The 55753-nt window shown below is 55.6% G+C and carries 56 protein-coding genes and 2 pseudogenes (2 of these 58 cut by a window edge); 33 read left to right on the forward strand and 25 right to left on the reverse strand.

Features of this window, described 5'->3' with window-relative positions:
* From KHQ26_RS19585 to KHQ26_RS19635, 11 genes and pseudogenes are all read left to right on the forward strand, one after another.
* A protein-coding gene (locus KHQ26_RS19585) for a phage tail tape measure protein (protein WP_117254518.1) crosses the window boundary here: on the forward strand, window positions 1-1574 show its end. It extends 1762 nt beyond the left edge of the window; only the last 1574 of its 3336 coding nucleotides appear in the window; the start codon falls outside the window, past its left edge; its stop codon occupies window positions 1572-1574.
* Window positions 1574-1912 (forward strand): phage tail protein, encoded by a 339-nt coding sequence (locus KHQ26_RS19590; RefSeq protein WP_014228916.1) that lies wholly within the window; start codon window positions 1574-1576, stop codon window positions 1910-1912. Before KHQ26_RS19585 ends, KHQ26_RS19590 begins: the two co-directional genes overlap by 1 nt.
* On the forward strand, window positions 1909-2664 hold the full coding sequence (locus KHQ26_RS19595; protein WP_032429393.1) for a phage minor tail protein L: 756 nt from the start codon (window positions 1909-1911) through the stop codon (window positions 2662-2664). Before KHQ26_RS19590 ends, KHQ26_RS19595 begins: the two co-directional genes overlap by 4 nt.
* A 1-nt stretch (window position 2665) precedes the next feature.
* Window positions 2666-3376 carry a C40 family peptidase gene (locus tag KHQ26_RS19600; protein WP_023317958.1) on the forward strand — a complete coding sequence of 237 codons (711 nt, stop codon included), beginning with the start codon at window positions 2666-2668 and terminating at the stop codon, window positions 3374-3376.
* A gap of 32 nt (window positions 3377-3408) precedes the next feature.
* Complete coding sequence (locus KHQ26_RS19605; protein ID WP_032429394.1) at window positions 3409-3756, forward strand: hypothetical protein; 348 nt, start codon at window positions 3409-3411, stop codon at window positions 3754-3756.
* A gap of 51 nt (window positions 3757-3807) precedes the next feature.
* Window positions 3808-4401: a tail assembly protein gene (locus KHQ26_RS19610; protein WP_114258146.1), complete on the forward strand. Its 594-nt coding sequence runs from the start codon at window positions 3808-3810 to the stop codon at window positions 4399-4401.
* Window positions 4402-4463: 62 nt separating this feature from the next.
* A complete protein-coding gene (locus KHQ26_RS19615; protein ID WP_117254519.1) occupies window positions 4464-15797 on the forward strand; it encodes a phage tail tip fiber protein in 11334 nt (3777 codons plus the stop codon).
* A 68-nt stretch (window positions 15798-15865) separates the two neighbouring features.
* The gene (locus tag KHQ26_RS19620; protein WP_014907806.1) at window positions 15866-17293 is read left to right on the forward strand and encodes a tail fiber domain-containing protein; all 1428 of its coding nucleotides are present in this window, start codon (window positions 15866-15868) and stop codon (window positions 17291-17293) included.
* A 423-nt stretch (window positions 17294-17716) separates the two neighbouring features.
* Window positions 17717-18775 carry a diguanylate cyclase gene (locus KHQ26_RS19625; RefSeq protein WP_004224164.1) on the forward strand — a complete coding sequence of 353 codons (1059 nt, stop codon included), beginning with the start codon at window positions 17717-17719 and terminating at the stop codon, window positions 18773-18775.
* A gap of 354 nt (window positions 18776-19129) precedes the next feature.
* The gene (locus KHQ26_RS19630) at window positions 19130-19822 is read left to right on the forward strand and encodes an EAL domain-containing protein (RefSeq protein WP_014228923.1); all 693 of its coding nucleotides are present in this window, start codon (window positions 19130-19132) and stop codon (window positions 19820-19822) included.
* Window positions 19823-20456: 634 nt separating this feature from the next.
* Window positions 20457-20624: pseudogene (locus KHQ26_RS19635) on the forward strand (isocitrate/isopropylmalate family dehydrogenase); the annotation flags it as partial.
* A 272-nt stretch (window positions 20625-20896) separates the two neighbouring features.
* Here KHQ26_RS19635 and KHQ26_RS19640 read toward each other — a convergent pair.
* From KHQ26_RS19640 to KHQ26_RS19655, 4 genes are all read right to left on the reverse strand, one after another.
* Window positions 20897-21610: an ArsR/SmtB family transcription factor gene (locus KHQ26_RS19640; RefSeq protein ID WP_004150799.1), complete on the reverse strand. Its 714-nt coding sequence runs from the start codon at window positions 21608-21610 to the stop codon at window positions 20897-20899.
* On the reverse strand, window positions 21607-21999 hold the full coding sequence (locus tag KHQ26_RS19645; protein WP_004150798.1) for an amino acid-binding protein: 393 nt from the start codon (window positions 21997-21999) through the stop codon (window positions 21607-21609). Before KHQ26_RS19645 ends, KHQ26_RS19640 begins: the two co-directional genes overlap by 4 nt.
* Window positions 21992-22315 carry an antibiotic biosynthesis monooxygenase family protein gene (locus KHQ26_RS19650; protein ID WP_004150797.1) on the reverse strand — a complete coding sequence of 108 codons (324 nt, stop codon included), beginning with the start codon at window positions 22313-22315 and terminating at the stop codon, window positions 21992-21994. Before KHQ26_RS19650 ends, KHQ26_RS19645 begins: the two co-directional genes overlap by 8 nt.
* Before the next feature lie 118 nt (window positions 22316-22433).
* Entirely contained in the window at window positions 22434-22610 is a 177-nt protein-coding gene (locus KHQ26_RS19655) for a hypothetical protein (protein ID WP_032410215.1), read from the reverse strand.
* Between KHQ26_RS19655 and KHQ26_RS19660 the strand changes: the two genes are divergently transcribed.
* A complete protein-coding gene (locus KHQ26_RS19660) occupies window positions 22558-22737 on the forward strand; it encodes a hypothetical protein (protein WP_004224175.1) in 180 nt (59 codons plus the stop codon). The two genes, KHQ26_RS19655 and KHQ26_RS19660, sit on opposite strands and share 53 nt — an antisense overlap.
* Window positions 22738-22763: 26 nt before the next feature.
* Here KHQ26_RS19660 and KHQ26_RS19665 read toward each other — a convergent pair whose 3' ends face one another.
* From KHQ26_RS19665 to KHQ26_RS19675, 3 genes are all read right to left on the reverse strand, one after another.
* A complete protein-coding gene (locus KHQ26_RS19665; RefSeq protein WP_004140530.1) occupies window positions 22764-22991 on the reverse strand; it encodes a DUF1272 domain-containing protein in 228 nt (75 codons plus the stop codon).
* A gap of 112 nt (window positions 22992-23103) precedes the next feature.
* A complete protein-coding gene (locus tag KHQ26_RS19670) occupies window positions 23104-24297 on the reverse strand; it encodes a zinc-dependent alcohol dehydrogenase (RefSeq protein WP_021462619.1) in 1194 nt (397 codons plus the stop codon).
* A 249-nt stretch (window positions 24298-24546) separates the two neighbouring features.
* Window positions 24547-24699 (reverse strand): hypothetical protein, encoded by a 153-nt coding sequence (locus tag KHQ26_RS19675; RefSeq protein ID WP_020804940.1) that lies wholly within the window; start codon window positions 24697-24699, stop codon window positions 24547-24549.
* 219 nt (window positions 24700-24918) lie between these two features.
* Between KHQ26_RS19675 and KHQ26_RS19680 the strand changes: the two genes are divergently transcribed.
* The 6 genes from KHQ26_RS19680 (at window position 24919) to cydB (ending at window position 29595) form a co-directional block, all read left to right on the forward strand.
* Window positions 24919-25104, forward strand: a complete 186-nt coding sequence (locus tag KHQ26_RS19680; RefSeq protein ID WP_004150795.1) for a general stress protein — start codon at window positions 24919-24921, stop codon at window positions 25102-25104.
* Between the two features lie 90 nt (window positions 25105-25194).
* The gene (locus KHQ26_RS19685; RefSeq protein ID WP_004148027.1) at window positions 25195-25689 is read left to right on the forward strand and encodes a ferritin-like domain-containing protein; all 495 of its coding nucleotides are present in this window, start codon (window positions 25195-25197) and stop codon (window positions 25687-25689) included.
* A gap of 26 nt (window positions 25690-25715) precedes the next feature.
* Complete coding sequence (locus KHQ26_RS19690; protein WP_004140514.1) at window positions 25716-26222, forward strand: ferritin-like domain-containing protein; 507 nt, start codon at window positions 25716-25718, stop codon at window positions 26220-26222.
* 16 nt (window positions 26223-26238) lie between these two features.
* Entirely contained in the window at window positions 26239-27126 is an 888-nt protein-coding gene (locus tag KHQ26_RS19695) for a manganese catalase family protein (RefSeq protein ID WP_004140512.1), read from the forward strand.
* 55 nt (window positions 27127-27181) lie between these two features.
* Window positions 27182-28588: a cytochrome ubiquinol oxidase subunit I gene (locus tag KHQ26_RS19700; protein ID WP_004140511.1), complete on the forward strand. Its 1407-nt coding sequence runs from the start codon at window positions 27182-27184 to the stop codon at window positions 28586-28588.
* Window positions 28585-29595: a cytochrome d ubiquinol oxidase subunit II gene (gene cydB, locus KHQ26_RS19705; protein ID WP_004183659.1), complete on the forward strand. Its 1011-nt coding sequence runs from the start codon at window positions 28585-28587 to the stop codon at window positions 29593-29595. The genes KHQ26_RS19700 and cydB overlap by 4 nt, the downstream gene beginning before the upstream one ends.
* Window positions 29596-29710: 115 nt before the next feature.
* Here the strand turns inward: cydB and KHQ26_RS19710 are convergent, their stop codons facing one another.
* Window positions 29711-29908: a hypothetical protein gene (locus tag KHQ26_RS19710; protein ID WP_004140506.1), complete on the reverse strand. Its 198-nt coding sequence runs from the start codon at window positions 29906-29908 to the stop codon at window positions 29711-29713.
* A 578-nt stretch (window positions 29909-30486) separates the two neighbouring features.
* On the opposite strand from KHQ26_RS19710, the gene KHQ26_RS19715 reads away from it, so the two are divergent.
* From KHQ26_RS19715 to KHQ26_RS19725, 3 genes are all read left to right on the forward strand, one after another.
* Window positions 30487-31119, forward strand: coding sequence for a DNA-binding protein (locus KHQ26_RS19715; protein ID WP_020804935.1), 633 nt, complete (start codon window positions 30487-30489; stop codon window positions 31117-31119).
* Between the two features lie 39 nt (window positions 31120-31158).
* Window positions 31159-31338, forward strand: coding sequence for a hypothetical protein (locus KHQ26_RS19720; protein WP_004140501.1), 180 nt, complete (start codon window positions 31159-31161; stop codon window positions 31336-31338).
* A gap of 397 nt (window positions 31339-31735) precedes the next feature.
* Complete coding sequence (locus KHQ26_RS19725; protein ID WP_004150790.1) at window positions 31736-32422, forward strand: EAL domain-containing protein; 687 nt, start codon at window positions 31736-31738, stop codon at window positions 32420-32422.
* A 112-nt stretch (window positions 32423-32534) separates the two neighbouring features.
* Here the strand turns inward: KHQ26_RS19725 and KHQ26_RS19730 are convergent, their stop codons facing one another.
* On the reverse strand, window positions 32535-32699 hold the full coding sequence (locus tag KHQ26_RS19730; RefSeq protein WP_020804938.1) for a hypothetical protein: 165 nt from the start codon (window positions 32697-32699) through the stop codon (window positions 32535-32537).
* 33 nt (window positions 32700-32732) lie between these two features.
* Window positions 32733-34241, reverse strand: a complete 1509-nt coding sequence (locus KHQ26_RS19735) for a UbiD family decarboxylase (protein ID WP_004140497.1) — start codon at window positions 34239-34241, stop codon at window positions 32733-32735.
* A 120-nt stretch (window positions 34242-34361) separates the two neighbouring features.
* Here KHQ26_RS19735 and KHQ26_RS19740 point away from each other — a divergent pair, with 120 nt between their 5' ends.
* The gene (locus KHQ26_RS19740; protein WP_004150788.1) at window positions 34362-35252 is read left to right on the forward strand and encodes a LysR substrate-binding domain-containing protein; all 891 of its coding nucleotides are present in this window, start codon (window positions 34362-34364) and stop codon (window positions 35250-35252) included.
* A 6-nt stretch (window positions 35253-35258) separates the two neighbouring features.
* Here the strand turns inward: KHQ26_RS19740 and KHQ26_RS19745 are convergent, their stop codons facing one another.
* Both KHQ26_RS19745 and KHQ26_RS19750 read right to left on the reverse strand, forming a co-directional pair.
* Complete coding sequence (locus tag KHQ26_RS19745) at window positions 35259-37037, reverse strand: diguanylate cyclase (protein ID WP_211777936.1); 1779 nt, start codon at window positions 37035-37037, stop codon at window positions 35259-35261.
* A gap of 73 nt (window positions 37038-37110) precedes the next feature.
* Window positions 37111-38319, reverse strand: coding sequence for an HD-GYP domain-containing protein (locus tag KHQ26_RS19750; RefSeq protein ID WP_004140494.1), 1209 nt, complete (start codon window positions 38317-38319; stop codon window positions 37111-37113).
* Window positions 38320-38621: 302 nt separating this feature from the next.
* On the opposite strand from KHQ26_RS19750, the gene fraE reads away from it, so the two are divergent.
* The 4 genes from fraE (at window position 38622) to KHQ26_RS19770 (ending at window position 42363) form a co-directional block, all read left to right on the forward strand.
* Window positions 38622-39665, forward strand: coding sequence for a fructose-asparagine asparaginase (fraE, locus tag KHQ26_RS19755; protein ID WP_019705576.1), 1044 nt, complete (start codon window positions 38622-38624; stop codon window positions 39663-39665).
* 661 nt (window positions 39666-40326) lie between these two features.
* Entirely contained in the window at window positions 40327-41241 is a 915-nt protein-coding gene (gene lpxP / locus KHQ26_RS19760) for a kdo(2)-lipid IV(A) palmitoleoyltransferase (protein ID WP_004148038.1), read from the forward strand.
* Window positions 41242-41330: 89 nt separating this feature from the next.
* Window positions 41331-41969 carry a leucine efflux protein LeuE gene (gene leuE, locus KHQ26_RS19765; RefSeq protein ID WP_004150783.1) on the forward strand — a complete coding sequence of 213 codons (639 nt, stop codon included), beginning with the start codon at window positions 41331-41333 and terminating at the stop codon, window positions 41967-41969.
* Between the two features lie 130 nt (window positions 41970-42099).
* Complete coding sequence (locus KHQ26_RS19770; protein ID WP_004140489.1) at window positions 42100-42363, forward strand: DUF2534 family protein; 264 nt, start codon at window positions 42100-42102, stop codon at window positions 42361-42363.
* A gap of 58 nt (window positions 42364-42421) precedes the next feature.
* Here KHQ26_RS19770 and KHQ26_RS19775 read toward each other — a convergent pair whose 3' ends face one another.
* The 4 genes from KHQ26_RS19775 to KHQ26_RS19790 form a co-directional block, all read right to left on the reverse strand.
* Complete coding sequence (locus KHQ26_RS19775) at window positions 42422-42547, reverse strand: hypothetical protein (protein ID WP_004140488.1); 126 nt, start codon at window positions 42545-42547, stop codon at window positions 42422-42424.
* Between the two features lie 117 nt (window positions 42548-42664).
* Window positions 42665-42739, reverse strand: coding sequence for a protein YoaJ (yoaJ, locus tag KHQ26_RS26315; RefSeq protein WP_004213093.1), 75 nt, complete (start codon window positions 42737-42739; stop codon window positions 42665-42667).
* Window positions 42739-42840 (reverse strand): YoaK family small membrane protein, encoded by a 102-nt coding sequence (locus tag KHQ26_RS19785; protein WP_004150782.1) that lies wholly within the window; start codon window positions 42838-42840, stop codon window positions 42739-42741. Before KHQ26_RS19785 ends, yoaJ begins: the two co-directional genes overlap by 1 nt.
* Before the next feature lie 57 nt (window positions 42841-42897).
* Window positions 42898-43911 carry a sensor domain-containing diguanylate cyclase gene (locus KHQ26_RS19790; protein ID WP_004176549.1) on the reverse strand — a complete coding sequence of 338 codons (1014 nt, stop codon included), beginning with the start codon at window positions 43909-43911 and terminating at the stop codon, window positions 42898-42900.
* 300 nt (window positions 43912-44211) lie between these two features.
* On the opposite strand from KHQ26_RS19790, the gene KHQ26_RS19795 reads away from it, so the two are divergent.
* The gene (locus tag KHQ26_RS19795) at window positions 44212-44451 is read left to right on the forward strand and encodes a DUF333 domain-containing protein (RefSeq protein WP_004176548.1); all 240 of its coding nucleotides are present in this window, start codon (window positions 44212-44214) and stop codon (window positions 44449-44451) included.
* Here the strand turns inward: KHQ26_RS19795 and KHQ26_RS19800 are convergent.
* Both KHQ26_RS19800 and KHQ26_RS19805 read right to left on the reverse strand, forming a co-directional pair.
* Entirely contained in the window at window positions 44441-44779 is a 339-nt protein-coding gene (locus KHQ26_RS19800) for a DUF488 domain-containing protein (protein ID WP_014343000.1), read from the reverse strand. The genes KHQ26_RS19795 and KHQ26_RS19800 overlap by 11 nt on opposite strands.
* 4 nt (window positions 44780-44783) lie before the next feature.
* Window positions 44784-45293, reverse strand: a complete 510-nt coding sequence (locus KHQ26_RS19805) for a DUF523 domain-containing protein (protein ID WP_004176547.1) — start codon at window positions 45291-45293, stop codon at window positions 44784-44786.
* A 145-nt stretch (window positions 45294-45438) separates the two neighbouring features.
* Between KHQ26_RS19805 and KHQ26_RS19810 the strand changes: the two genes are divergently transcribed.
* Entirely contained in the window at window positions 45439-46131 is a 693-nt protein-coding gene (locus tag KHQ26_RS19810; protein ID WP_020804434.1) for a CTP synthase, read from the forward strand.
* A gap of 31 nt (window positions 46132-46162) precedes the next feature.
* Here the strand turns inward: KHQ26_RS19810 and KHQ26_RS19815 are convergent, their stop codons facing one another.
* Window positions 46163-47338: a CynX/NimT family MFS transporter gene (locus KHQ26_RS19815; RefSeq protein ID WP_020324105.1), complete on the reverse strand. Its 1176-nt coding sequence runs from the start codon at window positions 47336-47338 to the stop codon at window positions 46163-46165.
* A gap of 107 nt (window positions 47339-47445) precedes the next feature.
* Between KHQ26_RS19815 and KHQ26_RS19820 the strand changes: the two genes are divergently transcribed.
* On the forward strand, window positions 47446-48240 hold the full coding sequence (locus tag KHQ26_RS19820) for an AraC family transcriptional regulator (protein ID WP_004140469.1): 795 nt from the start codon (window positions 47446-47448) through the stop codon (window positions 48238-48240).
* On the opposite strand, the gene KHQ26_RS19825 is transcribed toward KHQ26_RS19820, so the two are convergent.
* The 3 genes and pseudogenes from KHQ26_RS19825 to KHQ26_RS26110 all read right to left on the reverse strand — a co-directional run bounded on the left by KHQ26_RS19825 (window position 48224) and on the right by KHQ26_RS26110 (window position 49539).
* Complete coding sequence (locus KHQ26_RS19825; protein ID WP_002901080.1) at window positions 48224-48670, reverse strand: DUF441 domain-containing protein; 447 nt, start codon at window positions 48668-48670, stop codon at window positions 48224-48226. The genes KHQ26_RS19820 and KHQ26_RS19825 overlap by 17 nt on opposite strands.
* A gap of 116 nt (window positions 48671-48786) precedes the next feature.
* Entirely contained in the window at window positions 48787-49287 is a 501-nt protein-coding gene (locus tag KHQ26_RS19830; RefSeq protein ID WP_002901088.1) for a YbaK/prolyl-tRNA synthetase associated domain-containing protein, read from the reverse strand.
* A 95-nt stretch (window positions 49288-49382) separates the two neighbouring features.
* Window positions 49383-49539: pseudogene (locus KHQ26_RS26110) on the reverse strand (hypothetical protein).
* Here KHQ26_RS26110 and KHQ26_RS19835 point away from each other — a divergent pair.
* The gene (locus KHQ26_RS19835) at window positions 49534-50670 is read left to right on the forward strand and encodes a glycosyltransferase family 9 protein (protein WP_014907796.1); all 1137 of its coding nucleotides are present in this window, start codon (window positions 49534-49536) and stop codon (window positions 50668-50670) included. The pseudogene KHQ26_RS26110 and the gene KHQ26_RS19835 sit on opposite strands and share 6 nt — an antisense overlap.
* 170 nt (window positions 50671-50840) lie before the next feature.
* On the opposite strand, the gene KHQ26_RS19840 is transcribed toward KHQ26_RS19835, so the two are convergent.
* Window positions 50841-51083, reverse strand: coding sequence for a DinI family protein (locus tag KHQ26_RS19840; protein WP_002901096.1), 243 nt, complete (start codon window positions 51081-51083; stop codon window positions 50841-50843).
* 270 nt (window positions 51084-51353) lie between these two features.
* Here KHQ26_RS19840 and KHQ26_RS19845 point away from each other — a divergent pair, with 270 nt between their 5' ends.
* Window positions 51354-51773: a translesion error-prone DNA polymerase V autoproteolytic subunit gene (locus KHQ26_RS19845; protein WP_029497360.1), complete on the forward strand. Its 420-nt coding sequence runs from the start codon at window positions 51354-51356 to the stop codon at window positions 51771-51773.
* Between the two features lie 2 nt (window positions 51774-51775).
* Entirely contained in the window at window positions 51776-53041 is a 1266-nt protein-coding gene (locus tag KHQ26_RS19850) for a Y-family DNA polymerase (protein WP_004152360.1), read from the forward strand.
* A 6-nt stretch (window positions 53042-53047) separates the two neighbouring features.
* On the opposite strand, the gene KHQ26_RS19855 is transcribed toward KHQ26_RS19850, so the two are convergent.
* Window positions 53048-53953: a LysR family transcriptional regulator gene (locus KHQ26_RS19855; protein ID WP_004140447.1), complete on the reverse strand. Its 906-nt coding sequence runs from the start codon at window positions 53951-53953 to the stop codon at window positions 53048-53050.
* 166 nt (window positions 53954-54119) lie between these two features.
* On the opposite strand from KHQ26_RS19855, the gene KHQ26_RS19860 reads away from it, so the two are divergent.
* Complete coding sequence (locus KHQ26_RS19860) at window positions 54120-54869, forward strand: SDR family oxidoreductase (protein WP_002901225.1); 750 nt, start codon at window positions 54120-54122, stop codon at window positions 54867-54869.
* Here KHQ26_RS19860 and KHQ26_RS19865 read toward each other — a convergent pair.
* On the reverse strand, window positions 54866-55753 hold the 3' portion of the coding sequence (locus KHQ26_RS19865) for an MFS transporter (protein WP_020804432.1). The gene runs 330 nt beyond the window's last position; only the last 888 of its 1218 coding nucleotides appear in the window; the start codon falls outside the window, past its right edge; the stop codon is at window positions 54866-54868. The two genes, KHQ26_RS19860 and KHQ26_RS19865, sit on opposite strands and share 4 nt — an antisense overlap.

Raw genomic sequence — 55753 nt, forward strand, 5'->3', positions numbered from 1 at the left:
AGATTCAGGATGCCGACAGTCGTATCGACAGCCTGAAAGGGTTTGACCCCTTCGGCCAGCTGGAAGGGGTAACAAAAGGCCAGGCGCGTGCACGGGCGGATCTCGATAGCGTTAACGAGGGACTCCGCAAAACCGAGGAAAACATTAAGCGTGTCAGTGATGCAAAAACACTGGCTCAGCTGGGTTTATCGGGAAAAATAACCTCCCTTACGGACGATCTGAAAGGGGCGTTAAGCACGCCCCCCAAAGAGACCGGAGATGGAAATCCCTGGGGCGGCGATGGCGGTACCGGCACGGGGAAAGGCAGTAAGTCCAAGGTCGACCAGTTCAAAACGCTGCGGCAGCAAATTGAAGAAGCCCATGCGTCCAGCCTGGCCAGAATTAACCTGCAGGAAAAGGACAGTAACAGGGAGCTGCAGGAAGCGGCGAAGAAAAATGGCGCCAGTGATGCTGACCTGCAGCGCGCGCTGTTAATGAACGCAGAGAATTACCAGAAACAGCGACTGGATCTGGCCGCGCAGTATTCCCCCGCCCAGGAAAATCTGCGAAAAGAGCAGGAAGCCAGCCGGGACCTGGCTGAGCTTTTCAAAGCCCGCCTTCTTGATGAAAAAGAGTACCAGGCCGCACGAATAACGCTGGCCAGAGATACTGCGAAAGAGCTGCTGCAGGCGCATGCCGATGAAATCGCTGCGCCGGCACTGGATATCGCCGGCGAAGTTGATCCACTGGTCTCGCTGCGCAATCAGCTTGCGCAGCGGCAGGCATTGCTGCAGGCGTACTACCAGGGCAGCGCGATCAGCAAAGAACAGTACGAAATGCTGATGCAGAAGGCGACGAAAGAATCCGCCGATGCGCAGTATCAGACGTCACTGGAGTTATACCGATCACAGGGAGAATTCCAGAGCCTGGCCGTCGGGTTATTTGAAACGGCCCATGAGCGCTCAAGCAACTTCCTGACGAGCATGCTGACGCGGACGAGAAGCTTTAAGGAGAACATGGCTGACCTGTTTTCCTCGCTCACGCAGTCGATCATAAAAAACCTCGTTGATATGGCCGCTCAGGCGCTGGTCACCAGTTCCGTCATGCAAACCATTATGGGCGTGGTGGGCGTCGGGACCAGCGTTGTCACGGGCGCTGCGGGCGCAGGCTCGGGGACGGCGATCCAGAATGCCGCCAGTAACTTCCAGTTCAACGCCAAAGGCGGCGTTTACGACTCGCCGTCGCTGAGCGCATACAGCAACCAGGTCTACGACTCTCCGCAGTTCTTCGCTTTCGCAAAAGGGGCCGGCGTATTTGGCGAGGCCGGGCCGGAGGCCATCATGCCACTGACGCGTGCCGGCGATGGTTCGCTGGGTGTACGCGCTGTCGGTGGTGGTCAGAACGCCGGCGCGTCGGAAGGGCCAAAAGTCTATATCACGATTGAAGGCGGAAACACCTCAACGCAGGCGCCGTCAGGTTTTGAGCAGTTTGGCCAGCAGATCGGCTCGTTTGTGGAGAAAAAATACAGGGAGCTGATGGCGCAGGATATGCGCCCTGGCGGGATGGTCTGGAATGCAGTTAAAGGGCAACGCTAATGGCTATTGAGATATTCACCTGGAGTCCGCGGGTTAATCCCCAGCAGACCGTTAACTTTCGTGTCCGGAAGGCGCAGTTCGGTGACGGGTATACGCAGGTATCCGGCGATGGTATTAACACCCGATCACAGGATTGGGAGCTGAGTTTTGTCGGTACGGAGGACTATATCCGTCCGATTAAGCAGTTCTTCGACCGTCATGCAGGCACCCGCGCGTTTCAGTGGACCCCGCCTCTGGAAGAGGTGGGGCTTTTCCGCTGCGAACAATATAAACCGGTGCCTCTGGGCGGCGGAAATTACTCACTTTCAGCCACTTTTATTCAGGCATTTAAACCATGAGCCTTAACGCGAATTATCAGAAGTTAGAGCCAGGCGATGAGGTTCGTCTCCTGGAGATCGATGGCCAGGCGTTTGGCCTGGATGAGGTTTTGTATTTCCACGGCTATAACGTTCCCCATACTGCAGCCGAAATCCTCGCCGCTGGCGGCGACCTGGATAAGCTGCCGGCGAAAAGCATCTGGTGGCAGGGGCGCGAGTATAAAGCCTGGCCATGTGACATCGAAGGGATCGAGTCATCCACCACGGGCAGCGACGCGCAGCCAACGCTGCGGGTAGGGAATATCGACGGAAAGATATCCGCGCTCTGTCTTCATTACGACGATCTGGCTCTGGCGCGGGTTGTCATCCACGACACGCAAAAACAGTATCTCGATGCGAAGAACTTTCCGAAAGGGAATGCCTCAGCTGATCCGACGCAGGAGAAACGGCGCCTTTTCTTCATCGACGTAAAGCATTATGAAGACGATGAGAAGGTGGAATTTACTCTCTCCAGCCCGTTTGCCCTGCAGGGGATGATGATCCCCACTCGCCAGCTGCATGCGATTTGCACCTGGTGTATCCGCAATCAATACCGCAGCGGTAACGGGTGCGACTATGCCGGCACCCGGTATTTTGACAGGAACAATCAGCCAGTTGATGACCCGTCGCAGGATGTCTGCAACGGAACGCTCACGGCCTGCAAATTACGTCATGGTGAGAATAGCGAACTGCCGTTTGGCGGGTTCCCCGGCACTTCATTAATCAGGAGCTGATATGCGTCAGAAAACGATTAAGGCCATCCAGGAACATGCGGCCGCAGAATATCCGCGCGAGGCCTGCGGCCTCGTCGCCCAGAGGGGCCGAGCGGAGCGTTATTTCCCCTGCCGGAACCTGGCCACAGAGTCGAAAGATAATTTTGTGCTGGCGCCGGAGGATTATGCGGAGGTTGAGGAATGGGGAACGATCACCGGTATTGTTCACAGCCATCCTGATGCCACCACCCAGCCGAGCGAACTGGATAAAGCGCAATGCGACGCGACCCTTCTCCCCTGGCATATTATCAGCTGGCCAGAAGGCGATCTCCGTACCATCCACCCGCGTGGTGAGTTGCCGCTCCTCGAGCGACCATTCGTGCTGGGCCACTACGATTGCTGGGGCCTGGTGATGAGCTATTTTCGGCAAACCCACGGCATCGAGCTGCACGATTACCGCGTCGATTATCCGTGGTGGGAAAAGGAGTATCCGGACAATTTTTATCAGGACTGCTGGTATGAATGCGGGTTCCGTGAGTTTGATGGTCCACCGCAACCGGGTGATATGGTGATCATGCAGGTGCAGGCGGATAAGTGGAACCACGCCGGGATTCTGCTGGAAGGGAACCTGCTGCTGCATCACCTGTATGGCCATCTCAGCAAGCGCGTGCCGTATGGTGGGTACTGGATGGAAAGGACAATGAAAATCGTTCGATATCATTCTCTATGTTAACCTTTTGTTGAAACAGCAAAAGGATATAAGGAATGAAAAAAGCTATCTTCGGAGCCACATTACTTCTGGCATCATCAACTTTTGCGGGAACAGTTGATGATTATTTATCACGCCATCCGCAATTAAAAGAAAGCGCCACTGTCGATATTTATGTAAAACGCATGGCATTCATGATGGCATTAATGGATGCACAACAACGATATAATAGGTCAGACGATGACTTTATATATCAACTCCTTTCAAGCAATGGTGATAAATATGCAAGGATGGGCGTAAGGAAATTTGCCCGTGATTGCAGGATAGAGAGGAGTATAGGTCAAAGTGGCGATCTTAATAAAGAAGAGTGTGATTTAATAATCAAGGCAGACAAACAAAAATAGGTTAAATAAAAAGCAGCATTTGAAATGCTGTTTTTTTCTGTTAGGTGCCAAATGAAAGAAACAATGACCAAAATAATACTTTCTGGAGTATTAGGTAAAACTTTTGGGAAAATTCACTATCGTTTAATTAGCACTGTTCATGAAGCAGGGCAGGCATTATCGGCAACGATACCAGGCTTCGAAAAATTCATGATTACCAGCAAAGAGCGTGGACTAACCTATGCGGTATTTAAGGGTGAAAAAAATATTGGGAAGGATGATTTAGGATTTCCTGTTGGTGGTGAAGTCATCCGAATTGTTCCTGTTTTAATTGGTAGTAAAAAGGCGGGACTGCTTCAAACAATTCTTGGAGCAGTTATTATTGTTGCCTCTGCTGTCGGCTCTTACTTTGTTCCTGGCAACCCCGTGTCAGCATTTGGTTATAAAATGGGGGCTGCGATGATGCTCGGCGGCGTCGTTCAAATGCTTTCTCCACAGCCAGCTGGCCTGGCACGAAAAGAATCCGCTGACAATAAAGCGTCCTACGGCTTTGGGGGCGTGACGAACACTGCCTCTCAGGGATACCCGGTCCCTTTGCTTTATGGCAAACGCCGAATTGGCGGCGCCATTATATCTGCCGGTATTTACGTAGAAGACCAGCAATAATTTTTATTCAGTAAACCATCCAATTCAGGCCACCTTGCGGTGGCTTTTTTTATGGGCGTAATATGGCAAATAACATAATTAAAGGGCGCAAGGGTGGCGGCTCAAAGCAGCGTACACCGACGGAACAGCCGGATGATTTACAGTCTGTTGCGAAAGCCAAAATTCTGCTCGCATTAGGTGAGGGTGAATTTGCAGGTGGTTTAACCGGGAAAGATATTTATCTTGATGGCACCCCGCTTGAAAATGCTGATGGTTCGCAAAACTTCAGTGGCGTGTCCTGGGAATTTCGCCCCGGCACGCAGGCTCAGACTTATATTCAGGGTATTCCCGGTACTGAAAATGAAATCAGTGTAGGAACGGAAGTTTCCAGCAAGACAGCCTGGACCCATACCTTTACTAATACCCAGCTTTCTGCCGTTCGTGTCCGCCTGAAATGGCCGTCCCTGATGAAACAGGAAGATGATGGCGACGTGGTGGGCAATACCGTCAAGTATGCGATTGACCTGCAGACCGACGGCGGCGCCTGGCAGACGGTGCTGGAAACCGCTGTCACGGGTAAAACCACCTCCGGTTATGAGCGGAGCCATCGTATTGATCTGCCCCATGCCGGCAGTACCTGGACGCTACGCCTGCGTAAAATCTCTCCGGATGCAAACAGTGTCAAAGTTGGCGACGTGATGACGCTGCAGAGCTATACCGAAGTGATTGACGCGAAGCTGCGTTATCCCAACACCGCGCTGCTTTATATCGAGTTCGACTCCAGCCAGTTTAATGGCTCCATTCCGCAAATTTCCTGTGAGCCGCGTGGGCGCGTGATTCGTGTGCCGGATAACTACAATCCGGAAACCCGCGAATATACCGGCGTCTGGACCGGCGGGTTTAAATGGGCCTGGACGGATAACCCGGCCTGGATCTATTACGACATTGTTACAGCTGACCGTTTTGGTCTCGGTAATCGTCTGAGCAGCGCCAATATTTCGAAATGGACGCTGTACCAGATTGCACAGTACTGCGATCAGCTGGTTCCTGACGGGCGCGGTGGTGACGGCATGGAGCCGCGCTATACCTGTAACGTCTACGTCCAGGAACGCAACGATGCTTACACCGTGCTGCGAGACTTTGCCGCCATTTTCCGGGGCATGACCTGCTGGAACGGTGAGCAGATTGTTGTGCAGGCTGATATGCCGCGTGATGTCGATTTTACCTATACGCGCGCCAATATTGTCGGCAAACCCCGTTATTCGAGCAGCAGCAGCCAGGTTCGGTACACCAACGCCCTGGTTTCCTGGTCTGATCCGGATAATGATTATGCTGATGCAATGGAGCCGGCGTTTATCCCGGAACTGGTTTCCCGCTACAGTTTTAACCAGCTCGAAATGACCGCGATTGGCTGTACGCGTCAGAGCGAAGCCCACCGTAAGGGGCTGTGGGGCATACTGACCAACAACAAAGACCGGGTCGTTGAGTTTGATGTGGGGCTGGACGGTCGCATTCCTCAACCCGGTTATATCATTGCCCTGGCGGATGAGTTGCTGGCCGGACGGGTCAACGGCGGGCGGATCAGCGCGGTGAATGGCCGGGTGATTACGCTGGATCGTGATGTGGATGCCAAACCTGGCGACCGCCTCCAGCTAAACCTGCCATCCGGGATCTCACAGAGCCGGACCATCCAGGCCGTTAACGGACGCCGGCAGATTACGGTCACAACGGCGTACAGTGAGACGCCAGAACGGGAATGCGTCTGGGCCGTAGAATCTAATGACCTCTTTCTGCAGCAGTACCGGGTCACAGGGGTAAAAGAGAACGGCGATGCCACCCTCACGATCACCGGCGTGTCACATGACCCGGATAAATTCGCCCGCATCGATACCGGCGCGATTATCGATCAGCGCCCGGTTAGCGTATTGCCGGCGGGCAACCAGTCACCTCCTGACGATATTGTCATCACATCCCGCTCGGTCGTGAATCAGGGGATCAGCGTCGAAACGATGCAGGTTAACTGGTCAGCGGTCAGCGGCGCTATTGCCTACGAGGCGCAGTGGCGCCGTAACGACGGGAACTGGATTAATGTTCCGCGCAGCTCGACCACCTCGTTTGAGGTCAGCGGCATTTATGCCGGTCGTTACCTGGTTCGCGTCCGTGCGATCAATGCGGCGGAGATCTCGAGCGGCTGGGCGTATTCCGAAGAGAAAACCCTGACCGGCAAGGTCGGCGAGCCGCTGGCACCGCTGGCGCTGGCAACCCGTTCGCTGGTTCATGGGGTCCAGGTTAGCTGGGAGTTCCCGACCGGCTCCGGGGATACGCTGCGCACGGAACTGCAGTACAGCAAAAACCAGGACGGCAGTGCGCCAATGCCGTTATCAGACGTAGCCTATCCGGGGAAAAGCTATCAGCAGATGGGCCTCAGTATGGGCGCCGAATTCTGGTACCGGGCGCGCCTTGTGGATCGTCTTGGCAATGAAAGCCCGTGGACCGGCTGGGTCCAGGGGATGGCCAGCGATAACTTTGATGACTACTACGAAAACCTGACCGACGCGATCAAGGATACGGATGCCTGGGAGGAAACGCAGCGTACCATTAGCGAAACGCAGGAAGGTATCCGCAATACGCAGCAGGAACTGGAGCAGACCGCTGAAGAGCTGCGTCAGGAAGCCGCAGATCAGGCGAAGCAAGTCAGCCAGGATATTGATGCATCTGCGAAAAGCATCACTGCTGATGTTGACGGAAAGATCTCCGCCGTGAATAAAACCATCACGGATGAGCTTACCTCGGTAAATGAGTCTCTCGATTCTGGTCTGGCTCAGGCAAACAAGGGGATTCAGGAGGCAAAATCCGCCGTCGCTGATGCGAATCAGCAGATAGCAATTTTGAGCAAGTCGCTGGCCGACGGCGATGCCGCATTGAATGCGCAGATTAAAACTGCCGAGAATGGCCTGAAGCAGTCGTTGTCTCAGGTCAACACCACGTTAACCAATGCGGTTAAGCAGGAAACTGCGGATCGTATCGCAGATGTTAACGCGAAGGCGGCACAGGCTGCTGATGAACTGCTGGCGGCAACGCAGGGGATTGAGGCGAGTATCGAGAGCCTGACTCAGGTAATGAAGAGTGCCGATGAAAATCTGGCGCGGGAAATGTCCAGCCTCGCTGCCGGCGCTAATATCCAGTTCGATTCGCAGGTTATCTGGCATTTCAACAATCAGACGACCGAGGGCTGGACCGGAAGCGCCGGCGTACCGGGAGTGTCCCAGGATGGCTGGTTACGCCCTGCTGACAGCGCCACCGATCCGTACATTACCTCTCCTGGCGGTTTGGCTGTCGATGGTGCGGCGTACCGCTTCATCATGCTGCGCTTTCGTAAAACCGGCAAACCAGTCTGGGCGGGTGAGATCCGTTGGGTGTCTGCCGGCGAAAACTTCAATAACACGAAGCGATACATTGTTGCTGAGCCAGAATATGCCGATGGGGTGGCAACCCTGACGGTGCGTGATATTCCTTGGACAGGGAACATTGATCGTATTCGTCTGGACCTGACGAACCAGCAGGATGCCAGCAACTTTATCGAATTCGACTGGATCGCCGTTGGCCGGCCAGCACCCGGCGCCAGTACGGCGGCTCTGCAGGATGTGCGCAGCACGCTGAGTAACGCGCTGACCGCCGAAGCGCAGGCACGCAGCACGCTGGCGGCGCAGATGCGTGGCTCCTATGAGGGCAGCGATCTGGAGAAAGTCACCTCCGGGCTGCTGTACCAGGAAAAAACGGCGCGCGTTACCGCCATCTCAGCGGAAGTTAAGGCCAGAGAGTCCCTGCAGACGCAGTTTAACGACAACAAAGCTGCTGTTTCTGGTGAACTGAGTTCCCTGACGACAGAGCAGAGTGCGCAGGCGAGTCGTATCGGAGGCCTGGAAACCAACCTCGGGAAAAAAGCCGATGCGACCGCGCTGACGTCCCTGACGCAGAAAGTTGAGCAACAGGGTGCCACGCTGACATCGCAGGGAGCCGCGTTAACATCACTCACTAACCGGATGGGCCAGACGGAAACGGGCCTGGCTGGTACGAATGAGGCGTTGAGCGGGCTGGAGTCTACTGTTACCCAGCAGGGCGACAGGATAACCAGCCAGGGTCAGTCCATCACGAAACTGACGAGCGATTTGGGCACGACAAATGCCGCGCTGGCGAAGAAAGCGGAGGCGAGCGCGGTCACCGCGTTAACACAGCAGGTAGAGCAAAACGGCCAGGATATTCGCAGCAATACTGACAGCATCACCAGTCTGTCGAATCAGCTGGTCAATGGCCAGCCGAATAGCTGGTCCCGTCGGATCTATCCTGTGCAGCTGGCTAACGCCGGGACAGTCCCGTCATTCAGCGATATTCGCGCCGTGGCGCCCGTGGTCGTGGATGAGGCGGCCGACGCGGCCAAACTGGACTTTACGTCCTCCGGTAGCTATCTGATCGCGCTGTATTCCTGCCAGGTAAAAGTGGCCGCCGATACCACCATCACAATGGCGCCCGGTAACAGGGTTTTTGATGATACCGGTGCTGTATTTGTAAATGGCGTTCAGGTTGCCTGGGGAAACGCCAGCTGGACTACCGTCAGTTTTGATCTGAAAGCCGGCTGGAATACCGTTGAGTTTCTGGTGAATCAGTGGACCGGCCAGGCGTATATCAACCTGGGCCTGAAGCTGTCAGACAAGGTTGCTGAGATGTACTCCGGTCTCGGTGTTTCCGCGCTGGCAAACGCAGCCGGCGTACTCAGCTCGAATGTCAGCCAGATTGGCAACGATGTGGTCAGCAATTCGCAGAGCATCACCCAGCTCCGGAATGCGCTGACGCAGACAGACGCGAACGTGGCCAGCAAAGCGGATCAGACGGCGATGAACTCGCTAACCGGACGAGTGGAGAAGACGGAATCCGGGTTGACGGCTGCTAACGCCAACATTACCTCGCTGAAATCCGCTGTACGGGCCGGAAACGCATCAGGCGGGGATTTAATTCCCAACCCGACATTTGACCCAACTTACGACCAGATGGGGTTCAGTGTGGTATCCACGACGGCTGAGGATGTTCCGTCGGGATGCCCGTATGGTTATGCGGCCAGAATTGCCAGCCGGGATCACCATCCTAACTTTGCCGCGTTCCCGGCCACGCTTAACGATGTGATTGAGATCAGCGCACTGGTTGCCTGTGGCGCCGGCACCGCGAATTTTAATCTGTATGTTGGTACTGCCGTTCGGCCAGATACGAGCACCGGTGCGCCACTCATGGCGGGTGGCGGAAAATCCCCCTCCGCGACCTGGCAGAGAACCACCTGGCGCTTCAAGGTCACGCAGGCGATGGTGGACAGGGGTTATATCCGCCCGTTCCTGCAGATCTCGCAGAACAGCCCGTATGGCACCGTATGGTTCGTTACGGACTGGCATATGCGAAATGTGACAGCGGCGCAAAAGGTTCAGGATACTGCGGACGCCACGGCGGCGGCGGTTGACTCCCTGACCACCACCGTGACTCAACAGGGTAATCTGCTGACCTCGACCGGCAACCGGACAACCCAGCTGGAAAACGGGCTGGCAACCACCAATGCCGCAGTGGCCAAAAAGGCTGATGCGACAGCGGTGCAGGATTTGACCAATACCGTCAAACAGCTGGGCAATGACCTGACGGCTGCGAACAGCGCCATCACGAAGCTGACCGGAAATCTTGCGAATACCGATAAAGCGCTGGCGCAGAAAGCCGATGCGACTGCGCTGGCCACGCTCGACACGAAAGTGACGCAGCAGGGCAAAACGCTGGAGAGCCAGAGCAATTCGCTGACGAACCTGTCGAACAGCCTCTCGCAGGTCGCGGCAGATATCGATGCCAGCGGGCAGATACCGGGTAACCTAGTCGTGAATCCCTCGTTTGAACGCGGGCTGGATGGTTATACCGGGCGGTCAACCGCGACCAGTGTGGTGGAGGTTTCCGCTCCTCACAGCGGGACGCGGGCGCTGAAGGTTGATCCGGGAAGCGTGTCTCCGGGGCAATACATCCCGTTTGTTCAGGGGCGAACCTATGAAATCGGGGTGTGGGTCAAGGAACCCGGAGCGACGACGGATAATGGCGCGGGGAACAACAAGCTGCGGATCGGTAACTCTGCCGGCCAGCCGGTTTTTGAGCGTCCATATAACAGCGGTACGGTGGGGACAAACTGGAGCCTGATTTCCGGTCGCTGGAAAGCGACGGAGACAGCCAGCCTGCCGGTGACGATGAGCAACTATCTGATTAGCGGAAGCCGCTACTTCGATGATTTTTACGTCACTGACGTTACCGACCGGGTGGACATCGATGCCACCGCCGGCGCCGTTACCGGACTGACGAACCGGGTCAGTACAGCGGAAGGGCATATCACCTCGCAAAGCCAGCAGCTGACGAACCTGCAGAACAGCCTGAACACGACAAATGCCGCGCTGGCGAAGAAAGCGGAGGCGAGCGCGGTCACCGCGTTAACACAGCAGGTAGAGCAAAACGGCCAGGATATTCGAAGCAATACTGACAGCATCACCAGTCTGTCGAATCAGCTGGTCAATGGCCAGCCGAATAGCTGGTCCCGTCGGATCTATCCTGTGCAGCTGGCTAACGCCGGGACAGTCCCGTCATTCAGCGATATTCGCGCCGTGGCGCCCGTGGTCGTGGATGAGGTGGCCGACGCGGCCAAACTGGACTTTACGTCCGCCGGTAGCTATCTGATCGCGCTGTATTCCTGCCAGGTGAAAGTGGCCGCCGATACCACCATCACAATGGCGCCCGGTAACAGGATTTTTGATGATACCGGCGCTGTATTTGTAAATGGCGTTCAGGTTGCCTGGGGGAATGCCAGCTGGACTACCGGCAGTTTTGAACTGAAAGCCGGCTGGAATACCGTTGAGTTTCTGGTGAATCAGTGGACAGGCCAGGCGTATATCAACCTGGGCCTGAAGCTGTCAGACAAGGTTGCTGAGATGTACTCCGGTCTCGGTGTTTCCGCGCTGGCAAACGCAGCCGGCGTACTCAGCTCGAATGTCAGCCAGATTGGCAACGATGTGGTCAGCAATTCGCAGAGCATCACCCAGCTCCGGAATGCGCTGACGCAGACAGACGCGAATGTGGCCAGCAAAGCGGATCAGACGGCGATGAACTCGCTAACCGGACGAGTGGAGAAGACGGAGTCCGGTCTGACGGCGGCGAACAGCAACATTACGTCGCTCAGCAGCTCTCTGAGCCAGCAATCCAAACGCGGCGCTAATCTGCTTCCTGATGGCACTTTTGAAAGCTACGCGGTTGGCCACAATCTGGCGAATAACCGTGCCATCGTGACCACTGACGACTCGCATGGCGGCAATAAATGCATTCGTGTGACGCGTCCGAATGACTACAATGCCAATGCAACTGACAACACTGATACCCACATTTTCAGCGGATTCCAGGTTCGCGATAACGCAGTCTTCTATATGGAATGCTGGGTTAAGCTGGATGCCAAGAGTACCGCTATGGCCGAGAACGTGCAGATTTCCGTCGGCTTATCGCTCCAGTATCAGGACAACTCCTGGCAGTGGCCGGCAGTTACCAAAGCGGCAAAGGATCTCTCTTCAACTCAATGGACGAAGGTTTCTGGTTACCTGAAATCAACGAAGAGCGGTATTAAGCAGGCAATGGTCAGGATTTCTATTCCTAACGTTAGCAGCGTTAAGGCGGGTAACTCATTCCTCATTGATGACCTGGTCATTACCGAAGTGACTGATGCCTACAATGCGCAAAGTACAGCAGATGCTAACGCTAATGCGATTTCGACACTGAACTCGACCGTATCCCAACAGGGCGACCAGATCACCAGTCAGGGTAACAGCATCACTAAACTGACAAATGACCTGGCGACGACTAATAACAACGTCAGCAATAAAGCAGACGCTAATGCTCTGACGGCACTGACCAACCGTGTTACCCAGACCGAAAAAGACATTAACTCAACGAGTTCGTCTGTCACGAATCTGAACAACAAGGTTGATTCTATTTCTGTCGGTGGAACAAACCTGATCAAGAACTCCGGCGATATGGCCGGCTGGTCGAACGTTACCAGCGAGACGTATCGTGGTAACGCGGTAATTGGTGCAACGGTAAAAGCCGGCTCCGGTTACAAGGATCTGCGGGAAATCACGCTTGAGTCGCCTGTCGATGCAGGTGAGTACGTTTACAGCTTCTATGCGAAAGGTGGTGTTGCCGGCCAGACGATGACGGCGTTCTTCTACAATCCGAACACCACAACGTCTATCGAGACCAGCCAGGGTGCGAAAGGTAATAACACCGATGGCCGTGCGTACTTCACGCTGACCACTTCATGGGTTCGCTATTGGGTTAAGTGGAAACAGACACCTACCACGGGTACCAAGCGCCTGATTCTGTGCCGTATCGAGAGTAATACCTCCAAAGACCAGACGGTGTACATCAACAGTCCGAAGTTTGAGGTAGGTAACGTTGTTTCCGACTGGAACGACTCTCCGGCTGATAGCGCCAGCGCGTCGGCTGTGGACTTGTTGACAACGACAGTGAATCAGCAGGGCACTTCAATAAGCTCTATCGGTAATCGCACCACATCGCTGGAAAACGGGCTGTCGACAGCTCAGAATAACATTGCCAGGAAGGCTGATGCTTCTGCATTGCAGGATCTCCGGAACACGGTGACATCTCAGGGGGGCGATTTAACTGCGGCGAACAGTAGCATTACCAGCCTGCAGGCCTCGATGAACCGTCGCACTGTGTTTACTGTCACTGCACGGGGAAATGGCAACAGCGTAACTCCTGGGGTTTTTGATGAAAGCGGCAAAAACCTGTTTACCCCTGGTCGCAGTTGGGCACTGGTCACTTTTGCAAAACACAGCGACGGATCAACGGTGATTGCGACATCCAAAACATACGATGTCTTTGGCAGCGCGAATAATGGTGCCACGATGTCGGCTGATATCGAGGCGTTGGCCAGTGGCACTTACGTTTGCGTCCTGACATTCGATGAGCCATCTGGCAACCGAGGTAAGATATTGTCTGCTCTGGAATCTCTTGGTGGTACATCCGAAGTCGTCAACTCCCTGCCGTATCGTGGTGCCTATATTCTCCTTGGCCGCAAAGGCATGAGGTCGGGCGATGGTCTGGAACTGCGTGCGCCAACCGGTGGTGACGCCACCGCTCACATTTCGACCTCAGTCGAATTTGTGAACGGGATAATGATGGGGCTGGGTGCAGCCGGCGGTGTGATGATGAAGGCTGATGCGAACGCGTCGGCAATTACCACGCTCCAGAACACAGTGAAGACCCAGGGGGGTAATATTGACTCCCTGAGTTCCTCGATAACGGCGCTGGAGAACAGCCTCAGGTCGACAAACGATACGGTGAGTAAAAAGGCTGACACGACTGCAGTGAGTTCACTGACTGGTCGCGTAAGCCAGGTGGAAAACACTATCACCAGCCAGTCGCAGAGTATCACGTCGCTGACCAGCAGCATCAATACCATCAGTACTCAGGGAGCTAATCCGTGGGTTGACGGTACGTTCGAAAGCTACGGAGATGGTCATGTGCTGGGCGGGGGCGGCACCGCCGTTGTGGTGGCGTCTCAGAAATTCACCGGCAATAAGAGCCTGCAGGTGAGTCGAGGAGCGAACAACAACGGCAACAGCGATAAACAGCTTGGGAGCTGGCAGTCAGTCCGTGAGGATGCGAAGTTCCGGTTTGAGTTCTGGGCTATGATGCCGGCGGATCAGGCGCCATCCTCCGGGTGGACAACGCTGGTCGGCATTAACTCACTGAATGCTGCCGGTCAAAACTCCTGGCAGTCGGCGGTCACTGTCAGCGAAGCCGCTCTTGGTGCGCGTGATAAGTGGGTGAAATTTACGGGTATTGCCAGTAACAACGGGGGTGGGAGAACACGCGCAGTGGTCTGGATCTCTACCCGTGGCGCCTCCGGCAGCGGCACCCCCGGTTATTCGCTGTATATCGATGATCTGGTTATCACGGATGTTACCGATGCGAAAGCGGCACAGGATGCCTCTGACGCGACGGCGAGTGCCGTGAGCGGTCTGACGGCTCGCGTAACGGATGCCGAAGGGAAAATCACCGCCCAGGCGCAGCAGCAGACGGCACTGGCCACGAAAGTGGATAATGCCAACTCCCGCGTCGATAACATGGCGAAGACGCTAAGCGACAGCCAGAGCACACAGGCCAGCCTGAATACCTCGCTTCAGTCGCAGATTGACGCGCAGGCGGCCGCCAACATCAAAAACCAGACGACGCTGGACAACACGATTAAATCGGTGGCCAGTATCACCAGTACCCAGCAGACGCATGCAACGGCACTGGAGGCGCTGGCAACGCAGCAGACGACCCTGACATCCAGTGTCGGGGATCTCAGTGCTTCCGTTCAGAACACCGCCAAAACCGTGGCGGATGTGAATGGTACGGTGAGTTCGCTGTGGTCGATGAAGGTTGAGACGGTTAACGGGAAGAATGTTGGCGCGGGGATTACGCTGGGCAGCAATGGTGAAACGAGCGACATGATCCTCTACGCTGACCGCTTCTCGCTGTTTAACCGTAATAATGCGACGGCTGTTCCGGTGATGGTTGCCGAAGGCAATGAGCTGTATATCGATACGGCACGTATCAAAAACAGTTCCCTGACCTCAACCAAAATCGCGGACGGTTCCATCACGAACGCGAAGATCGGCCACGAGATCCGCTCGAATGACTTTGTTGACGGGTCACGCGGCTGGCGTATCGCTAAGGATGGCTCTTCGCAGTTCAACAACGTGATCGTTCGCGGTGCGGTTTATGCGACTGACGGCTGGTTCCAGGGTACGGTATATGCGAACCACATCGAGGGCGACATCGGGTCATTTGCGATCAACATCGCTCAGCACCGCACGCGCAAGGTGCCGAAGGCTACATGGCAGTGGTTTGAGCTGGCCCGGTTCCGGCGGCAGAATTTCGACCAGGTGATCAATATTCGCGGTGGACTCCTCCAGACGGATAGCATCACTATCGACGGCGGCGCGAAACTCAGAGCGGGGATGTCCTACGCGCCAGGGGCTGACGGCGGACTGAATCCTGGCTATCTGTCGTATGCAATGCTTCTTCGTGGCACAGGCGCTACGTCTGGTGGCGGCAGTATGGAGCTAGGCATTGAGCTTATGTATGAAACAGGTGGAGCAACACGCCTGTTAACGGCGCAAGAGTCAATGAACGTAGACAACATGTCATTTGTCGTCCCTGCCGGTACTGGCGACGCTGTTCTGCGATATGGCTGTTACCTGGACCGTAACGGACAGATGGTATTAACCATCCTCTCAAGATTCGACGCCTTCGCCGCGCGCAATAACAACGTAATTCGCGGTTCATCAACCTGATAACAATATATGGCCCCGCAAGGGGCCTTTTCTTTTTCCAGGGAAAACCATCCAGGAGGAACTTTATTATGGCGATGTATGAAGTCGGTACCGTCACGGGTGCCGCGTCGCAGGCACGGGTGACAGGTGCGACAACAAAATGGTCACAGGAGGCGCTGGGGATACTGCCCGGGTCGATTCTAGTGGTCTACCGCAGCGGTAGTGCTGACCTGTATGCGATCAAATCCGTGGACAGCGACACGCAACTGACGCTGACCCGGAATATCACCACCGCATTTTCCGGTGCCAGTTACGGCATTATTACCGCTGAAACCGCCAGCACCTCGTCGTTTGCTAACCAGCTGGCCAGCGCGTTTGCATTCTGGCGTAGTGTAGTGGAGGGCTGGTCGATGGCCCTGACCGGCAGCGGCAATATCACCCTGACTGACCCGATCACAGGAAAGCAGGTGACCGTGCCGGCGATAGCCGGGATGGCGAAGGCCTCGGATCTTAACGCGCTGGCAAAACTCACCGGAGGAAACAAACTCGACGGCTCGCAGGTTATAACCAGCGATAATGCCGGTTTTATACTCGGTAAGAACTCAGATCTGGCTCTGCTCAAAAAACAGGGGCAAGGCGGGACAATTGCCGTTGGCTCGGGAACACCGTTTAGGGTTCAGCGTTCAAGAGCGACCACTGTATCACCGGCAGACACCTTTGATGACATCCTCGTTATTGGCACCAATAACCAGACGACGTTGCCCGGAGATTTGGTTGTCGGTGGTGGTTTCGATAATACGGCAAAGGGCAAGCTGTATTCCCAGGCGTTAGAGCTATCGATGAGCACGCCATACATCGACTTTCATTTCAACGGCAGCATCGCCGACTTTACCGCCCGCATTATCCAGGACCGGCAAAACAGACTAAATATTCAGGGCAATGCCAGCTTGTTAGTTACCGATGGCAATTTAACCGCTGGCTCAACAATGCCCGGCAATATCGCAGTCGGCCAGCAGGTCACCGCCGCACCTGTGCGGTCTCAGATGTTGGGAAGAGGCGCTTACGGCGACCCGGACGGCGCATACGTGCAAATGTACATGGAGGAGAAGGTCGGCACTGAGCACCGGATCGTGCTGTACTCTGACGGTTTCGGAAGAACCGATGCCTGGCTATTTCGGCCTGGCGGCACAATCACCACCGGCAAAGGTGACGTCATGACTACCGGTTCTGACGTTCGTCTGAAAGACGGGTTTACAGAACCTCAGGAAGGGGCCTCCAGGCGCATTAATGCGCTGGGGGTATGCGAGTTCAATATGAAAGGCGAAACGCGCCGGAGGCGTGGTTTTATCGCTCAGCAGGCTGAAAAAGCTGATGATCTGTATACTTTCCTCGGCATCGAGCAGGAGATCGATGGCGAAAAATTCAGGGTGATGAATGTTGATTACACGGCCATCATCGCCGATTTGGTAACAGTGGTGCAGGATTTGATTAGGCGAGTTGACGCACTAGAAAGTTGAGGAGCATAAAAAATCCCCCGGAGGCACTTGCCGGGGGCAACTGTAACGACATTAATTGCTGTGTACATCACAGAATAATTTGGAGTAAACGATAAGTAAGTTCAAGTAAATTTTTACTGGTCAGATGTTGTGTCGTTGTTTAATAATCTACCAAAATTAATAATGCAATAGTGATAAATCCTGTTGGGTTTTCATGTTTAAGGATATAACCCTAAAGTATTGCCTTTCATTAGATTTAAAACGTACAGATAGATTCAAGAAAAATGGATGCAAAATGTTATTATTGATACGTTTATCAATAATTGAAGTGCAATCTTGTAATTTTCACATCCATGTTATAACTTTGTAATGCAGGGCGGTTTTATCTTGTAATTTAGTGGTTTAAAGTGATAGCGGCTCTTAGTGATTTATAATAGGCTTTCTATGTTAACAAAATTCCCAGATGAAAAATACATATCTGACAGAAATTCATCGTTTATTAAAAGAGTATATTTCTTACGTCAGATAGGTGTCGTTCTTTGCTTTCTTCCTATATATTCAGTCCTCCAGGAACAGTCACATCAAAAAATAACGATAGCCCTGTTAATTTTGAATGCACTCATCTGGCCATCGGTTGCTTATCTGGCAAGCATGATGTCGAAGGATATGCTGAGTACTGAAAAAAAGAATATGGTACTCGATTCATTCTGGGCTGGTATCTGGATAGCCGTAATGCAAGCTAGCCCAATTCCATCATTATTCATAATCTCCGTTCAAATAGCTGATCGCTATGCTGCTGGTGGATGGAAAATTTTAAAACCAGCATTAACGTGGATGATGATTAGTTTCGTGATAGTTTGGTTAGCAAATGATTTCAGATATACTATAGAATTCAGCACCCGAACGGTATTGCTTTCTTTACCGTTGGCAACCTGTTATCCCATAGTGTTGAGTGTTGTTTCAAGGCACTTATCTATAAAGTTGAGGAAAAGAAGGGAGTTACTGGAAAAACAGGCGCTGATGGATCCTGGCTTAGATCTGCCAAATCGCCGATTTTTTGAGCAAAAAATGGAAAGTGCTTTTCGTGCGACGCGTAAAAAGAGAATTCATTCTTATCTTATGCTCATTGATGTTGATAATTTTAAAAAAATTAATGATACATATGGTCATGAAGTAGGTGATGCGGTGTTATCTCGTATATCAACAATATTACGAGAGTGCGCTGGCGAGAAGGATGTGCCAGCAAGATTTGGTGGCGATGAGTTGGCTATTATTGTTAACAACAGTAATAGCAAGCTTGTTATAGCCATGGTTGATATAATTCAGGAAAAAATTAAAGATCTTTCATTGCCTTCTCATAAAGATATGTACTGTACTGTCAGTATCGGTATTTCTTGTGCAGAAAATAAAGAATCAATTATCGAGTGGATCAAAGAGGCTGATCAAATGCTATATGAAGTTAAACGTAATGGGAAGAATGGATATTGCATGCCGAATAATTGAAGATGAAATGATTTATTTTCTTATGATGTTATACCTATAAATGTTTAAGATGGTTTATTATCGGCATTATCATCGCAGATAAATTTCTTCGGAACCTCAGACACCTTCTCAACTAACGTTTGATATCTGGCACTAAATTATTAGTATTTAATAACACATTGATTTTATTGTGATTTATAATGAAATCATGTTTCTATTTTTACCTTTCACTTCATTTGATTTGAATTACCGATCAATTTGTGGTGTGTGATAGGTTTCGCCTATTGTTCGATCATGATCGATCATTTTAAACTATTTCTCTTTCATTTATAATTATGACACGATTAGGAATATTCTTAGTTCCGGTGTTTTTTTATGTTAAAGAACAGTGTGGAAATAGAATCCTGCAGGTTTGTTTTAGAACCATCTTACAAAAAAGATGGTTCTATTCATTCTTGGGAAATTCTCACGAAAAGTGTTAAAAAAAAGAACGCTAATGATTATCATGCTAATGAAGGTCTTTTTTGCTTCAGTTCGCTAAGCGATAAAGAAAAAATCGATGTGTTTAAGAGACAGATATTGACAATTGAAAAGCTTGATGCATCAAAATTGAAGTTCAAGCCAGTTTCGTTGAATGTTGACAGTCTTATTAGCGATTGTATTTTGAACGATAAATATATTGGTGATTACTTAAAAAACCAAAAAAACATTGCTTTTGAGATTAACGAGTATTTTCATGAATTCAATACTAAATGCTGTATGGTTGACTTAAAGTGTCTTTCAAAATTGTGTCCAGTATGGCTGGATGATTTTGGAAGGGGCTTAACAAGTTTAACAATTATTGATATGTTTAATTTTGAATGTATAAAAATTGATAAAGATTATTTCTGGGAAATACAGAGTGAGAGCGAATTCTTTAAAAGAATAAATAAAATAAAATCATACTGCAATTTCGTGATTGTTGAGGGAGTTGAGACAATAGAACAAAAAAATAAAGTACATTCTGTTGTTGATTGCGCTTGCCAGGGAAGGTTGTGGATGAGTGATTACTATTATGTTGAGATTTAAAATAAATGACAACAAAAGATGATAAATGTCCATTTTGTGGTGCAGTTTTAATTAATGAGGACCACTGCCACAGCTGCCATGCATTTAAGATTAAAGGCTATGTATCAAGAGACGCACGCAAGACAATTAATTTGATATCTATCTGCACATCTTTACTGGTAGCGCTCTTTGGGATCTTGGTTGTGTTTCTGGTATCTTTCGGTATCGGGACATATATTGCTATCATTGCGTTTTCTCTTATTTTATATTTTATTATGAAAAGGATTCTGCATATAAAAGAAGAACAAAAAGGGAAGATGGTTTGGAAAAGAGCAATCATTACATGGTAGGTAGTAATTAAATAATATAATGGCGCTGCTTGTTCCAATGCAAGCCTCGGATTCCGAGGCTTTTTTATTTTCTTTTCAAATCATGAGTTATAACACCGGAGATATTTAACCCGACTCACAGGGAGTAAGTATTATTGGCTAATAATTCACTATCCAGATGAGCTGAAAAACTCAAAGCCAGTTATCAAAACTGAAAATATACTAATGAATTTCAATAGGTTAGGGCTTAGGTTAAACACATTAATAACGTATCAAAAATACCTATTTTTCTATTTAAATCAACAAGTAATGATGTTATTGGTTAACTACTGCTGCGCCACATGCAGTGGTTCGAAGCCGCAGACCTGATCGTCAAAGGCATGGAAGGCGCTATCGCCGCCAAGACCGTGACCTATGACTTCGAACGTCTGATGGAAGGCGCTAAACTGCTGAAATGTAGCGAGTTTGGCGACGCGATTATCGCGAATATGTAATCCCGTTGGTGGATTAAGTAAAAGCGGGAGCCGATGGGCTCTCGTTTTTTTTCGCCTTCAGGCAATTATTCTGCCGGACGCTTGAAGCATTAGGCGATGGCGAATGTCCCGCAGCGCAACGTTCAACAAAGCTATATACCTCATGACAGGGAGAGATCCATTTGCCGTAAGAGCTCGCATGAAAACGGATTGCACGCCAGGCGTCATACTGATGGCCCGACCGGCTTAAACCGGGGCCGTTCGGCGAAAATGTGCTGTAGCCTAAACTCAGGCTATCCGCGCACTTTCAGATTAAACAGCCGGGACAGCGCCGCTCTGCCGCTATCCGTCACTTGTACTTCCCGATATCCCGGTGCGCGCGTTATCCATCCTTTTTGCAGGAACAGCGTCATTAGCGCCGAGCCGGCGTCGCCGCCCAGATGAAAACGTCTTTCGCTCCAGTCGAGACAGGGGCAGCAAGGCTTACGCCGTGGGCGGGCGTTAAACACTGCGCCAAGGCGTTCAAGCTGGGTTTTACCGGCTGACGTCAGGGCCAGGCCATCTGCCGCCAGCCATTTTTCCCTCAGCATAAATTCATAAATATTGACCGCCAGCTCGCCCGCCAGATGATCGTAGCAGGTCCGAGCGTAGCGAAGATTAACCGGCGTGCTGGGGAGAAGCGTCTTATGCGCTTGCATAGAGACGCCCATCAGGTTTTCCAGCAGCCCGGCAATATGCGAGCCCGCCAGGCGGTAATAGCGGTGGCGCCCCTGCGCGAGACACACCACCAGTCCGTTGCTGAGCAGCCGGGCAAGATGGCCGCTGGTGGTGGAGGCGGACACCTCGGCGACCGTACTGAGTTCGGTTGCCGTCCATGCGCGCCCGTCCATCAGCGCGCAGAGAATACTGACCCTTGACGAGTCAGAGAGGGCGGAGGCCACCATCGCCATAGCGGTTTCCAGCGCCTCCTCTGGCTCACTGTCTTGCTGCGGTTTCAGGAGATTCATTCAGAAAGTATGGCCCATTTTTTGGTCACTTCCGCTGCCCGGGCGTCATCATCGGTAAGGAGAATGAGCCGGTTACGGTGGTCGCTGTACTGTACCAGAATATTAATACCATTATGGGCCAGGGTGTCTGCGATGTCTCCCAGTTCCCCTGGTCGTTCCTGAGGTAACTTTCGTATCAGAGGACGGCATACATTGCTGACCGTAAAGCCGGCCTCGGTCAGCACCCTGCGGGCTGTCTCACCGTCTTCCACCAGAAAATGCGCATGTCCGGCATCAGGCGTGGTGAATACGCCACCGCCTTCGAGCCCCACGCCGTTGTTACCCAGCGCCATACCCATTGCGCCAAGCGAGCCCGGCGAGTTGCTGAGAATCACGTGAATGTCATACATCTGACTGTGCTCCCCGATCCGATGCGTAATCCCGGAACACGCGGGCGACGCGTATTCTGTAATATGAAAAAATCGATGCTTTGCCTTCGCGCTGGGCAGCCAGATGCCGCTCATTTTGCTGCCAGTTGGCCACCGATGCTTCATCTTCCCACCAGGATAACGAGAGGATTTTGCCGGGCGTACTCAGGCTCTGAAAGCGCTCAATGGCAATAAACCCCGGCGTGTCTGAAAGCAAAGGCGTCAGCCCGGCCGCCAGCTGAAGATATCTTTCCTGTGCTTGTGGTAAGGCGTCGGCCTCAAAAAGTACCGCAATCATAAGTCTGCTCCATGGTGAATTTCCCGGCAGTCTACTGACGGCCAGAGCAGGAAGCTTCGGTGTGCAGCGAAATATGCCTGGCAGGAGATCAACGATTGCAACGGAAATGCTTCCAGCGTTATTGCGATGGTGAATAAAAAAGACCGCCAGCCATGCGATACGGCAGCCTGAGTGCACAGGGCTGGCTGAGTTTTAGTGAAATCGCGATGTGGGGGGATAAACCCTGAGGGCTGCGGCTATCGATGAAAGCGATCGCCGACGGGCAGTACGGGCGGGAAAGCCGTTTTACTGACATGCAGAATATGAACCCGGAAACGCTCGCCCGGACTAGCGAAGCGCCGCCGGGCGATAATCGAAAGAGCACGTTGTCTGCCACCGGTCACGCCTTCAGGCTCCGCGCTCTCCTCGGGCGTGAATTTTAACCTTAGCCGGGAGACCTGCGTCTCGCCTACTGTGCATGGCGGCGCAGGGTGGAGGCGGGGTGGCGCCGCAGCGCCTCTTCGGGACGCACAGGGCGCCGCACCAGTTCGCCGCCGCAGTTCGGGCAATGTCCGTTCAGTCGCGTCGTCATGCAGTCCCGGCAAAAGGTGCACTCGAACGAACAGATAAACGCCTCGGGTGAGTCTGGCGGCAGATCTTTATCACAGCATTCGCAATTCGGACGTAACTCGAGCATCAACTTCTCCTCTGGTGAACGGCTATATCAGCGACGGCGGGCCAAAGCACGCTATGTTTATATCATGCCGCGATCGGTCCGCCGAGAATTTCCTTGCGCGGTAATCGCCTTCTCAGAGGGTCGCTTTCCCGGGCTGCATTCCCGGTACGAGGATCACTTTGCGGCACGCCTCTTCACGTTTCTCAAAGATCTGATAGCCGCGCGCGGCCTCCTCCAGCGGCATATGGTGAGTGACAATCTCCTCCGGGGTAAGCAGCCCTTGCTCAATAAGCGCCAGCAGATCCGGCAACCAGGCGTGGACGTGGGTTTGTCCCATCCTGAAGGTCAGTCCTTTATCAAAGGCATCGCCAAACATAAAGCCGTGGATGAAACCGGCGTAAACCCCGGGTACGCTGACGATGCCGCCGCGGCGCACGGCGGCGATGCACTGGCGCAGGGCTTTTCCGCTGCTCCCCTCGATTTTCAGGGTGCTGAGGACGGTTTCCGTAAGGCTACCTTTCGCCTCGAAGCCCACGGCGTCGATCACCGAGTCGACGCCGCGATGGCCCGGCGTGTTATCGATAATCCACTGCGCAGGATCGTCATGGTGGTCAAAGTTTATCGGGATCGCGCCATAGCGTTGTTGCGCGAAATCGAGTCGGTAATCGTTATGATCGATGATAAATATCTGTTCTGCGCCATTGAGCCTGGCGCAGGAGGCGCAGAGCAGGCCTACCGGGCCGGCGCCAAAAATAGCCACGCTACTGCCGGGTTTGACCTCGGCGTTTTTAACCGCCTGCCAGGCGGTGGGCAGAATATCTGACAGAAACAGCACCTTTTCATCGGGTAAGGTGTCTGGCACTTTAAACGGTCCGGTATTGGCTTTGGGGACCCGTACATATTCCGCCTGGCCGCCCGGGATCCCGCCGTACAAATCGCTATAGCCAAACAGCGCCGCCGGTGGCGAAATGCCTTTTCGATTGAGCGTCGCTCCCTGGCCGCTATTGGTGCTTTCGCAGGCGGCATACTGCTGCAAGCGACAAAAGAAGCAGTCTCCGCAGGCGATGACAAACGGGATAACCACCCGGTCGCCTTTGCGGACCGCGGTGACCTCGGAACCGGCTTCCACCACTTCCCCCATAAATTCATGGCCGAAAATATCACCATGGTGCGTGCCGGGGATCTTTCCGCGGTACAGATGCAGATCGGAACCGCAAATCGCTGTCGCGGTGACGCGCAGAATAATATCGTCCGCTGCCTCAAGAGCCGGGTCAGGCATGGTGTCGACGCTGACATGATGCGGGCCGTGATAAGTGAGTGCTTTCATAGAATATTCTCCTCGAGAGAAAGGTTGACAGCATGCGGTTCTTCGGCCTGGTGAACGGCTGCTATCGTCACCGATAAATCATCGTAAAAAATAAAGCGTAGAGTACTAATAATGGAACTGCGTGATATTCCAGGAGCTGAATATATTCCACGCTTCGCTTATTTCCCGGCTGGTCTGTTCGAGTTATTTGCCTATTGCCCTTATGTGTGCCAGTATTAATCGGGCATGATATTCGCTCCATTTTGTTTGCTAGCCGCTTCCCCAGCGGCTTTTTTTATCCGTAAAACCAGGAAAAATTCTGAATTTCAGTCTGGCAAAGAGCAATGCTGCCGCTTCGTTATATAACCCAACGGTAGTAATCCTCCGGTATAGATAATTCTTTGCCGCAGAGGTGATCTGCATACATTATTTCCCTGAACACAGTGAGTTAGCGGCAAGGTGCCGTCTGGTTATTTTTCAGGTGTCTTGTAGAATTATTCCGAATTACTGCTAAAAGGTGTCGAAAAAACGGAATAATAATTTGACTAACCAGCATTACCCGCTAGATTTAAATATCGAACGACGAGTGATACGGAATATTTTCGTATCGTACTGACATAACCGATATACATGAGGTGAAATATGGCAGAGCATCGTGGTGGTTCCGGTAATTTTGCTGAAGACCGTGAAAAAGCTTCTGAAGCAGGTCGTAAAGGTGGTCAGCACAGCGGCGGGAACTTTAAAAATGATCCGCAGCGTGCGTCCGAAGCGGGTAAAAAAGGCGGACAGAATAGCCACGGCGGTGGCCGCAAGTCCGATAATTCCTGATTATCCTTTTCCTTGCACCCTGAAGTGAAAGTATCTCCTGCGAGTCTGTCACAGACTCGCAGTTATTTTCTGACTCCAGAAGGTATTTCTATGAATATGAAAAGCATTGAAGATGTATTTATTCACCTGCTCTCAGATACCTACAGCGCAGAGAAACAATTAACCCGCGGGCTGGCTAAACTAGCCAGAGCGGCGTCCAGTGAAAAACTCAGCGCGGCGTTCAATGCTCATCTTGAAGAAACCCAGGGCCAGATCGAACGTATCGACCAGATTATTGAACAGGAATCCAACCTGAAAATCAAACGCATGAAATGCGTGGCCATGGAAGGATTAATCGAAGAAGCTAATGAAGTCGTTGAGAGCACGGAAAAAAATGAGGTACGTGATGCTGCATTAATTGCCGCTGCGCAAAAGGTCGAGCATTACGAAATTGCCAGTTACGGTACTCTGGTCACCCTGGCAGAGCAGTTGGGCTATAAAAAAGCAGCCAAACTGCTTGCCGAAACCCTGGAAGAAGAAAAACAAACCGATGTGAAATTAACCGATCTGGCGGTAGGTAATATTAATAAGAAAGCGGAAAAATAAACTCTCCCTGACACGAGGAAATCACGATGAATCACGTTGAACATTACCATGACTGGCTACGAGATGCGCATGCCATGGAAAAACAGGCAGAGTCCATGCTGGAATCAATGGCTGGCCGTATCGATAATTATCCGGATCTCCGTGCCAGAATCGAACAGCATGTTAACGAGACCAAACGGCAAATTACCGTGCTGGAAGAGATCCTCGACCGCAATGAGATTTCGCGCTCGGTGATTAAAGATTCGATGAGTAAAATGGCGGCTCTCGGCCAGTCCATCGGCGGGATGTTTCCTTCCGATGAAATCGTCAAAGGCTCGATCAGCGGGTACGTTTTCGAGCAGTTTGAAATCGCCTGCTATACCTCTCTACTGGCGGCCGCTGAAAAAGCAGGCGATACCGCCTCCATCCCAGCCATTGAAGCCATACTGGCGGAAGAGCGGGAAATGGCCGACTGGCTGATTAAACATATTCCTCAGACCACGGAGCAGTTTCTCCTGCGTTCAGATGCTGACGGCGTAGAAGCGAAAAAATAACCCAGGAGGCAGGCCTATGTTTCGTCATGTGAAACAACTGCAGTATACCGTACGCGTTGCTGAACCGAATCCGGGGCTCGCGAATTTACTGCTCGAACAGTTTGGCGGCCCTCAGGGCGAGCTGGCCGCCGCGTGTCGTTATTTCACCCAGGGATTAAGCGATGACGATCCCGGCCGCAAAGATATGCTGATGGATATCGCGACAGAGGAGTTGAGCCATCTGGAGATCATTGGCACTTTGGTCGGCATGCTGAATAAAGGCGCCAAAGGAGCCCTGGCGGAGGGCACCGAGAGCGAGGCGGAACTCTATCGTTCGCTCACCGCCAACGGCAATGACAGCCATATTACATCCCTGCTGTACGGCGGCGGTACCCCGCTGACCAACTCGGCGGGCGTGCCGTGGACGGCGGCCTACATTGATACTATCGGCGAACCCACCGCCGACCTGCGGTCGAATGTCGCGGCGGAGGCGAGGGCGAAGATCGTCTATGAACGCCTGATCAACGTGACCGACGATCCTGGCGTGAAAGACGCGCTGGCCTTCCTGATGACCCGCGAAGCGGCGCATCAGCTCTCTTTTGAGAAGGCCCTGCAGTCGATTCGCAACAACTATCCACCGGGCAAATTGCCGCCCATTAGCGAGTACGCTAACACCTACTACAATATGTCTGAAGGTGGAGAAGTACGCGGCAGCTGGAACAGTGACAAACACTTCGATTATGTCAAGGATCCACAGCCGGCCGTAGATGGCGGAGATGGTAGTGCTTCTGTCGGCCTGACGCCAGAGCAGGAAGCGCTGTGCAAAGCGATGCTGAAGCGAACGCAGTCTGACCCGCAGGGCGATCCTTTGACCGGCGCCGAACTCGGCGCCGGGAAGCAAAACACTTCATCATCGGCTAAGTGATGTTCGCATGAGCCCCGGCTGCGGCCGGGGCGATTCACAATGATGGGTGTGGAATATGTTTGAATTCGACGCGTTTCATCTGGCCCGATTGCAATTCGCCTTTACCGTATCCTTCCATATCCTCTTTCCGGCCATCACCATCGGCCTTGCCAGCTACCTTGTGGTGCTTGAGGGGATGTGGCTGCGAACCCGGGATAATGTCTGGCGTTCACTCTACAATTTCTGGCTGAAAATTTTTGCCGTCAATTTTGGCATGGGCGTAGTCTCCGGATTAGTCATGTCCTATCAGTTCGGCACCAACTGGAGCGGATTTTCCCAGTTCGCTGGCAGTATTACCGGCCCGCTGCTGCTGTACGAAGTGCTGACCGCCTTCTTCCTTGAAGCGGGATTCCTCGGGGTGATGCTGTTTGGCTGGAATAAAGTGCCGCCAGCGCTGCATTTTTTTACCACCTGCATGGTGGCGCTTGGCACGTTGGTTTCTACCTTCTGGATCCTTGCCTCCAATAGCTGGATGCAGACGCCGCAGGGTTTTATCATCGAAAATGGCCATCTCATCCCGCAGGACTGGCTGGCGATTATCTTTAACCCCTCTTTTCCGTATCGCTTGTTCCATATGGCGATAGCCGCGTTTCTCAGTAGCGCCATGTTCGTCGGGGCGTCTGCCGCGTGGCATCTTCTGCGCGGCAACGACTCGCCGGCCATCCGCAAAATGCTGTCGATGGCGATGTGGATGGCGCTGCTGGTGGCGCCGATCCAGGCGGTGGTGGGGGATATGCATGGTCTTAACACCCTTGAGCATCAGCCGGCGAAGATCGCGGCCATCGAAGGGCACTGGGAAAATCGCCCCGGCGAGGCCACGCCGCTGCTGCTGTTTGGCCTGCCGGACATGGAGCAGGAGCGGACCCGCTATGGTCTTGAGATCCCCGCTCTCGGTAGCCTGATCCTTACCCACAGCCTGCATAAGCAGGTGCCGGCCCTGAAAGACTTCCCGAAAGAGGACCGACCCTATTCGCCCGCCGTCTTCTGGTCGTTTCGCATCATGGTCGGGATGGGCGTGTTGATGATCGCCTTAGGGATCTGCAGCGCCTGGCTGCGCTATCGGCGGCGGCTGTACCACTCGCGTCCCTTCCAGTGGTTTGCGCTCTGTATGGGGCCCGCCGGTCTTATTGCCCTGGTCGCCGGGTGGGTGACCACCGAGATGGGCCGCCAGCCGTGGGTGATATACGGGTTGTTGCGCACGCGGGATGCGGTGTCGTTGCACAGCACCCTGCAGATGGCCATCAGCCTGCTGGTATTTATCGTGGTTTACTGCGCCGTGTTTGGCGTGGGGTATTACTATATTTTCCGGCTTATCAAAAAAGGGCCGCAGCCGGTGACGGAGCTGACCTCGCAAACCGCAGGCACCCCGGCGCGTCCGCTCTCAGCGGCTGAGCCGGTGCGTGATGAGGAGAACGCATCATGAGCATCGATATCTCGGTGATTTGGTTTGTCATCATTGTCTTCGCCACGCTGATGTATATCGTGATGGATGGTTTCGATTTAGGTATTGGGATGCTGTTCAGCGTGGTGCATGATGGCGAAGAGCGCGATGTGATGGTCAACAGCGTCGCCCCCGTCTGGGATGGTAACGAAACCTGGCTGGTGCTCGGCGGGGCAGGGCTGTTCGGCGCCTTTCCGCTGGCCTATGCAGTGATCACCGATGCGCTGGTTATCCCGCTGACGGCGATGCTCATCGGCCTGATTTTTCGCGGCGTGGCCTTTGAATTTCGTTTTAAAGCGGTTCCCTCGCATCGCATCTTCTGGGACTATGCCTTTGCCGGCGGCTCGCTGTTGGCGACCTTCAGCCAGGGGATTGTCGTCGGCGCGTTTATCAACGGCTTTGCGGTGGCTGACCGCCGCTTCGCCGGTTCGACGCTGGACTGGCTTACCCCTTTCAATCTGTTCTGCGGTCTGGGGCTGGTGGTGGCCTATCTGCTGCTGGGCACCACGTGGTTGATTATGAAAAGCGAAGGCGCGCTGCAGCAGCGGATGCGCGAGCTGACCCGCAAGGTACTGCTGGCGCTGATGGTGGTGATCGCGGTGGTCAGCGTCTGGACGCCGTTGGGCTGGCGCTACGTGGCGGAACGCTGGTTTACGCTGCCCAATTTCTTCTGGTTCGTGCCGGTGCCGATTCTGGTGTTGGCTCTGAGCCTGTGGATCTGGCGCCTGAGCGCGCGCCCCGCCAGCCATGCCCGTCCCTTTATCCTGACGCTGGGCCTGATTTTCCTCGGCTTCAGCGGGCTGGGGATCAGCGTCTGGCCGAACATTATCCCACCGCATATCTCTCTGTGGGATGCCGCTGCGCCGCCGTCCAGCCAGGTATTTATGCTGCCGGGCGCGCTGCTCATTATCCCGGTGATCCTGATGTATACCGCCTGGAGCTACTATGTCTTTCGCGGCAAAGTCTCCGGCAGCGAGGGCTATCACTGAGCCTGATTCGCGCCGGCAGGTGAGGATTTGCCGGCGCGTCGCGCCGTCCGGTCAGGGATGACCGAGAGGGATGCGCACAAACCGGTGATCTGCTGCAACGACTCGGGCCGGGTGTTTATGCCTTCGGTGGCTTGATCTTAATAATAAATCGTTCGTTAACCCGGGTGATCCTCGCGCCAATATCGCCAAACTCGGTGGCGATTTTAAAAAAATCGTCCGCGGCGACATCAAAATCGAGCTCAATCTTCGGGTGTTGTCCTGTCGCCAGTAATTCATAGAAATGGTCAAGGCTGCGGGCTTTTTCGCTAGGCATCTTATTTCTCCATGGTAAACCAATCTGCAGGGGTTTTATTGCTTACGGCGCTTTTACGGATTATTCAGCAGGATGACAAACGTGCCTGATATAAAATTATGCAATGACAGTAAGAATGAGGTAGGGCGAGGTTATTCCGTGTTGTTAAACCGCGTGGCGACGCGTTGTCCGCCATACCATGACGGCAGAGACGACCCTGCGGCGCCGGTTGATGATAGACATTTTTTGATGACAAATTAATGACAATAAAATGAATCTGTGCGGGCTCGGGATAGCATCGTGCTAAATAATTTTATTCTGTGGCTGGTAAGGTGGTTGTTAACTACTTTATGGTGATGGAGCGTCTTTTTTAGGGCCAACGGCGAGGGAACAACGATGCAATTACTTGATTTATTCGCAGGCTTATTATGGTTAAGCAGCGTTATCTTCCTGCTGTTTGTTCTTGATGTGATCATCACCCGTTATCTTTATCGTAAATAATCGACAACGACAACGACAACGACAGCGGCGTTGGGCATAGGGGACGGCGTCGGAGGATGATAATATAACCCGCGGACTGATTCAGAAAGGAATGCGCGGTGGCCGGGAGAATTGATTACGATATTGAAAAATACCAGTTTACCGAAGCCGGTGAGACGCCACGGCTCCGGGAGCAGTGGCGCGAAGTATACCTGGAGTGTCGTCAGCTGCGGGCCGGGGCAGAGGAGCGCCTGCGCATTGCGTTACTGAACGTCGACTATGTCACCAGCTTCGAGCTGCCTTTTCGCCTGCTGCTGGTGCGCGCGCCGCAGCTAATCGCCGATGTTCGCGAGACGTTGCAGCTTAGCCGTAAAGCCGCCGTTTTCAACGGCAAACGTTACGGCTGCGTCTATAGTTTGAAACAGGATTTACAGGCTGTACCGGAAGCCTTTCATTACCGCCTGGCAAACCGCATTCGTCGCGTCGATGCAACCGGGCTGACGGCGGCCCCGTACCAGCAGATTGCCCGGGAGATAAAGCCGGCCCGGGAGCGGCTCCGCCAGGCGCTGAACGCCGGCCTGCCGGTCACCGCTCTCGACGCCCTGTTCTGGTTCGGCAGTCAGCGAGTGGCGGCGGACATCGCGCAGTTGCGCCGGTCCGGTATGACGATTGTCACGACGGAGGTGGAGGTCAGCGACAATTTGTTCAATACCACCCGACTAGTGCCCGTTTACCGCCTGGCCAGCGAGTGAGTCGGCAACCTTTCGCCCAGCCGTTGCCTCTGCAGACAGTTGACCATTGCCCCGTCGAACCAGACGCACAGCCCTCTGGCGACAGGCCGCGGGGCCGGTTCCAGCCATGCGCTGGCGATGAGCATGAGGAGCATTAGCGCCAGTGGAACCATGTATTTTCTTTTCACTGCTCTTTATCCGCTGCGCCTGTTCTGCCAGCAAGGTAGCGGTAAAGTATGACGTTTCGTTGACCGGGGCCGCGTTTTTATTATCGGCAAGCGGTTGCGTTGGGTCAGAGATTATTCATCTTTTGGCATACGAGAGGACGAAAACTGGCGGCTTGTATTTTTGATTTTTATTACACCACGCTTTTTTTTGCCGCCGGGGAAAAGCGTAATGTGGCTACGACTGGATGCGGCTCGTCATGTAACTGGCTGGTTTGAAACAATATTTTAATTGTTGTCTAAACGCATGCGACAGCGGTGGCTAATTTATATTAATTCACTTTACCGATCAATAAATTATATGTTGATAGTTTTTAGCTATCGAATGTTTCTTATCGATCATTTTAAACTATTTTTGTTGGCGGGAAATATATGACATGCTTTAACCCTTTCTTATTTTTGGTATTTTTTAAATGGTTGAAGAAAACGCGAAAAATACCTCCTATCGCTTCGTACTGGAGCCCGCTATTAGCGATGATGGCAGCTGCCACTCGTGGGAATTGCTCACTAAAGATATTATAGCACCCGCACGAAATAACGCCTCAGCGCCCGCGTTTTCTTTCTCCACGCTTACCGAAAGCGATAAGCTTGCACTATTTACCCGACAAATCGAGTTGCTTTCCGTATTTGATTTTTCCCTGGTCGATAATAAGCCGATCTCGCTCAATATCGATGATTTATTAAGCCATTTTATTCTGACGGACCGCTATCTCTGCGATTTTCTGCGCTCGTGTAAGCATATTGCTTTGGAGATAAATGAGAATTTTCATGAGTTTATCGCCGGCCGCGAGCTGACGGCGCTAAGCACGCTGGCGGCGCTTTGTCCGGTCTGGCTGGATGATTTTGGTCGCGGGCGAACCTCCTTCCCGCTGCTGGAGAGATTCCGCTTCGATTGCGTCAAAGTTGATAAGGATTACTTCTGGGATAAAGAAAACGACCCCGCTTTGCCCGGTCTGTTGCAGTCTATTCATACCCTGACCGGCCATGTGATCGTTGAGGGTATCGAAACCGAAAAGCAAAAACGGTTAATCACTTCTGCCGGGGACATCATAGGTCAGGGCCGCTACTGGAAGGAAGAATATATTTTTCTTTGCGGTTGAGGGTCGACCGGGGGCTGGTTTCGGTTACCTGCTATTCTTTTATTTTCCAGTTTTAAATTCCCCCTTTGCTACTGATAGTCTTTATTAGCGCAGTGATAAGCGCCTCTCTTTTTTATGAAGGATCATTCCCTGTAAATACCCCCATGCGTAACGCCCCGATCGCCATTTCGACGTAAGCCAGGTGCTGATTTCTGAGCTGCGCGAGCTGGTGAAAAAAGATCTCGCCGCTGCGATCAATTAATCCTGCCTGCGCCATCCGCTCAGGATCGCGCGGCATGGAAAAATGCCGCCGTTTACCGGCGGCTATTGCTTATTTTGCGCTACCCTGGTTTTTTTCCAGCCGGGCGAAATACTCCGGTGCAAACGGGCGCGGATCGACGTCGGCAAACGGCGCGCGCTCAAAGTGCGATTTCAGCGCCCAAGGGACCGTGCAGTCAAAAATGGTCTTGCAGCTGATGCCATTTCCACGGATCGACGGGCTGTATTCCGGCGTCTGGGACGGATCCAGCTGGTGACCGCGAATGCCGGGGATTGTCGTAATGCTGACGTCCCCCTGCATGCGGGTGGTCATCGCCCACAGGATATCGTCGCTGTCAAAGATGTCGACATCTTCATCAACCAGAATAATATTTTTTAGCTCGGAATAGGTCGCCAGCGCCAGCAGCGCGGCCTGCCCCTGCCGGCCTTCATCGGCGGGTTGACGTTTTTTCACCTGCAGGATCCCGAGGAACTTACCGCCACCCGCGGTGTGGGCGTAGACATTTTGTAAAAAGCCCGGAATGGCGGCCTCGACGGCATTCCAGATACTGGCTTCCGTTGGCAGGCCGGCGAGGGTGGTATGCTCTTCCCCCGGTCCCACCAGGGTCTGCAGAATCGCATTGTTTCGCATGGTCACTGCTTTGACTTTGATTACCGGCAGCGACGGATTAGCGCCGCCGCAGTAGCCAGGAAATTCCGGCATCGCGTGGCCGCTATTGGTGTGCTGATCCTCTCTGACGCGCACGCCAGGCAACAGCTCACCTTCGATAACGATCTCGGCGCGGGCGATGGCTTTCTCCGGGACGCTGACGCCCTGAACCAGCTCCACCGGACGTTGACGCAGCGCGCCGGCGACGCCCAGCTCGTTATAGCCGAACGGCGTGGTAGGGGCTTCGAAGCAGGCGCCAATATAGATGGCCGGATCGAGACCCATATTGATGGTTATCGGCAGTGGTTTGCCGGCGGCCTCGGCCTTCTGGCGAAACACTTCGATATGGCGGCCGGCGGCAAGAAACATCGACAGCTCATCCCGGCCCTGGACGCACAAGCGGTGGATGGTGACGTCGGTCAGCGAGGCGTCGTCGGGATCGCTGGCCAGCGCCAGGCCCAGGCAGAAGAAGGGGCCGGCGTCGATAGGGGTGTTGGTGGGCGCCGGAAGCAGGGTGCGCAAATCAAAATCCGGATCGTCGGCCAGAAAGATCTGTTCCTGGCAGGGGGCGCTGCTGGCCGGGACGACCACCGGCGCGACCGGTTTTTTCACCGCCTTACCCACTTCAAGGGCCAGCTGCGAGGCTTCGCAGCCCAGCAGCAGCGCGGCCCGCTGGCGGCTGGCGTGCATACCCACCAGAATGCGCGAGTGTGGATAACCCTTAATATTGTTAAACATCATCGCCGGCCCGATGCGAGTGGGGCGCTTCACGGTGCCGCCCGCGCCGATATGGCGATAAACACCGGCCAGCTCGGCGTTAGGGTCAACCGGATGATCGGTTTCGAGATACTGATTGTCATGCTGTTGCAGCAGCGCGATGGCGTCGCGCAGATCCTGAATCGGTGCGGTCATGATGTTCTCCTTAGCGTATCGATGCGCACAGTATGCTTCGCAGGCTAATGGTTATCAATTGCATCATTTATGCTTTATTGATAAGCTTTTTCTTATCAATTTGTAGGGAGGAGTCCTACCATGTCCTTGCGAGCGTTACGCCATTTTGTGGTCGTTGCCGAAGAGTTGCATATGCACCGGGCGGCGGAGCGGTTACATATCGCCCAGCCCGCCCTCAGTCAGCAGATTAAGCAGCTTGAGCAGCGCCTGGGCGTGGTGCTCTTTTCCCGCGCTAACCGCCGTCTGACTCTGACCGCCGCGGGCGAGGCCTTTTTACACAAGACGCGGCTGGCGCTGGAAATGGCCGATCAGGCGGTGCTGGACGCCCAGCGCACCGCGCGGGGCGAGCAGGGGAGGCTGCATTTGGGGTATGTCTCCAGCGCGATGTACGACAGTAAACTGCCGGGGCTCCTGCGCCGGCTGCGCGCCGACTGGCCGGGGATTGAGCTGTCGCTGGTGCAGGGGGATGTGCAAATGCTCTACGAAGCGCTGTTGGATCTGCGTCTGGATATCGCCATCATCCGCGCGCCGCTGGCCTCGCCGCCGGACGCGCTGGTGGTCAGGCCGTTTGTACGTGAAAAGCTCTGCCTGGCGCTCTATCAACAGCATCCGCTGGCCGGCGTGGGCGCGCTTAATCTGGCCTCATTGCGCACTGACAACTGGATCTCGCTTGACGATCCGCAGGGCACCGGACTGGAGCAGGTTTTTATGGATGCCTGTCGCGTCGCGGGCTTTACGCCGCAGGTGGCGCAGCGGATTAACGACGTTACCTCGATGATTAGCCTGGTCTCCGCCGGGGTGGGAGTGGCGTTGGTTCCGCTCTCGGCGCGGGCCTTACGCCTTGATAACGTGGTGTATATCGATCTCCAGGATCGGCTGGCGGAGAGTGAGCTGAGCATGGTTTACCACCGCCATATTCGTTCGGCAGTGGTAAGGAAAGTTATCTCGCTGCTTAATACCGCTGAGCGATAGTCCCGGTTAGCTGGTCTTCAGGCGGCCAAAGCTGACAATCCTTGAACGGCCCAGCTCTTTCGCCCGGTACAGCGCGGCATCCGCCGCGCGAAGCAGACTATCGCTTTGGGTGTGCTGCGGGTAGCTGGCGATGCCAATCGACACATCCACCTGGCCTATCTCGGTCAGACCATCGCGCAGCGTCATATTGCGCACCTGGGTGTAGATCTCGCTGGCGCACTGGTGCGCCCCGGCTTCGTCAATCCCGGGGAGCAGCACTAAAAACTCCTCGCCCCCGTAGCGGAAAGCCATGCCGATATCGCGCACCGCGCGCTGCACAATGGTCGCAACGCTCTTAATCACCAGATCCCCAGCCTCATGGCCATAGCGATCATTGATGGTTTTAAAATGATCGATGTCGATCATCAGACAGCTCAGCGGAGTATGGGTATGGACCGCCAGCGCCATCTGCGAATGCAGCGCTTCGTCAAGATGATGGCGGTTACGCAGGCCGGTCAGGGAATCGAACAGCGCTTTTTCCAGCAGGGCGCTGCGCAAACGCTGATTGGCCAGCGCCAGGCCCAACGCTTCCGCCATCAGCTCGAGATAGGCCCGGGAAGGAGCGTCACTGGCGGTGACGTTCTGGAAAGTCAGCAGGCCAATGGCTTCGCCCTGGGCGATGAGCGGTACGCAGAGCGACTGGCCGGCGTGCGTCTCCGGCAGATGATAGCAGGTGATATCGGGCTCGCCCTGCACCGGCGGGTNNCCCCGCCGTATCGCCCAGCAGTCGTCGGGAGAAAAGGGCGTCGTCTCACCGGCGGGCGACAGCCACTGCGCCACGCAGCGCATCTGCCAGGGGTCGGTATCCAGAACATACAGTTTACCGGGGATCGTCGGGGCGATATTCGGCGCAAACCGCTCCGCCACCTTAATCACATCCTCAATGGTTTCACAGCCCTGCAGCCGCTGAGTCATACGCGCCAGCAGCTCGCGGATCGCCCAGTCGGCGTCGCGCTGCTGCTCCAGCCGCTGACGGGCCAGGCCGTTCTCGCGAAAAATGCGGATCGCCTGAGCCATGTCACCAATCTCATCCACCTGGGTAAAGTGCGGCGTCTCTACCGCATAATCCTGGGAGGCGAGACGCTGGACCACGTCGCTCAGGCGAACCACCGGGTAGAGCACCCGGCGTTTGAGAATGAAGCCGAGGACGAACAAAAACATCAGGGCGGTCAGGCCGACCATGATTTCCGACAGCGTACGCCAGATCCGCGAGCGCTCGGTGGCCTGGTCGATAGCGACGGCGGCGCGATGCTCAAGCATCTGGCGGAAGCGATCGATCTGCGTCTGCATGCGCTCCAGTTCAGTCTCGTACGCGGTGCCGTACAGCACCGCGATGGCCGCTGGCGCATCGCCGCGAGCGACATGCGCCAGGGCCGCCTGCTGTTCATCCTGTAGCTCATTGGCGATCCGCAGGCCATCCTGGAGCAGCGCCAGCTCCTCGCGGCTGGCGCCGTTATCTTTCAGGCCGCCCAGCCGCTGCTCTATGCTCTTGTCGGTCTGCTGCAGCTGCTGATATTGCGTAAGCGTCTCCGGCGAAGGCTTTATCACGTACAGCCGGGCGAGGTCAGACAGCGCCCAGGCGTCGTTTTCCACCTCGTCGGAGAGGGTATCAAAGACCTGGCGCTGCTGTACCGCCTGGCGTTCGACGCGGTCGGCGCTGGAGGCCATGAGCATAGCGCTCCCGGAAGCCAGCGTCAGGCCAACGGTGATCCCGTAAGCCCAGTTAGTGATGGTGGCGATTCTCACCGTGAATTTCCTTGCATGCAGATGAAGCTGTTTTGATTATAGAACTCCGCCCCCGCCAAGACGGCGGCCCGCTTCAGAGGCGGCGCTCGCTATGCAGAGGGGCAAGGGTCTGAAGAATGATGGCGTGTAGCGTTTCCGCATGGTGGCGCAAAACGAGGAAGACATCGCTATCCAGAGCGCCATTTATAACATCCGCTTCCATAATCTGTAAGGCTTCCTGCCAGGCCATCCCTTTACGATAAGGGCGATCTTCGGTCAGCGCGGTGAAAATATCGGCGATGGAGATAATCCGGTCGGCGAGGGTCAGGTGCTCCTTTTCGAGATGCAGAGGGTAGCCGCTGCCGTCCATTTTTTCATGATGATTCGAGGCCCAGTTAATGATGTCGCCGAGCTCGCTATAGTCGCTGAGAAGTTCGCCGGTCATGTAGCTGTGCTCCCGCACCTGACTCAGCTCCTCATCATCCAGCTCGCCCTCTTTTTCGAGAATGGAGAGTGGGATATAGACCTTGCCAATATCGTGTAGATAGCCGGCTATCTGTATTTGCTGGCAGGTGGGCTCCGGCAGCTGCATCCAGCGGGCAAGCTGGCGGGCGATTTCCCCCACCATGATGCTATGGGTGGCGGTAAAGCTGCTGTAGGTGTCGACGATTTTGGCAATCAGCAGGCAGACATCCTTCAGACCGTGAATATCCAGATAGCGCGTGTTGATGGGGCCAATAATCTCCAGCAGCCGCTGAATATGGCCGGGGTGAAGGTGCTGCCAGAAGTTCGCATTTTCAGCGACCTCGCACAGGATATCGCAGAGCGGCGGATCGATCTCCCGATGCAAAGCGACGAACTGTTCCACCACCGCCCGCGTGGGCCAGGCGGCAACGTGGCTATCGGCCGGCAGCAGCCGTTCAAAGGCATCAGCGAAATAGACAATGTGCTGTTCGCGGGAGCCCCGGTGGTTCGGGCTAAAATGGTGATCGCGAATAAAGGGAACGATGGGCTGGAAGGTCGCTAATCCCTCCAGCATCGCCACACCCTGGCGCTGATGCGGGTCGTGGATATTATCGATAGCATCCAGCGAATGAATGGTGCGTTTATCCCCCAGCACGCCGATATCGTGCAGCAGCGCGGCGCAAAAAATGGTCTGCTGCCGTTCGTCAGGCAGTTCCAGCCTTTGCGCCAGCGTCAGGGCGATTAAGGCCGTTCGTTGCATATGCCGGTGCAGTTCAGGGTTAATGATCTGGATGACTCTGGTGGTCAGCATCAGGGCCGACTTCAGGGCAATACGCATCTCTGTTCTCCGTTCGCGTGACCTGGCGGGCAAAAATGCTCTCGCCGGTGACGGAAGTGTCGATAATCTGATCGCAATGCGTGTTGTGTGTTGCTGAACAGGTAAATCCTCAGAATGTTTTGGTTCATAGCTCTGCCCGTTTCAGATCCAGTGGTGCACCAGAGTTGGGCGATATCGTCCTAAGAACCTTATTATTGTCTGATAGTTAACCATTTCCCCCCCAGAAAAGAAATGAATTCTGGCAAGCCCTTTGCATTAAGCAAGCGTAAGTTTGATTAATGTCTATGAAGGGAGTGACCTGTATGAATTTTAGAGCATTACTTGCCATTGCGTTATTGACGATGAGCAGCTTGGCGTTTAGCGAGACGCGTCTTCCGCATATTGTTATTTTAGCCACCGGCGGAACGATTGCTGGTTCGGCGGCGAGCAATACCCAGACGACGGGTTACAAAGCCGGGGCGCTTGGCGTTCAGACGCTGATTAACGCCGTGCCGGAAATGAGTAAAATCGCTCACGTCGAGGGCGAGCAGGTGGCGAATATCGGCAGTGAGAATATGACCAGTGACATTATCCTGGAGCTCTCGAAGCGGGTGAATGCGCTATTGGCCCGGGACGATGTCGATGGCGTGGTGATCACCCATGGCACGGACACGCTGGATGAAACCCCGTATTTCCTCAATCTGACGGTGAAAAGCAACAAGCCGGTGGTCTTTACCGCGGCGATGCGCCCGGCGACGGCGATCAGCGCCGACGGGCCGATGAACCTGCTGGAAGCGGTCACGGTCGCCGCCGATCCTGATGCCCGGGGACGCGGGGTAATGGTGGTGCTTAACGACCGCATCGGCGCGGCGCGCTTTGTCACCAAAACTAATGCCACTTCGCTGGATACCTTCCGGGCGCCCGAGGAGGGCTATCTTGGTGTCGTGGTGGGCGGAAAACCCCAGTTCGAGACGCGGGTGGATAAAATTCACACGCTGCGCTCGGTGTTCGATGTGCGTCAGCTGAAGGTTCTGCCGAAGGTGGTGATTATTTATGGTTACCAGGACGATCCGGAGTATATGTACGATGCGGCGATCGCCCATCATGCCGACGGTATTATCTACGCCGGAACCGGGGCGGGGTCGGTGTCGGTACGTAGCGCCGCCGGTATCAAAAAAGCGCAGCAGGCGGGCATCGTGGTGGTGCGAGCCTCCCGTACCGGCAGCGGCGTCGTACCGCCGGATGACAGCCAGCCCGGGCTGGTGGCCGACTCCCTCAACCCGGCAAAAGCGCGTATACTGCTGATGACCGCGCTGACGCAGACTAAAGATCCGCAGCTGATTCAGCAATATTTCCATACCTACTGATCCTCTGCGGCGAGGGCGTTTTTCACACCCTCGCCGTGCTTTCTTCTCAATGACCTGGCTTCCATGCAAATCGATGGCGGATCATTGCCCATCATTCACTCCACCTGTGTTTCCCACGAGGCGTAAAGAAATATTTTTTATTGTCCGGCGGGCACAGTATTTCAATGCACCGCGCTTATTTTAAAAGCAGGTTTAAATAAGTCTATTCTTAATTGTTGTCTTTAATTCGTTTTAATCTTTTTTATGCTGACGGATTAAAAAAGATGCATTTCGCAGTGGGACGCGTTTAATACTCGCTTTGCCAGACTACGATGCATCCCAACGCGGTCAGACCGCCGATCGCGCGGCTCAGCGGACGCCTGCCACCGGCGGCCAGGGCCGCACTGCGGCAGCTTTCGGTTGTTTTCGTTAGTAACGCTGATGATTAGCGTGAAAATGATATGCATGATGAATATATTAAGCGTGGTTCAAGATTTAAGTTTACATTTAGTAACATATGTGCCGCAATTATGTTTTTTTGTCAGCTTGCTGTTTTTTACTTGCCGGAGGGAATTTCAGCGGATTAGTATTGTCGAACTTGCTGTACGTACCGCCTAATGATGATAAATGGATTCTGTTTTCCTTAAGCGTTACCACATAATTAATGTTTACAGGAAAAATCATGGCCTGCGTATTTAATAAACAACTTTTACACCCGCGTAACTGGCTGACCTGGTTCGGGCTCGGCATCCTCTGGTTAATCGTGCAACTGCCTTATCCGCTGCTGCATTTTATCGGCACCAGCGCTGGTCGCCTTTCCCGTCGCTTTCTTAAACGCCGCGAACATATCGCCCGGCGTAATATCGAACTCTGCTTCCCGGACATGTCGCCAGCGGCGCGCGAGACGCTGATCGATCAAAACTTTATGTCGCTGGGAATGGGGCTTATCGAAACCGGCATGGCCTGGTTCTGGAGCGACGAGCGGGTCAAAAAATGGTTTGATGTCGAGGGGTTCGCCAACCTTAATCACGCGCTTAGCGGTGGGAAAGGGGTAATGGTCGTCGGCGTGCACTTTATGTCGCTGGAGCTGGGCGGCCGCGCGATGGGGCTGTGTCGGCCAATGATGGCCACCTACCGGCCGCACAACAGCCCGCTGATGGAGTGGGTGCAAACCCGCGGTCGCCTGCGTTCGAACAAAGCGATGATCGATCGCAACAACCTGACCGGTCTGGTGCATGCCTTAAAATCCGGTGAAGCGGTGTGGTTCGCGCCCGATCAGGATTACGGTCCCAAGGGCAGCGTCTTTGCACCTTTTTTCTCCGTCCCGCAGGCGGCGACCACCAACGGCACCTATGTCCTGTCCCGCTTATCGGGCGCGAAAATGTTGAGCATCAGCATGGTACGTAAGCTGGATCGCCGGGGCTATAGCCTGCATATCAGCGAGGTGATGAATGACTATCCGGGTGAGGATAAGCAGATCGCCGCCGGCTATATCAACAAGGTTATTGAGCGCGAGATCCTGCGCGCTCCCGAGCAGTATCTGTGGGTACACCGTCGTTTTAAAACCCGCCCGCTGGGCGAACCTTCCGTCTATTAACCTTCCCGCACAGGCTGCGCTTTCAAAATCCCGACAGTTGGGGTAACGTGAGCCGGATCATGTTTTAGTCGTGCGCGAAGGAGTGCAGAGTGTTCGCTGAGTTTGGTGTTCTGAATTATTTAACTTATCTGGTCGGGGCGGTGTTTATCATCCTCGTTCCTGGCCCTAATACGTTTTTCGTGCTGAAAACGGGCATTGCCCACGGGGTGAAGAAAGGCTATCTGGCGGCGGCGGGCGTCTTTATTGGCGACGCAGTGCTGATGTTTCTGGCCTTCGCCGGGGTGGCGACGCTGATTAAAACCACGCCAGTGTTGTTTAACGTCGTGCGCTACCTCGGGGCAATTTACCTGCTGTGGCTCGGGGGCAAAATGCTCTATGCGGTGCTGACCCAGCGCGACGGCCAGTCCGACGCCAGCGCGGAGCCGGCGAGCGCGATCCTCAAGCGCTCCCTGACCCTGAGCCTGACCAATCCGAAAGCGATTCTGTTCTATGTGTCGTTTTTCGTGCAGTTTATCGATGTCAACGCCAAAACCCCCGGCGTGGCGTTCTTTATCCTGGCGCTGACCCTCGAGGTGATTAGCTTCTGCTATATGAGCTTTTTGATCCTCTCCGGCTCGTTTGTCACCCGCTACGTCAAAACCCGCAAGAAGCTGGCTAAACTTGGCAACAGCCTGATTGGTCTTGTTTTCGTCGGGTTCGCCGCGCGCCTGGCTACCCTGCAGTCCTGATCCCCACGGGCCGGTTACCCGCTGACCGGCCCGCCGTCTCTTATTCTGCCCTGTAACAAAAACCCTTCATTTTTTATTGCATTGGTGTTACATATACAGCCGTTTATCGCTCAGCAAAAAGGAAGCCCCGATGATTCTGCAAAAACTCCTCAGCAATAAAAACTGCAAAAAATACTGTCTGTCGCTCGCGGTGGTGTTTGCTATCGCGCTGGCGGTAGTGGGGCGGGCGACCTTCGGGGGCGTGGTGAGCGAGTACAATATGCCGTACTCAGAGTGGACGACGTCCATGTTCTTCCTGCAGGGGGCGATGGTGACGGTTTACAGCATTGTCTTTACCGCGCTCTTCGCTATCCCCCTCGGCTTTATTTTCCTCGGCGCCGATCGTCAGGATTAAGCGTCAACGGGCGAACCGCGGTTCGCCCTGTCTTATCGGCTATCAACAGCGTGAAGCATTAGTCGTCGTCATGATAGTGATGATGGTGGTGGTGGCGATGGGGATGATATCCATCGTCAATAATGCATCCCGATAACAGCGTGCACAGCGCAATAATCAACGGTAACACGATCGGTTTTTTCATCCTTACTTCTCCCGCTATTCTTATTCCCCGGGGCCGAGAATGCCGCGGCGGATAACGTGAGTGTAAAGGGTTAACTTATTGATGGGATAGGATAAATCCGCAATATCGCCGCGGCGATCACCACCAGCCAAACTGGGTGCCGGCCACCGCCACGATGGCGACGACCAGCATGATAATGGTGCTTTTTTTCATTATGCCCCACCCGGCGCCGCATAGCCGCCGACAAAAAACCAGCCGAGAAAGACGACGGCGATGATAAAGATCGCCACCGGGAAAAGAATACCCAATTTCATGATTGTGTCCCTGTGCCCACGAATGATGCCCTGCATGATACTGGATATCGCGGTACTTTAGTCAATATGAATGAAATTCTCCTGGCGGCGGGACTTCTTATCCTGGTACATCGCCTCATCGGCAGCGCGTAAGGCCGCTTCAACATCGATACTCTGCGGATCGCAGGTGACCACCCCGAAGCTGGCGCCCTCATAGTCGATACGCTGTTCGCCGAGGAAGTAGACGCCGCACAGAGCCTGACGCAGGGACGTGACATACGCCTGCTGTGCGGCAGGCTGCTGGGCGCTACCGACGATCAAAAACTCATCGCCGCCAAGGCGGCCAACGATATCTTCCCGGCGCGCGACAGCGGTGAGTCGTTTGCCGACCTGCACCAGAAAGCTGTCGCCGCACGGATGGCCGAACCGATCGTTAATGGCTTTGAAACCATCGAGATCGATAAAAATAAGCGAGACCTGCTGCTGCTGGGCGCGGGCGGAGGCAAAGCGTAACGCCAGCTGCTTAAACAGCGCGCGGCGATTGGGAAGCTGGGTGAGCTCATCGGTAGACGAGTGCAGCTCCAGCGCGACGTTTGCCGCCTGCAGCTGTTGCACCAGGGTGTCTTTTTCCACGTAGTGGGAAATGAGCTTCGCGAACAGGCCCATGACCTGTTCGCCTTCGAGGTTATAAGGCTGTTGTTGCCGGCTGGTGGCGCAGAGGGTGCCGAACAGAGAGCCGTCGGCCAGGCGGACGGGAATGCTTAAAAAAGTAGCGATTCCCAGCTCCTGGGCGGCGATGCAGGAGTGCCAGCGGTTGGCAACGTCATTGCTAAACGTACACTGATCCTCAAGGGCGCGTTTGCACAGGGATTCATCCCAGGGGACGGAAAATCCTTCCGGGATCTGCATTTCGCTGCTGTTGTGGGCGAACATGATCTGCTGCCGCTGGGCGTTGGTATCAATGCGGGTGAGGTAGGTGGACTCCATTCGCGTTACCGCCTCCAGCATCTCCAGCAGCTGGCGCACCAGGGTTTCCAGGGACTGTTCCGCAGCGAGGGTTTGCGACACCCGGGCAAGAATAAAATCTGACATGAATAATACAGCTCCAGCACGCCAAACGTCACCCCAGCATATTGGGCTGCAAACGGACATCAGCGTCAAATAAACAGTGATATTTTTAAATTTATCACATCTGTCTGGGGAATACTTGTCCACGCGGTGGGAAAAAAAGCCCCGTCGGGGGCGACGGGGAAAAACTCATTGATTATGGAATGATCTGTTCTCTGGTCAGTTCGAGAACAGGGCTACTCTACGGGGGAAAAGTGCAGGCAAGATGGAGAAAACGTGGAGATTCAGGCTAAAATCCCCGGGCATTCAGGAAAGGGAGGAACAATGAAAAAGTTACTGGCTATTCTGCCACTGGTATTAGCCGGCTGTGCCCAGCCGCAGCCCACTGCGCCGACGAAAACCATCGGCATGCCCAACCCCGCGGCGGTATACTGTCAGCAATCCGGCGGCACCCGGGTGCCGGTGCAAACGCCGCAGGGCGTCAGCACCCAGTGCAAACTACCCAGCGGCGAAACCCTCGACGAGTGGGCGCTGTGGCGCCGGGATCATCCGGCTAAATCGTAACCGGCAGGGCCGCCAGCCAGGCGGCCAACACCCGGGCATGATTCTGCTCGGTGTTCTTCGCAGCGTACAGCAGCGTCAGCGGCTGGCGTTGCGCCAGCGCCGCCAGCCGCAGGCCCGTTTCGCGATGGGCGTCGAGCTCCTGACGATAGCGCTGGCTGAAGTGGGCGAAATCGATCGCCTCGCCGTGAAAGGCTTTGCGCAGCTCAGCGGAAGGCGTTAACTCCTTACACCACTCATCACAGGCCAGCGCCTCTTTTTTAATCCCCCGCGGCCAGAGACGGTCGACCAGCACCCGATAGCCGTCGCTGCTTTCCTGCGGGTCATACACCCGTTTACACTGAATCATCATCCTGCTCCTTCTGTGCCATCCAGGCGAGCAACTGCGGGATTTGCCCGTCGGAAAATACCGTGATGCCGTGGGCGCGGAGTAGGTCGGCGGCCACGCCGGCGCCCGCTTTGCGCCGTCCGCGAAAGGAACCGTCATAGACAAACTGGCTGCCGCAGGTAGGGCTGCCGTCGGTGAGTAACGCTGCCTGACAGCCCGCTTCCCGGGCGGCGCTGAGGGCCAGCCAGGCGGCCAGCTGATAATGTCCGGTGACGTCGCGGCCGTCGCTTTCCACGATCCGCGCCCGTCCGGCAAGCACATCGCCGCCCGTGCCGCCGAGGATCTCCGCCGGCAGTCGGGGCGTAGGCAGACCGGCCGCCAGCTCCGGGCAGTGGATCACCAGCCTCCCCGCCTGCTGCCAGCGGGACAGCGTCGCCGCCAGCTGTGCCTTCTCGCTACCGTTATACCGCACCTGGAATCCCATCAGGCAGGCGCTGACCAAAAGCTTATTTTTCATTCTCTCTCCCTTACGCGCTTTTTCCAGTATACCTCACCCGTCGGCCACGGCGGTGGGGTGAAAATAAGGATTGTGTTCCACAGGAGGGATCGCTATTCTGACGTGCCTTGTGCTGTCCGTCTCGTCCAGACATAAGGAACCTGCTATGAAAACTCCTTTACGCCTCGCCCTTGTCGGCGATTATCACCCCGATATTGTTGCCCATCAGGCCATTCCCCTGGCGATAGACGATGCCGCCGCCGTGCTGGAGCAGCCGGTGAAATATGACTGGCTCGCCACCCCATCGATCGCCTCCGGCGAGGCGCTGGCGGAGTACGATGCCATCTGGGTCGTTCCCGGCAGCCCGTATCGTCACCCGGAAGGCGCGTTTACCGCGATCCGCTATGCCCGGGTAAACAGCATTCCTTTCCTCGGCACCTGCGGCGGCTTTCAGCACGCGGTGATTGAATACGCCCGCAACGTGCTCGGCTGGCAGGACGCCGGACATGCGGAAACCGACAGCGAAGGGCGGATGGTGATCGCTCCCCTCAGCTGCTCGCTGGTGGAGACCTCTGCCGTCGTCGAGCTGCGGGCGAATACGCTGATTGCCCGCGCCTATGGCCGGGAGAGCATTGAAGAGGGCTACCACTGCCGGTACGGCGTGAGCAGCGCGTTTGCGGCGGAGCTGGAGCAGGGCGATCTGCGCGTCACCGGCTGGGATGAAGAGGGTGAGATCCGCGCCGTCGAGCTGGTGACGCACCCGTTTTTTGTCGCCACCTTGTTCCAGCATGAGCGTCACGCGCTGGACGGGCGTCCCGCGCCGCTGGTGCAGGCGTTTCTCCGCGCCGCGGCACAATAATTCCACCGGCAGCGGGCGCTGCCGGTCATCTTCAGGGGTGAATTTCCCGGTCACGTCCGGCGAGCGCGCCGCAGACCGCCATCACCAGCGAAATCAGCGCCACCGCCAGCAGCGGAATATGCCAGTCGCCATTGGCATCATGGATCCTGCCCATCAGCGGCGGCCCGCAGGCGGCCAGCAGATAGCCGACGCTCTGCGCCATCCCTGACAGCGCCGCGGCCTGATGCGCCGAGCTGGCGCGCAGGCCGATAAACGTCAGGCCGAGGATCATGGTGGCTCCGGAGCCAAAGCCGAACAGCAGCGTCCAGCCGATCGCCAGCTCAGGCAACAGCCACAGCCCGGCGGCGCTGATGGCGCACATCAGGGCGACCAGCACCGCGATCCCGCGCTGGTCGCGCAGCCGATGCAGGATCAGCGGTATCGCCAGGCCGGGCGCGGCGGTCGCCAGCTGCAGCAGGCCATGCAGCGAGCCGGCCTGCGCTTCGCTATAGCCCATACTCTGCAGAATCGACGGCAGCCAGCCGATAATCACGTAATAGACCAGCGAGTTGATGCCGAGGAACAGCGTCACCTGCCAGGCCAGCGCCGACCGCCAGATCCCCCGGTTATGCATAGCGCCTGAGCCGGTCAATGGCGTCTCCGCCCGGCGCCGGGACTGCGGCAGCCAGCTGAGGAGCGCCAGTAGCGGGAAGACCATCAGCAGCAGCAGCGCCCCGCGCCAGCCGAATCCGGCCATCGCCACGGGGACCACCAGCGCCGAACCAAGCGCCGCCGCGCCGCCCATCGTCAGGGAATAGGCGCCGGTCATCCGCGCGACATGTTGCGAGAAATCCCGTTTAATCAGCCCGGGCAGCAGCACGTTACCCAGCGCAATGCCGCAGCCGATTACCGCCGTGCCGATAAACAGCAGCGCAGCGGAGGGCAGGGAGCGCAGGGCAATGCCGGCGCAGATCAGCAGCATCGCCAGCAGCAGGCTGCGTTCCATGCCGAACCGGCGGGCAACCCCTGCCGCCAGCGGCGAGACAAGGCCAAAGGCCAGCAGCGGCAGGGTAGTGAGCAGCCCGGTCTGCGCGGTGGTCAGGCCATAGTCGCTACGAATCGCGTCCAGCAGCGGCGCCGCGCCGGTAAAGACCACGCGCAGGGTGGTGGCGATGAGCAGGATACCGGCAATCAGCAGCGCGGGGCGGCGGCCGGTAGAGGAGATCACAGAAGACATATCATTCTCAAGGTAACTAACGAGGGGGGTTACGATAGCGGCTTTGTCCCTCGTTTAAATCAAGCTAAAATGACAGATTATCGCTAATATCGGACAATATGATGATTGGACTGGGGCTGGATGGCTATGAACCGGACAGTGGCCACGAATCGGCCATTGCCTTTCGTATCCGGGTGGTGGAGGCGGAGCAGTATATTCCGGCGCATTCCCACCGTAAGGGGCAGCTGATCCTTGCCCTGCACGGCGCCTTGACCTGCGAGGTGGAGAACGCAATGTGGATGGTGCCGCCGCAGTATGCGGTGTGGGTTCCGGGGCAGCTGTCCCACAGTAACCGCGCTACCCCCGGCGCCCAGGTATGCTTCCTGTTCATCGAGCCGGGCGCCGCGCCGATGCCGGATCGCTGCTGTACGTTAAAGATTTCCCCGCTGGTGCGAGAGCTGATCCTTACTCTGGCGGAGCGCGGCGGAGAGTCGCTGGCCGCCCCCGCCACGGCCCGGCTGGTGCAGGTTCTGTTTGATGAGCTACCCCGCCAGCCGCAGGAGCACCTGCAGCTGCCGGTATCAAACCACCCGAAAATTCGTCAAATGGTGACGATGATGGCCGAGGATCCGGCGCGCTGGCAGACCCTGAGCCAGTGGGCGGCGGTGTTTGCGATGAGCGAGCGGAATCTGGCCCGCCTGGTAGTGCGCGAAACGGGGCTGAGCTTTCGCCGCTGGCGCCATCAGCTGCAGCTGATCCTCGCGCTGCAGCTGCTGATCCGCGGGCAGACGGTGCAGCAGACGGCTCAGGCGCTGGGCTACGATTCCACCACCGCCTTCATCACCATGTTTAAAAAAGGGCTCGGGCAGACACCGGGCCGCTATCACGGTAGCCTGGCTACGACTTCCCAATAAACAATGAGATGATCCCGGCGGCAATCAGCGGCCCGACCGGGACGCCGCGAAACAGGGCGACGCCGAGTACTGTACCGACCAGCAGTCCGGCCACCAGATGCGGCTGGGAGCCCATCAGGGAGACGCCGCGCCCGCCGAGCCACGAAACAAACACCCCGACCGCAATCGCCAGCAGCGATTTCCAGTTCATAAAGGAGTGGATCAGCGTCGAGGGCGGCAGCGTGCCGCTGGCGATAGGCGCCATCACGCCGATGGTCAGAATAATGATCCCGACGGTCAGTCCCTGTTTCTCAACCCAGGGAAAGAAGGCGTTCAGCGGCGTGACGCGCACGATAATCAGCACGAGGATGGAGATCGCCACGGTGGTGTTATGACTGATAAAGCCGAGCGCCGCCAGACCCAGCAGGATCAACAGGGTGGTATCAAACATGTACAGAGGTCCTTGCCAAAATAAGAATGCCAAAAATATCCCGCTTACTCTACGCATCGTGGCGTGAATAAACAGGATTTTTACGCCATGCGGCGGAAATCTGGGCGGATGCCCGGTTAGCTAAGACGGCGAAAGGTCGCGATCTCTGGTCGGGCGATATGTAAATAGTCTTCGGTGTCGAGAATGATCGACCGGTCCAGGCGCCCGGCGTTAAAGGCGATTTGTGGAAAGCGTTCAAACAGCAGCGGGTCCGCCACCAGCCGCAGCGCCGGATGGAAACTGAAGGGGGGAATGGCGCCGAACACGCAGGCGGTGAGGGCCTCCACCTCCGCCGGGCTGGCCAGCGAGGCTTTGCTGCCGCCGATATGCCGGGCCAGGCTGGCGAGGTCGGCCTGCCGATCGGCGGCGAGGATCGCCAGCACATGCTGGTTGACGCCGTTTCCTTTCACTTTACAGACTAACGCTTTCGCGCCCTGGCCAAGCGCGGTGCCGCGGATTGCCGAGACGGCTTCGCACTGACCGACCGCCTCGTGCGCCATCACCCGGTAGCGGGCCCGGTGCTCATCGAGCAGCGCGCACAGCCGCTGGTGGATATTACCTTCTACTGCTTCAAGCATAGCGTCCTCCTGACATCATAAAGCAGCCAGCTTAGCGCTGTTGCGCCGGCCTGCCAACGGTGGGCCGGGAAATTCACCATTCGCTCATTATTACTTCACAGTGCTGTGGTGCAATCTCGCAGGCGCAGATGAGTTTTGTAAATAAAAAAAAGAATGATTTTCATTTTCAATCGAACTTTTTTTATTTCGCTCAGTCTCTATCGGACGACACAGAATATTAATAATTGCCGTAATGAGGTTAGGATGATGCACGATGCAACCATGCAGGGTTCCCCACGCAAGAAATTTAATAAAATAAGGGAGCTCAACAGACGGCGAAATTACTTTACTAAGAAAGTACGTAATGCCCTGCGGGTGGGGGTGGCGAAAGCGCTCTGGGATCGCCGACGCCGTCAGCCGGTAGATTTGTCGTCTGCGAAAACCGTCCTGTTGATGCGCAATGAGGGGGCGGTCGGCGATGTAGTGGTGGATTCCGCGCTGGTGAAATGCCTGCATCAGTCAGGCTATATCGTTGATTTTTTGCTGACGACCTCTAACAGCCAGGTGATGCGTTATAACCCGCGGATCCGCCATATCTATGAAGCTGACCCGGTCACGTCCGCCGATTTTTTGCGTAAATTTAATCATAACGTTCCTCGCGACGTTATTAATGAACTGGCTAATAATAAGTACGATATTATTATTGACCCTTCGCTGTTCGATATTCCCGTGCATCGCCTGCGGCTTTTCCGACAAATAAAAGCCAAATCAGTGCTCGGGTTTAATAAATGGCCATCGATTAAGCACTACTCCCACTCTTTTGATTTTGACTGCCAGCGCTGGCACGTGACGAAAACGTTCGAGCTGATCGCCGATTATCTCCAACTGGACACCCGCGGGCTGGACGCTTACGACCTGGCGGTGCCCGGGCCGATTATGCAGGAGGTGGCGCAGTATCTGGCGTCGCTAAGCGGAAAAGCGGTGGTGATTAATATTTTTGCCGGCCATGCCGACCGCAGTCTCTCGCAGACGCAGCTGGCGGAACTGCTCGACAAACTGCTGGCCCGCCACCCGGGGAGCGCGGTTATTCTGCTCGATCACCGGCGCGAGATCCGCATCCCGCTGCCGCCGGAGGTGGTGATTAACCCATTTAACACGTTACACCATGCGATGGCGCTGATCGCCCAGGCGGAGCTGATTATCTCCCCGGACACCTCGGTGGTGCACATGGCGGCGGCGTGGAACAAACCGCTGATCGCGGTCTATAAGGACGTTCTGCTTAATAACCGGCTGTGGGCCCCGGGCTATGACAACGCCAGGCAGATCATTGTTAAATGCGGGAAGGTCCATCAGCATCGCGGGCTAGTGGATAGAATTATAGCGGCGCTACCGGAGACGCTGTGAGGCGATGAGGGGAGACAGGTAGGGCTCACCTGCTGGCCGTATGCAAGAGCCAGCAGGTGAGCGAAGGTTGCATTGCCAGTCTGCAACCGCCGCTATTGTACTGTTGCCCGCGGCTCTGCCACATCCGGGAAAGCTCTTAAAGAGGTGGTCGCCGCGACTGACGGGCGGGATCACTCTTCAGTGAGCCACATATCCGCCTCTTCAAACATCTCCTGCACCGTGCGGCTGATCAGCTCTTTTTCATGCTTGCTGGCGTCGGTGTTGATCGCCGGCAGCGTCATCATCGGCTTCACCCGCACTTCCGCCTCCGGGAAAATGCGCTGCATGCGTTTGGTCAGCTCGTTAAGAATGGCCTCTCTGGCGCCCGGCAGCCCGGCAAAATTGCGCTTGTCATAAATCAGTTCCACAAACATCTTCTGTCCTCTGTATGCTGATCGCGGGCGATAGTTTTACTGTATTAATGTACAGTGTCAAGCGAATGCCGCGGCGCTGCGCATCTACCACCTCGCGCGGCGGGCGGGCTGCGCGCAAAAGCAGCAAACGGTTCGCTGGCGCTGAAGAAGACCCCTATTGACATCAAGGAGTTATTTCAGTGCTGGCGATTGATAGCTGGAGCCGATATTGACCGGTAAAATTGGCAAAACTACTGTATATATATTCAGTATTGTGTGGTGGGTTGAAAAATGAACGTTTACACGCCGGTTGAGCTACGTCAGATTGTCTCCTTTCCCTTTTTTGCCGACCTGGTGCAGTGCGGCTTTCCCAGCCCGGCTCAGGACTATGTTGAAAAGCGAATCGACCTCAACGAGCTGCTGGTGCAGCATCCCAGCGCGACCTATTTTGTCAAAGCCGCTGGCGACAGCATGATCGATGCCGGCATTGACGAAGGCGATTTGCTGGTGGTGGACAGCGCGCGTAAAGCGGAGCATGGCGATATCGTGATTGCCGCCGTCGGCGGCGAGTTTACGGTAAAGAAGCTGCAGCTTCTGCCGCGGGTGCAGCTTAACCCGATGAACCCGACCTATTCACCCATCGTGGTCGGCCGCGAGGAGACGCTCGATATTTTCGGCGTCGTAACCTACATCATCAAGGCGGCGGGCTGATCATGTTCGCGCATTGTGATGTGAACGCCTTCTATGCCAGCTGTCAGACCGCCTTCCGGCCAGACCTGAAGGGGCGGCCGGTGGTGGTGCTGTCGAATAACGACGGCTGCGTGATCGCCCGCTCGGCGGAGGCGAAGCCGTTTGTGAAAATGGGCGAACCCTACTTTAAGCAGAAGGCTGCGTTTCTTCGCCACGGCGTCGTGGCGTTTAGCAGTAATTATGAGCTGTATGCCGACATGTCCAGCCGGGTCATGGCCACCCTGGAAGAGCTCACCCCGCGCTGCGAAATTTACAGTATCGATGAGGCCTTTTGCGATGTCAGCGGTGTGCGTCATTGCAGAGATCTGACCGATTTTGGCCGCGAAATCCGCGCCACGGTGCTGCAGCGTACCCATCTGACGCTGGGCGTTGGCATCGCCCAGACCAAAACCCTGGCGAAGCTGGCCAACCACGCGGCGAAGCAGTGGCCGCGGCAGACGGGCGGGGTAGTGGACTTGTCCTGCCCGCAGCGGCAGCGAAAGCTGATGGCGCTGCTGCCGGTGAGCGAGGTCTGGGGCATCGGGCGGCGGATCGGCAAAAAGCTTGAAGCGATGGGGATCGGCACGGTACTCCAGCTGGCGGAGAGCGATATCCGCTTTATCCGCAAGCACTTCACGGTGGTGCTCGAACGAACGGTACGGGAGCTGCGCGGCGAGCCTTGCCTGGCGCTGGAGGAATTTGCCCCCGCTAAGCAGGAAATTATCTGCAGCCGCTCGTTCGGGGATCGGATTACGGCCTATGAGGATATGCGCCAGGCGATCTGCAGCTATGCCGCGCGGGCAGCAGAAAAGCTGCGCGGTGAGCATCAGTACTGCCGGTTCGTCTCCGCCTTTGTCAAAACCAGCCCCTTCGCGCTGAATGAACCCTATTACGGCAACAGCGCCTCGCTAAAGCTGCTGACGCCGACCCAGGACTCCCGGGATATTATCGCCGCGGCGACGAGCTGTCTGGATGCCATCTGGAAAGCGGGGCATCGCTATCAGAAGGCCGGCGTGATGCTCGGCGATTTCTACAGCCAGGGCGTCGCCCAGCTGAATCTGTTCGACGAGCTTGCTCCGCGGCACAACAGCGCCAGACTGATGCAGGTTCTCGACCAGCTGAATGCGAAAAACGGCAGGGGGGCGCTCTATTTTGCCGGCCAGGGGATCCAGCAGCAGTGGCAGATGAAGCGGGAGATGCTCTCGCCGCGCTACACCACGCGATACGGGGACCTGCTCCGCGTCAGATAACGCGCGCTATCCCTGCACCGCGGCCGGAAAAACCGCCGCCAGCCAGTCAATAAAGACGCGGAGCCGGGGCGGGACGTGCCGGTGCCGGGCATAGACAACGTGAAAAGGATAGGGGGCCGGGCGCCAGGCGCTGAGGATCTCCACCAGTTCGCCGCTCGCCAGCGCCGGTTTCAGCGAATAGGTAAAGGTCTGCACAATGCCTAAGCCCGCCTCGCCGGCGGCAATATGCGCGTTGCTCTCATTGATGCCGAGATGGGGCTCTGTCTTCAGCTCGGTGCTGACGCCGTGACGCGTAAAGCGAAACGGAAACGCTCTGCCGCTGGCCGGCGACAGATAGCTGATGAGCCGGTGGCCATGATGTAGTTCATCCGGCGAGGCGGGGGTGCCGTAGCGCTGAAGATAGCCCGGGGTGGCGCAGGTGACCAGCGTCGCCTCGCCGATTTTACGGGCGATCAGCGTCGAGTCTTCCATCGGACCGCCGCGGATGGCGCAGTCAATATTGCCGCTGATGAGGTCCGCGGGCTTATCGGCCACCTGCAAATCGATACGGATATCCGGCCAGGAGGTCATAAAGTCCGCCAGCAGCGGGATCAGCACATCGCACGCGGTCGACCCGCCGATGGCGATCCGTAGATGGCCCTTCGGCTTATTGCGGGCGGTATTGAAAGACGCGTCGATCTCTTCCAGGTCTTCCAGCAGACAGCGGGCTTTTTCATAGTACTCCCGTCCTTCCGGCGTCACGGTAATACGCCGCGTGGTGCGCTGCAGGAGGGAAACCCCAAGATGCGCTTCCAGTTGCTGAATGGTTTTGCTGAGGGTGGCGTTGGGCATATTCAGCGAGTCCGCGGCGCGGGTAAAGCTGCCGGCTTCGACAACGCGAGTGAAGGCTTTGAGAGCTGAAAACCGGTCCATTATTCGCTTTATCTTGGTTACTGGAGGTCATTATCCACCGAGGGGAAGAGTGTTTTTCAGATTAGGCCATTTTTCCGCCTCGCCGGGACGATTACAGTGCTTTCCATACCCGGCGGGGCGCGTTCGCGAGCCTGGCCTGTTTATACTCTAACCAAGGAAATGCACCATGAGCAAAAAACTTGCGGATAAAGTGGCGTTAGTCACCGGCGGCAGCGCCGGGATTGGCCTGGCGTCGGCGAAAGCACTGGCGGAGCAGGGCGCGAAGGTGTACATCACCGGCCGCCGTCAGGAGGAGCTGGATGCGGCGGTAAGATTCATCGGGCCCGCCGCCCGCGGGATCCGCGCCGACGCCGCCGTGTTAAGCGACCTTGACGCGGTATTTGCGACCATTGCCGAAGAGTCCGGCCGGCTGGATGTGCTGTTCGCCAATGCCGGCGGCGGAGACATGCTGCCGCTGAGCGCCATCACCGAAGCGCACGTCGACCGGATTTTCGCCACCAACGTGCGCGGGGTGGTGTTCACCGTGCAAAAAGCGCTGCCGCTGCTCGCCGATGGCGCCTCGGTGATTTTGACCGGCTCTACGGCGGCGGTAAAAGGGACGGCTAACTTCAGCATCTATAGCGCCAGTAAGGCCGCGGTACGCAGCCTGGCGCGCTCCTGGGCGCTGGAGGTTAGCGACCGCGGGATCCGCATCAATGTGGTCAGCCCGGGGCCGGTACGTACCCCGGGTCTGGGAGGGCTGGTGGCGGAGGCGGACCGCCAGGGCTTGTTCGATGCTCTGGCGGCCGGCGTACCGCTCGGGCGGCTGGGCGAGCCGGAGGAGATTGGCCGGACGGTGGTATTTTTAGCGTCGGATGAGTCGAGCTTTATTAACGCCGCGGAGATCTATGTCGACGGCGGGCTGGCGCAAATCTAAGCGCCTGCCGTCGCCGCACCGATCTGACCGGGCAGAGGCGCTTTCAGCAGGGCGATCAGCAGCGTACTGCCCACCATGATCCCCGCCGCCAGCCACACCATTCCCGACAGGCCAGCTGAGGCGATCAGCTGGCCGCCGACAAACGCCCCGGTGCCGATGGCGGCATTAAAAATGGCCACATAAATGGCTGACGCCGGCTGGGCGACCGCGCCCGCGCTGCGTAGCAGCCAGGTCTGTAAGCCGACGAACACAATCGCGATGCCGGCGCCCCACAGGGCTAACAGTAGCCCGCTAAAACAGAACGGCAGTGGCGCAAGACGGGCGGCGCCAAGGAGCGCCAGCGCGCCCCCGCTCAGCAGCAGCGCAGCGAAAATCAGCCCCTTCAGATGATGATCGATAAGCTTACCCGCGATAACGTTACCCAGCAGCCCGGAAACCCCTGACAGCAGCAGCAGGCCGGAGAGGGCGGTCGCCGGGACTCCCTGCAGATTTATCAGCAGCGGTTCAATGTAGGTGAAGGCGGCAAAGTGAGCGGTAATGATGCAGGCCGTGGCGCCATACAGGCCACCGAGCAGCGGATTGCGGAAGATATCGCGATAAACACGCAGCCTGACGGGGGCTGGGGCGGCCAGCGGGGGCAGCGTCGAGCACAGCACAGCAGCGGCGGCTAGTGACAGCAAGGCCATCGACATAAACGCGAGTCGCCAGCCCGCCAGGGTGGCGATAAAGCTCGCCAGCGGCACCCCCACTACGCTTGCCGCTGACACGCCGCCAAAAATGATCGCCGTGGCCAGCCCCAGCCGGTGCGGCGGCACCAGCTGCGCGGCGACAATGCCAATTAAGGCCCAGAAGGCGCCATGCGCCAGGGCGCCAATCATGCGGGC

It is taken from the genome of Klebsiella sp. 10 (assembly GCF_018223925.1).
Taxonomy (GTDB): Bacteria; Pseudomonadota; Gammaproteobacteria; order Enterobacterales; family Enterobacteriaceae; genus Klebsiella; species Klebsiella pneumoniae.

What these genes read in the sequence shown, in the direction of transcription:
- KHQ26_RS19590 (WP_014228916.1), top strand. Translation starts at nt 1,574, where the DNA reads ATGGCTATTGAGATATTCACCTGGAGTCCGCGGGTTAATCCCCAGCAG.
- KHQ26_RS19595 (WP_032429393.1), top strand. Translation starts at nt 1,909, where the DNA reads ATGAGCCTTAACGCGAATTATCAGAAGTTAGAGCCAGGCGATGAGGTT.
- KHQ26_RS19600 (WP_023317958.1), top strand. Translation starts at nt 2,666, where the DNA reads ATGCGTCAGAAAACGATTAAGGCCATCCAGGAACATGCGGCCGCAGAA.
- KHQ26_RS19605 (WP_032429394.1), top strand. Translation starts at nt 3,409, where the DNA reads ATGAAAAAAGCTATCTTCGGAGCCACATTACTTCTGGCATCATCAACT.
- KHQ26_RS19610 (WP_114258146.1), top strand. Translation starts at nt 3,808, where the DNA reads ATGAAAGAAACAATGACCAAAATAATACTTTCTGGAGTATTAGGTAAA.
- KHQ26_RS19615 (WP_117254519.1), top strand. Translation starts at nt 4,464, where the DNA reads ATGGCAAATAACATAATTAAAGGGCGCAAGGGTGGCGGCTCAAAGCAG.
- KHQ26_RS19620 (WP_014907806.1), top strand. Translation starts at nt 15,866, where the DNA reads ATGGCGATGTATGAAGTCGGTACCGTCACGGGTGCCGCGTCGCAGGCA.
- KHQ26_RS19625 (WP_004224164.1), top strand. Translation starts at nt 17,717, where the DNA reads ATGTTAACAAAATTCCCAGATGAAAAATACATATCTGACAGAAATTCA.
- KHQ26_RS19630 (WP_014228923.1), top strand. Translation starts at nt 19,130, where the DNA reads ATGTTAAAGAACAGTGTGGAAATAGAATCCTGCAGGTTTGTTTTAGAA.
- KHQ26_RS19640 (WP_004150799.1), bottom strand. Translation starts at nt 21,610, where the DNA reads ATGAATCTCCTGAAACCGCAGCAAGACAGTGAGCCAGAGGAGGCGCTG.
- KHQ26_RS19645 (WP_004150798.1), bottom strand. Translation starts at nt 21,999, where the DNA reads ATGTATGACATTCACGTGATTCTCAGCAACTCGCCGGGCTCGCTTGGC.
- KHQ26_RS19650 (WP_004150797.1), bottom strand. Translation starts at nt 22,315, where the DNA reads ATGATTGCGGTACTTTTTGAGGCCGACGCCTTACCACAAGCACAGGAA.
- KHQ26_RS19660 (WP_004224175.1), top strand. Translation starts at nt 22,558, where the DNA reads ATGAAAGCGATCGCCGACGGGCAGTACGGGCGGGAAAGCCGTTTTACT.
- KHQ26_RS19655 (WP_032410215.1), bottom strand. Translation starts at nt 22,610, where the DNA reads ATGTCAGTAAAACGGCTTTCCCGCCCGTACTGCCCGTCGGCGATCGCT.
- KHQ26_RS19665 (WP_004140530.1), bottom strand. Translation starts at nt 22,991, where the DNA reads ATGCTCGAGTTACGTCCGAATTGCGAATGCTGTGATAAAGATCTGCCG.
- KHQ26_RS19670 (WP_021462619.1), bottom strand. Translation starts at nt 24,297, where the DNA reads ATGAAAGCACTCACTTATCACGGCCCGCATCATGTCAGCGTCGACACC.
- KHQ26_RS19675 (WP_020804940.1), bottom strand. Translation starts at nt 24,699, where the DNA reads ATGCAGATCACCTCTGCGGCAAAGAATTATCTATACCGGAGGATTACT.
- KHQ26_RS19680 (WP_004150795.1), top strand. Translation starts at nt 24,919, where the DNA reads ATGGCAGAGCATCGTGGTGGTTCCGGTAATTTTGCTGAAGACCGTGAA.
- KHQ26_RS19685 (WP_004148027.1), top strand. Translation starts at nt 25,195, where the DNA reads ATGAATATGAAAAGCATTGAAGATGTATTTATTCACCTGCTCTCAGAT.
- KHQ26_RS19690 (WP_004140514.1), top strand. Translation starts at nt 25,716, where the DNA reads ATGAATCACGTTGAACATTACCATGACTGGCTACGAGATGCGCATGCC.
- KHQ26_RS19695 (WP_004140512.1), top strand. Translation starts at nt 26,239, where the DNA reads ATGTTTCGTCATGTGAAACAACTGCAGTATACCGTACGCGTTGCTGAA.
- KHQ26_RS19700 (WP_004140511.1), top strand. Translation starts at nt 27,182, where the DNA reads ATGTTTGAATTCGACGCGTTTCATCTGGCCCGATTGCAATTCGCCTTT.
- cydB (WP_004183659.1), top strand. Translation starts at nt 28,585, where the DNA reads ATGAGCATCGATATCTCGGTGATTTGGTTTGTCATCATTGTCTTCGCC.
- KHQ26_RS19710 (WP_004140506.1), bottom strand. Translation starts at nt 29,908, where the DNA reads ATGCCTAGCGAAAAAGCCCGCAGCCTTGACCATTTCTATGAATTACTG.
- KHQ26_RS19725 (WP_004150790.1), top strand. Translation starts at nt 31,736, where the DNA reads ATGGTTGAAGAAAACGCGAAAAATACCTCCTATCGCTTCGTACTGGAG.
- KHQ26_RS19730 (WP_020804938.1), bottom strand. Translation starts at nt 32,699, where the DNA reads ATGCCGCGCGATCCTGAGCGGATGGCGCAGGCAGGATTAATTGATCGC.
- KHQ26_RS19735 (WP_004140497.1), bottom strand. Translation starts at nt 34,241, where the DNA reads ATGACCGCACCGATTCAGGATCTGCGCGACGCCATCGCGCTGCTGCAA.
- KHQ26_RS19740 (WP_004150788.1), top strand. Translation starts at nt 34,362, where the DNA reads ATGTCCTTGCGAGCGTTACGCCATTTTGTGGTCGTTGCCGAAGAGTTG.
- KHQ26_RS19750 (WP_004140494.1), bottom strand. Translation starts at nt 38,319, where the DNA reads ATGCGTATTGCCCTGAAGTCGGCCCTGATGCTGACCACCAGAGTCATC.
- fraE (WP_019705576.1), top strand. Translation starts at nt 38,622, where the DNA reads ATGAATTTTAGAGCATTACTTGCCATTGCGTTATTGACGATGAGCAGC.
- lpxP (WP_004148038.1), top strand. Translation starts at nt 40,327, where the DNA reads ATGGCCTGCGTATTTAATAAACAACTTTTACACCCGCGTAACTGGCTG.
- KHQ26_RS19770 (WP_004140489.1), top strand. Translation starts at nt 42,100, where the DNA reads ATGATTCTGCAAAAACTCCTCAGCAATAAAAACTGCAAAAAATACTGT.
- KHQ26_RS19775 (WP_004140488.1), bottom strand. Translation starts at nt 42,547, where the DNA reads ATGAAAAAACCGATCGTGTTACCGTTGATTATTGCGCTGTGCACGCTG.
- KHQ26_RS19785 (WP_004150782.1), bottom strand. Translation starts at nt 42,840, where the DNA reads ATGAAATTGGGTATTCTTTTCCCGGTGGCGATCTTTATCATCGCCGTC.
- KHQ26_RS19790 (WP_004176549.1), bottom strand. Translation starts at nt 43,911, where the DNA reads ATGTCAGATTTTATTCTTGCCCGGGTGTCGCAAACCCTCGCTGCGGAA.
- KHQ26_RS19795 (WP_004176548.1), top strand. Translation starts at nt 44,212, where the DNA reads ATGAAAAAGTTACTGGCTATTCTGCCACTGGTATTAGCCGGCTGTGCC.
- KHQ26_RS19805 (WP_004176547.1), bottom strand. Translation starts at nt 45,293, where the DNA reads ATGAAAAATAAGCTTTTGGTCAGCGCCTGCCTGATGGGATTCCAGGTG.
- KHQ26_RS19810 (WP_020804434.1), top strand. Translation starts at nt 45,439, where the DNA reads ATGAAAACTCCTTTACGCCTCGCCCTTGTCGGCGATTATCACCCCGAT.
- KHQ26_RS19820 (WP_004140469.1), top strand. Translation starts at nt 47,446, where the DNA reads ATGATGATTGGACTGGGGCTGGATGGCTATGAACCGGACAGTGGCCAC.
- KHQ26_RS19825 (WP_002901080.1), bottom strand. Translation starts at nt 48,670, where the DNA reads ATGTTTGATACCACCCTGTTGATCCTGCTGGGTCTGGCGGCGCTCGGC.
- KHQ26_RS19830 (WP_002901088.1), bottom strand. Translation starts at nt 49,287, where the DNA reads ATGCTTGAAGCAGTAGAAGGTAATATCCACCAGCGGCTGTGCGCGCTG.
- KHQ26_RS19835 (WP_014907796.1), top strand. Translation starts at nt 49,534, where the DNA reads ATGCACGATGCAACCATGCAGGGTTCCCCACGCAAGAAATTTAATAAA.
- KHQ26_RS19840 (WP_002901096.1), bottom strand. Translation starts at nt 51,083, where the DNA reads ATGTTTGTGGAACTGATTTATGACAAGCGCAATTTTGCCGGGCTGCCG.
- KHQ26_RS19845 (WP_029497360.1), top strand. Translation starts at nt 51,354, where the DNA reads ATGAACGTTTACACGCCGGTTGAGCTACGTCAGATTGTCTCCTTTCCC.
- KHQ26_RS19850 (WP_004152360.1), top strand. Translation starts at nt 51,776, where the DNA reads ATGTTCGCGCATTGTGATGTGAACGCCTTCTATGCCAGCTGTCAGACC.
- KHQ26_RS19855 (WP_004140447.1), bottom strand. Translation starts at nt 53,953, where the DNA reads ATGGACCGGTTTTCAGCTCTCAAAGCCTTCACTCGCGTTGTCGAAGCC.
- KHQ26_RS19860 (WP_002901225.1), top strand. Translation starts at nt 54,120, where the DNA reads ATGAGCAAAAAACTTGCGGATAAAGTGGCGTTAGTCACCGGCGGCAGC.